The sequence below is a fragment of the Capnocytophaga sp. oral taxon 412 str. F0487 genome, assembly GCF_000271925.1.
In the GTDB taxonomy this organism is placed as follows: domain Bacteria; phylum Bacteroidota; class Bacteroidia; order Flavobacteriales; family Flavobacteriaceae; genus Capnocytophaga; species Capnocytophaga ochracea.
The window spans coordinates 1-57,671 of record NZ_AJZR01000053.1; the positions used below are offsets into that span (position 1 = coordinate 1).

General features: G+C 41.6%; 40 protein-coding genes. 30 read left to right on the top strand and 10 right to left on the bottom strand.

The genetic code is table 11. From position 1 onward, the window contains the following. Positions 1 to 265: 265 nt before the first annotated feature. From HMPREF1321_RS08640 to HMPREF1321_RS08650, 3 genes are read right to left on the bottom strand one after another with little or no spacing between them, the layout of a single operon-like run. Complete coding sequence (locus tag HMPREF1321_RS08640) at positions 266 to 814, bottom strand: AAA family ATPase (protein WP_009419091.1); 549 nt, start codon at positions 812 to 814, stop codon at positions 266 to 268. Further along, complete coding sequence (gene pnuC, locus HMPREF1321_RS08645; protein ID WP_009422273.1) at positions 778 to 1,449, bottom strand: nicotinamide riboside transporter PnuC; 672 nt, start codon at positions 1,447 to 1,449, stop codon at positions 778 to 780. The genes HMPREF1321_RS08640 and pnuC overlap by 37 nt, the downstream gene beginning before the upstream one ends. A gap of 36 nt (positions 1,450 to 1,485) precedes the next feature. Beyond that, a complete protein-coding gene (locus HMPREF1321_RS08650) occupies positions 1,486 to 1,746 on the bottom strand; it encodes a thiamine-binding protein (RefSeq protein ID WP_002674885.1) in 261 nt (86 codons plus the stop codon). A gap of 253 nt (positions 1,747 to 1,999) precedes the next feature. Between HMPREF1321_RS08650 and polA the strand changes: the two genes are divergently transcribed. Together polA and HMPREF1321_RS08660 are read left to right on the top strand one after the other, a co-directional pair. After that, the gene (gene polA, locus HMPREF1321_RS08655; protein WP_009422253.1) at positions 2,000 to 4,798 is read left to right on the top strand and encodes a DNA polymerase I; all 2,799 of its coding nucleotides are present in this window, start codon (positions 2,000 to 2,002) and stop codon (positions 4,796 to 4,798) included. A gap of 149 nt (positions 4,799 to 4,947) precedes the next feature. Further along, positions 4,948 to 5,466: a class I SAM-dependent methyltransferase gene (locus HMPREF1321_RS08660; protein WP_009422277.1), complete on the top strand. Its 519-nt coding sequence runs from the start codon at positions 4,948 to 4,950 to the stop codon at positions 5,464 to 5,466. 287 nt (positions 5,467 to 5,753) lie between these two features. Here the strand turns inward: HMPREF1321_RS08660 and HMPREF1321_RS08665 are convergent, their stop codons facing one another. Next, positions 5,754 to 7,154, bottom strand: a complete 1,401-nt coding sequence (locus HMPREF1321_RS08665) for an alginate export family protein (protein WP_009422245.1) — start codon at positions 7,152 to 7,154, stop codon at positions 5,754 to 5,756. Positions 7,155 to 7,341: 187 nt separating this feature from the next. Here HMPREF1321_RS08665 and nrfH point away from each other — a divergent pair, with 187 nt between their 5' ends. From nrfH to HMPREF1321_RS08730, 13 genes are all read left to right on the top strand, one after another. After that, positions 7,342 to 7,959, top strand: coding sequence for a cytochrome c nitrite reductase small subunit (gene nrfH, locus HMPREF1321_RS08670; protein ID WP_034575961.1), 618 nt, complete (start codon positions 7,342 to 7,344; stop codon positions 7,957 to 7,959). A gap of 28 nt (positions 7,960 to 7,987) precedes the next feature. Next, positions 7,988 to 9,454, top strand: a complete 1,467-nt coding sequence (gene nrfA / locus HMPREF1321_RS08675; protein WP_009422258.1) for an ammonia-forming cytochrome c nitrite reductase — start codon at positions 7,988 to 7,990, stop codon at positions 9,452 to 9,454. Between the two features lie 83 nt (positions 9,455 to 9,537). Further along, positions 9,538 to 10,752 (top strand): cytochrome c biogenesis protein ResB, encoded by a 1,215-nt coding sequence (locus HMPREF1321_RS08680; RefSeq protein ID WP_009422252.1) that lies wholly within the window; start codon positions 9,538 to 9,540, stop codon positions 10,750 to 10,752. Positions 10,753 to 10,798: 46 nt separating this feature from the next. Next, a complete protein-coding gene (gene ccsA, locus HMPREF1321_RS08685; RefSeq protein ID WP_009422278.1) occupies positions 10,799 to 11,593 on the top strand; it encodes a cytochrome c biogenesis protein CcsA in 795 nt (264 codons plus the stop codon). A 529-nt stretch (positions 11,594 to 12,122) separates the two neighbouring features. After that, the gene (locus HMPREF1321_RS08690) at positions 12,123 to 12,977 is read left to right on the top strand and encodes a glycosyltransferase (protein WP_009422255.1); all 855 of its coding nucleotides are present in this window, start codon (positions 12,123 to 12,125) and stop codon (positions 12,975 to 12,977) included. Next, a complete protein-coding gene (locus tag HMPREF1321_RS08695) occupies positions 12,958 to 13,677 on the top strand; it encodes a hypothetical protein (protein ID WP_009419267.1) in 720 nt (239 codons plus the stop codon). Before HMPREF1321_RS08690 ends, HMPREF1321_RS08695 begins: the two co-directional genes overlap by 20 nt. Then, positions 13,668 to 14,690 (top strand): hypothetical protein, encoded by a 1,023-nt coding sequence (locus HMPREF1321_RS08700; RefSeq protein WP_009422262.1) that lies wholly within the window; start codon positions 13,668 to 13,670, stop codon positions 14,688 to 14,690. The genes HMPREF1321_RS08695 and HMPREF1321_RS08700 overlap by 10 nt, the downstream gene beginning before the upstream one ends. Beyond that, the gene (locus HMPREF1321_RS08705) at positions 14,687 to 15,592 is read left to right on the top strand and encodes a glycosyltransferase (RefSeq protein WP_009422247.1); all 906 of its coding nucleotides are present in this window, start codon (positions 14,687 to 14,689) and stop codon (positions 15,590 to 15,592) included. Before HMPREF1321_RS08700 ends, HMPREF1321_RS08705 begins: the two co-directional genes overlap by 4 nt. Positions 15,593 to 15,648: 56 nt before the next feature. Then, positions 15,649 to 17,889, top strand: a complete 2,241-nt coding sequence (locus tag HMPREF1321_RS08710) for a GH92 family glycosyl hydrolase (RefSeq protein WP_009422246.1) — start codon at positions 15,649 to 15,651, stop codon at positions 17,887 to 17,889. 91 nt (positions 17,890 to 17,980) lie between these two features. Then, positions 17,981 to 20,137, top strand: coding sequence for a PepSY domain-containing protein (locus HMPREF1321_RS08715; RefSeq protein WP_009422259.1), 2,157 nt, complete (start codon positions 17,981 to 17,983; stop codon positions 20,135 to 20,137). 19 nt (positions 20,138 to 20,156) lie between these two features. Beyond that, the gene (locus HMPREF1321_RS08720) at positions 20,157 to 20,804 is read left to right on the top strand and encodes a CBS domain-containing protein (RefSeq protein ID WP_009422271.1); all 648 of its coding nucleotides are present in this window, start codon (positions 20,157 to 20,159) and stop codon (positions 20,802 to 20,804) included. Positions 20,805 to 20,835: 31 nt separating this feature from the next. Continuing rightward, the gene (locus HMPREF1321_RS08725) at positions 20,836 to 21,624 is read left to right on the top strand and encodes a porin family protein (RefSeq protein ID WP_009422256.1); all 789 of its coding nucleotides are present in this window, start codon (positions 20,836 to 20,838) and stop codon (positions 21,622 to 21,624) included. 18 nt (positions 21,625 to 21,642) lie between these two features. Next, entirely contained in the window at positions 21,643 to 22,407 is a 765-nt protein-coding gene (locus HMPREF1321_RS08730; protein WP_009422274.1) for a porin family protein, read from the top strand. 80 nt (positions 22,408 to 22,487) lie between these two features. Here HMPREF1321_RS08730 and HMPREF1321_RS08735 read toward each other — a convergent pair whose 3' ends face one another. Both HMPREF1321_RS08735 and HMPREF1321_RS08740 read right to left on the bottom strand, forming a co-directional pair. After that, positions 22,488 to 23,534: an endonuclease/exonuclease/phosphatase family protein gene (locus HMPREF1321_RS08735; protein WP_009422254.1), complete on the bottom strand. Its 1,047-nt coding sequence runs from the start codon at positions 23,532 to 23,534 to the stop codon at positions 22,488 to 22,490. Between the two features lie 131 nt (positions 23,535 to 23,665). Next, on the bottom strand, positions 23,666 to 26,389 hold the full coding sequence (locus HMPREF1321_RS08740; RefSeq protein ID WP_009422249.1) for a penicillin-binding protein 1A: 2,724 nt from the start codon (positions 26,387 to 26,389) through the stop codon (positions 23,666 to 23,668). A gap of 1,192 nt (positions 26,390 to 27,581) precedes the next feature. Between HMPREF1321_RS08740 and HMPREF1321_RS08750 the strand changes: the two genes are divergently transcribed. The 12 genes from HMPREF1321_RS08750 (at position 27,582) to HMPREF1321_RS08800 (ending at position 49,983) form a co-directional block, all read left to right on the top strand. Then, the gene (locus HMPREF1321_RS08750; RefSeq protein ID WP_009422269.1) at positions 27,582 to 30,593 is read left to right on the top strand and encodes a SusC/RagA family TonB-linked outer membrane protein; all 3,012 of its coding nucleotides are present in this window, start codon (positions 27,582 to 27,584) and stop codon (positions 30,591 to 30,593) included. A gap of 9 nt (positions 30,594 to 30,602) precedes the next feature. Beyond that, positions 30,603 to 32,138 (top strand): RagB/SusD family nutrient uptake outer membrane protein, encoded by a 1,536-nt coding sequence (locus HMPREF1321_RS08755; RefSeq protein WP_009422272.1) that lies wholly within the window; start codon positions 30,603 to 30,605, stop codon positions 32,136 to 32,138. A 71-nt stretch (positions 32,139 to 32,209) separates the two neighbouring features. After that, positions 32,210 to 33,046 (top strand): LamG domain-containing protein, encoded by an 837-nt coding sequence (locus HMPREF1321_RS08760; protein WP_009422266.1) that lies wholly within the window; start codon positions 32,210 to 32,212, stop codon positions 33,044 to 33,046. Beyond that, a complete protein-coding gene (locus HMPREF1321_RS08765) occupies positions 33,036 to 33,809 on the top strand; it encodes a prolyl oligopeptidase family serine peptidase (RefSeq protein ID WP_009422251.1) in 774 nt (257 codons plus the stop codon). The genes HMPREF1321_RS08760 and HMPREF1321_RS08765 overlap by 11 nt, the downstream gene beginning before the upstream one ends. A 407-nt stretch (positions 33,810 to 34,216) precedes the next feature. Beyond that, positions 34,217 to 34,351 (top strand): phosphinothricin acetyltransferase, encoded by a 135-nt coding sequence (locus HMPREF1321_RS12255; protein WP_232205444.1) that lies wholly within the window; start codon positions 34,217 to 34,219, stop codon positions 34,349 to 34,351. Positions 34,352 to 34,501: 150 nt separating this feature from the next. Then, the gene (locus tag HMPREF1321_RS08770) at positions 34,502 to 35,884 is read left to right on the top strand and encodes a glucoamylase family protein (protein ID WP_009422263.1); all 1,383 of its coding nucleotides are present in this window, start codon (positions 34,502 to 34,504) and stop codon (positions 35,882 to 35,884) included. A 310-nt stretch (positions 35,885 to 36,194) separates the two neighbouring features. Then, the gene (locus HMPREF1321_RS08775; RefSeq protein ID WP_009422261.1) at positions 36,195 to 38,999 is read left to right on the top strand and encodes a triple tyrosine motif-containing protein; all 2,805 of its coding nucleotides are present in this window, start codon (positions 36,195 to 36,197) and stop codon (positions 38,997 to 38,999) included. An 808-nt stretch (positions 39,000 to 39,807) separates the two neighbouring features. Further along, a complete protein-coding gene (locus tag HMPREF1321_RS08780) occupies positions 39,808 to 42,822 on the top strand; it encodes a SusC/RagA family TonB-linked outer membrane protein (RefSeq protein WP_009422279.1) in 3,015 nt (1,004 codons plus the stop codon). A 15-nt stretch (positions 42,823 to 42,837) separates the two neighbouring features. After that, complete coding sequence (locus HMPREF1321_RS08785) at positions 42,838 to 44,319, top strand: RagB/SusD family nutrient uptake outer membrane protein (RefSeq protein ID WP_009422275.1); 1,482 nt, start codon at positions 42,838 to 42,840, stop codon at positions 44,317 to 44,319. 32 nt (positions 44,320 to 44,351) lie between these two features. Beyond that, on the top strand, positions 44,352 to 45,896 hold the full coding sequence (locus HMPREF1321_RS08790) for a PKD domain-containing protein (protein ID WP_009422276.1): 1,545 nt from the start codon (positions 44,352 to 44,354) through the stop codon (positions 45,894 to 45,896). 147 nt (positions 45,897 to 46,043) lie between these two features. Further along, on the top strand, positions 46,044 to 47,687 hold the full coding sequence (locus HMPREF1321_RS08795; RefSeq protein ID WP_009422267.1) for a family 16 glycosylhydrolase: 1,644 nt from the start codon (positions 46,044 to 46,046) through the stop codon (positions 47,685 to 47,687). A gap of 10 nt (positions 47,688 to 47,697) precedes the next feature. Further along, positions 47,698 to 49,983: a glycoside hydrolase family 3 N-terminal domain-containing protein gene (locus HMPREF1321_RS08800; protein ID WP_009422257.1), complete on the top strand. Its 2,286-nt coding sequence runs from the start codon at positions 47,698 to 47,700 to the stop codon at positions 49,981 to 49,983. Positions 49,984 to 50,058: 75 nt separating this feature from the next. Here the strand turns inward: HMPREF1321_RS08800 and HMPREF1321_RS08805 are convergent, their stop codons facing one another. From HMPREF1321_RS08805 to HMPREF1321_RS08820, 4 genes are all read right to left on the bottom strand, one after another. Next, positions 50,059 to 51,744, bottom strand: a complete 1,686-nt coding sequence (locus HMPREF1321_RS08805) for a glutamine--tRNA ligase/YqeY domain fusion protein (RefSeq protein ID WP_009422250.1) — start codon at positions 51,742 to 51,744, stop codon at positions 50,059 to 50,061. Between the two features lie 85 nt (positions 51,745 to 51,829). Further along, positions 51,830 to 52,054: a response regulator transcription factor gene (locus tag HMPREF1321_RS11255; RefSeq protein WP_157461816.1), complete on the bottom strand. Its 225-nt coding sequence runs from the start codon at positions 52,052 to 52,054 to the stop codon at positions 51,830 to 51,832. 378 nt (positions 52,055 to 52,432) lie between these two features. Next, positions 52,433 to 53,503: a hypothetical protein gene (locus tag HMPREF1321_RS08815; protein ID WP_009422268.1), complete on the bottom strand. Its 1,071-nt coding sequence runs from the start codon at positions 53,501 to 53,503 to the stop codon at positions 52,433 to 52,435. Positions 53,504 to 53,700: 197 nt separating this feature from the next. Next, complete coding sequence (locus HMPREF1321_RS08820) at positions 53,701 to 54,342, bottom strand: LuxR C-terminal-related transcriptional regulator (RefSeq protein ID WP_009422260.1); 642 nt, start codon at positions 54,340 to 54,342, stop codon at positions 53,701 to 53,703. 127 nt (positions 54,343 to 54,469) lie between these two features. Between HMPREF1321_RS08820 and HMPREF1321_RS08825 the strand changes: the two genes are divergently transcribed. The 3 genes from HMPREF1321_RS08825 to HMPREF1321_RS08835 all read left to right on the top strand — a co-directional run bounded on the left by HMPREF1321_RS08825 (position 54,470) and on the right by HMPREF1321_RS08835 (position 57,133). Then, positions 54,470 to 55,138 carry an outer membrane beta-barrel protein gene (locus tag HMPREF1321_RS08825; RefSeq protein WP_002675241.1) on the top strand — a complete coding sequence of 223 codons (669 nt, stop codon included), beginning with the start codon at positions 54,470 to 54,472 and terminating at the stop codon, positions 55,136 to 55,138. A 14-nt stretch (positions 55,139 to 55,152) separates the two neighbouring features. Then, positions 55,153 to 56,004, top strand: a complete 852-nt coding sequence (locus HMPREF1321_RS08830; RefSeq protein WP_009422264.1) for a CPBP family intramembrane glutamic endopeptidase — start codon at positions 55,153 to 55,155, stop codon at positions 56,002 to 56,004. Between the two features lie 472 nt (positions 56,005 to 56,476). Then, positions 56,477 to 57,133, top strand: a complete 657-nt coding sequence (locus tag HMPREF1321_RS08835) for a carbonic anhydrase (protein WP_009417398.1) — start codon at positions 56,477 to 56,479, stop codon at positions 57,131 to 57,133. Positions 57,134 to 57,671 lie beyond the last annotated feature (538 nt).

Sequence of the window (57,671 nt, forward strand, 5' to 3'; positions counted from 1 at the left end):
GCAAATTTGGAAATTAGCAAATGGAAAAGAGGTTAAGAAATTCGGAGAGGCTCAAAAGGGGAGAACCAAAGACAAAGAGAGCTATATTAACTTTGCCAAAATTTCAAACTTTGGCAAAGTATAGTGATAACAAACATCTCTATAACTCGCTTTAAATGGGGAATGTAATGATGGGGAAAAAGGGGAATGTAGGGACGAAAATACTTGTTGGGTGGGGAGGACTCGTAGGACGGGGGGTCGGATAGAGGGAGTTTGTGAGAAGATGTTATGCGGTTAGCATTTTGGTGCATTGGGCGATGCGTTCCTCTAAGGAGCCTTTTAGAATATGGTATTGTATGCCGTGAGCGTTCAGATGTTGCTCAAAAAAAGCAAATACGCTCTCGCGCTCGTGAGGTTTATCGCGGAGGTCGTCGGGTTGCCAAGGAACATCAACATAAGTGAGAAAAAGGGTGTGGTAATGATGTGTGAGGGCTGCGCGCTCTATTTGTGGGTTGCATTTGCCATAGTAGAGGTAAGAATAGACCATTAGTTCGAGCAGACAGGTGTCGCAGAACAAATATTCATTGGCTTGCTGGATACGTTTGTTTTCGAGCAAAACTTGTCCGTGAGCAATGGGAAGGAGGTCGTCCCACGTGCAGGTGAGATGCTGAGTATCCCACTTGTGTTGTAGGTAAGTGCGCATATACTCCTCAGCCCATACGGTTTGGAACTGCTGGGCAAGAGTACGACTAAGAGTGGTTTTGCCGGTGCACTCAGGACCTACAAAGGCGATACGCTTTATCGGGCTGTCTCGTTGCGCAAGTGTTGTTTCCATTCTCTATAGCCCATAATGGCAATAATGGTGAATAAAAAGTACTGAAAGGAGGTGAAGAGCATTCCTTTTTTGAGGTAGAGGGGCACTGAAATGAGGTCGCCGAGAATCCAAAAGAGCCAGTTTTCTACTTTGCGTTTTGCCATTAGCCACATTCCTATCAAGAAAATGGAGGTGGTAAAGACATCGACATATTCGGTAGGGAGGAAGTTGTGGAATCCTAAGGAGATTCCCTGCATAGAAAAGTTGTTTTTGATGTAAGGTTTCAGGTAGTATACCGCAGTGACAAAAACCAAGCTAAAAACACCTAAAAGAGTGCAGATTTGCCAATCGCGACGGGTGGTAGCGGAGATAGTAATCACATTGTCTTGGGCGTTCTTTGCCCATAGTATCCACCCGTAGATACTCATCGCTGTATAATAGGCATTGATAAGCATATCGCCCCACAGCACGTAGTGCCATAGCAGGTATACAAATAACACCGTGCTGATGATACCCGTAGGGTATACCCATATATTTCCTTTTTTAGCCAGCCAAACACTGAGGAACCCAAAGAACACACCTATGATTTCTAAAACCACTAAATGGGTAGGGACTCCTTGATACTGACTAAAAAACCAATTGAAAAACGCTTCCATATCAGATATTCAGTTACGCTTGCTCGCTGGCTTTACTTAGAAGAAAGGTTTATACTCGTGGCGGTCGGACTTTACGATTTTCACGTACATCAGTCCGCGTTCTACTAAGTCGAGGGCTTCTTCTATCTCGGTGGTGAGAACATTCATCACTTGGGTATATTCGCCATAGACTTGGGTACTGAGAGGGTTTTCTTGTACGATGAGCCCAGAGGCGCGCAGTTTCTTGATAAAGTGAATGATAGGACGCTCGTAATCGTCTTGCAACGGGCTAAAAGTAAGTTCAACAGATACTTTCATAATGGTGAATGATTAATTATTAAAGGTTAATTTATATTCGGGACAAAAGTACAAATAAAATGGGAAATTACAATTATTTTACTACCTTTGCGCAAAAATATGTATCTCTTTCAGCCAAAAGAGTAACCCCCTTTTTACCTATATTGAGTGAAGATAAAATGAACTAAAAACACCCTTCGAAAAGGGAATTAGCGAATTTAAGAGGGAGTATGCTTGATGTTTTTGGCTTAATGGAGGATAAATTATTTAATGAATGAAAAAACGGCTTTTCCTACTCGATGCTTATGCCCTTATTTTTAGGGGTTATTACGCTTTTATCAAGAACCCGCGTATCAACTCCAAAGGGTTGAACACGTCGGCTATTTTGGGCTTTATGAACTCTCTTTTAGAAGTAATTAAAAAAGAAAAGCCCGACCACCTTGCTGTCGCTTTCGACAAGGGAGGAAGTGTGGAGCGCACCGAACTCTTTGCCGACTATAAAGCCAATCGCGAGGAAACGCCCGAAGCCATTCGGTTAGCAATTCCGTATATTCACGAAATCTTGAAAGCCTTGCATATTCCTATCATCGAAAAAGAAGGTTATGAGGCTGACGATATCATCGGGACACTCTCTAAGCAAGCAGAAAAACAGAACTACCAAGTGTATATGGTAACGCCCGATAAGGACTATGCACAACTTGTGAGCGATAATATCTTTATATACCGACCTTCGCGCGGAGGTAACGATGTGGAGATTTGGGGCGTAAAAGAAGTACAAGAGAAATTTGAGGTACAAAATCCTTTGCAGGTAATAGACTTCCTCGGAATGATGGGAGATGCGGTAGACAATATACCTGGACTCCCGGGAGTAGGCGAGAAGACCGCTAAAAAGCTACTTGCCGACTTTGGCTCTATGGAAAACCTTCTCGCCCATACTGACCAGCTGAAAGGCAAACTGCGCGAGAATATAGAGAGCAACAAGGAAAAAGGAATCCTCTCTAAACAGTTGGCTACCATTATGCTGGACGTGCCTGTAACGTTTGATGAAGAAGACTTTGCGATGTCCGAACCCGATTTTGAAGCGGTAGGGAGGATATTTGAAGAGTTAGAATTTCGTCAGTTATTACAGAACTTTCTCAGAACGTATCAGCCCCAGATGACAACAACACCCCTGCCACTTACAGGGAATAAGCCCACAGAGGGACAGTTAAGTCTCTTTACACAAGGCGACCTATTTGCCCAACCGCAGGTAATGAGCGAGAAGAAGAACAGTACTAATACACCTCACTTCTACCAATTAGCCGATACCCCAATGGCGCAACAACTGCTCTTGCAGAATTTATTGCAACAAACCGAAGTGTGTTTTGATACCGAAACGACCAGTGTGAACGCCCTGGAAGCCGAATTGGTAGGGATTTCCTTCTGCTGGTCGGCTCACAAAGGTTATTACGTACCTTTCCCTACTGATAAAGCAGAAGCAACAAAACTGCTTGAAACTTTCCGTCCGTTCTTTGAAAATGAGCGTATTGGTAAGGTAGGTCAGAATTTGAAATACGACCTTAAAGTATTGCAAAACTACAACATTGAGGTGCGAGGTGCACTCTTCGATACGATGATAGCCCACTATCTGCTGAATCCAGATATGCGCCACAATATGGATATCCTCAGTGAAACCTATTTGAACTATACCCCTATTGCTATTGAGAGTTTGATAGGTAAAGGTAAGGCGCAACGCTCTATGCGTACCGTTCCACTCGACCAAGTGAAGGAATACGCCGTGGAAGATGCTGATGTTACGTGGCAACTCAAAAACGTATTTAAGGAGGAAATGCCCAAAGTGAACGCCGAGAAAATCTATACTGATTTGGAAGCGCCTTTGATAAAAGTGTTAGCCGCTATGGAACGCGAAGGAGTGAACCTCGATGTACCTTTCTTAAAAGAATACGCTAAGACCTTAGATGCCGATATTGCACAACTCGAAGCCACTATATCCGAGCAGGCAGGGGAGAGCTTCAATTTGGCTTCGCCGAAACAGCTGGGTGATATTCTTTTTGAAAAACTGAAAATTGACAGCAAACCTAAGAAGACGAAAACAGGTCAGTATGCCACTTCCGAAGAAGTATTAGCCCCCTTTGCTTCTAAGCATAAGATAGTAGCCGATATACTTGAATGGCGACAAGTGCAGAAGCTGAAATCTACTTATGTAGATGCCTTGCCTTTGGAGGTGAACAAACTTACCGGTCGTGTACACACTACCTATATGCAAACGGTAGCTGCGACGGGTAGATTGAGCAGTAATAATCCTAACTTGCAGAATATTCCTATCCGCACTCCTCGCGGTCAGCAGGTGCGCAAGGCGTTCATCGCACGCAATCCTGATTATGTGCTTCTCTCTGCCGACTATTCGCAAATAGAGCTTCGCATCATCGCTGCCCTGAGCGAAGAACACAATATGATTGAATCATTCCTCCGCAATGAGGATATTCACCGTTCCACAGCTGCCAAAGTGTTCCACGTGCCTTTGGAAGAGGTAACTCGCGAACAGCGCAGTCACGCCAAGACAGTGAACTTTGGGATTATCTATGGTGTATCGGCATTTGGGCTCTCGGCTCAAACCAATTTGAGTCGTTCAGAGAGCAAGGAATTGATAGACACTTATTACGCTACGTATCCCAACCTGCGAAACTATATCAGTAAGCAAATACAATTTGCTCAAGAACACGGTTATGTAGAGACCGTATTGGGAAGGCGTCGCTATCTACCCGATATTCACTCTCGTAACCAAGTAGTGCGCGGAGCAGCTGAACGCAACGCCGTGAATGCCCCGATACAGGGCTCGGCTGCGGATATCATCAAAATTGCGATGATACGCATACAGCACGAGTTGATTCGCCAACAACTTCAAACCCGTATGCTCTTGCAGGTGCACGATGAGTTAGTGTTCGATGTACCTAAAACAGAGCTCAATATCGTTAAGCCTCTCATTAAAGAAGCGATGGAGAGCGCTTTTAACCTTGCAGTTCCCCTTGTAGCAGACTTAGGGGTAGGGGATAACTGGCTCGATGCACACTAGAATCAGGTAAGAGGTAAGAGGTAAAAGGTAAAGCCAGCGAGGGCTCACAGCTGGGTATGTGAATAAAAGGTAAAAGGTGAGGTGACGCAAACTTTGGTAAAGGTTGTGGCTCAAAAGAGTCATCTCCTTGTTAATTGTCAATGTAAATTATGTACAAGATATTTCCTAAAAAACGCTATCAAAAAACTTTGAGTATTCTCAAACAATATACCCCTCAGGGTAGCACTATCCTCGATGTGGGGGTGGAGAATCCTTTTTCGGCAGTAATGCAACAAGAAGGCTATACTGTGCTTAACACTACGGGGCAGGATTTGGATTTTGAATCACACACCTTACAAGCCTTTAAGGCTGATTTTACAGTGGCTTTGGAAATTTTAGAGCACTTGGTAAATCCTTTGGCAGTTTTGCAGAATCTCCCTACTAAAAGAGTACTCATTACTGTGCCCTTGCGCCTTTGGTTTGCCAAAGCCTACCGCAATACGTCTGACCCTCGCGACTGTCATTATCACGAGTTTGAAGATTGGCAATTGGATATGCTGGTAGAGAAAGCGGGCTTTCGTATTATTTATAGAGAGAAATGGACACACCCTGTGAAGAAGTTAGGTTTACGTCCGCTATTGCGATATTTTACGAATAGATACTATGCCGTGGTTGCAGAGAGAAAATAATAGTTTAATCTGCCTTCGGGAGAGAAATTTAACAAATTGCAACAAATCAAACAAGTTATAGCACGACAGATAGGAGCGAGCTAGATGGTTAGGTGATGAAAAGACGAACAAAAGACGAAGGAAAGACGAACGATGAACGAAGGAAAGCTGAATGTGAAGCGGAGATAAGATGGGAGTGTAGTGCTACAAAAGAGTTTTTAGAGATTGTTTTATAGGGTAATTTACCAAAAAAAAGAGGTAAGAATGCTATGGCAATTCTTACCTCTTTTTATTATAGTTCAATACAATTAAAATATCGCAGAGAACAATTTAGGATTGATGTTTAGGCTACACCAGAACCAGTCTTGGTAACCGCGTTGGTTAGCAGTACCTTTGAGGGCTTTAGTGCCATCGTTAGCAAAATAAGTAGAGTAACCTACTTGCAACCCTATAAAAGGTTGTACCTTTAAGTTGTACACCAAGTCGATTTCACTGCCATAGCTACTGTGTTTTTTGCCACCAACCTCAAATTTAGCAGCAGGTGCAAAATAGTGGAAAGTAGCGCTGAGGTTGCTCTTTTCGCCAGTGCGTACATTGGCAGTGAGATAAGGATTGAGCAAACCTACAGAAGGAGTGAAACCTACATAGTAATAATCCATAAAGCCGTAGAACTTGTGGTTGGTACCGCTGAATGGATTGAATTTCTTATCTTTACCCGAAGTGTCATCAGAGGCGTTGCCACTGAGGTAATCTACTCCAGCGGTTAAGCCAAAGATAGGAGAGAACTTGTAGCCTGCGTTCACTGCAAACATATAAGCGCTTTTATCGGCTCCTGCAGCGTTTTTACCAGTTTGCATATAAGCAGAAGCGCCATAGCTCAACTGGTTACTTTTGCCAGTGTAGTGCGCACCGAAAGTTTGCATATTTTGGTCAGCACTATCATCAGTACGGTAACCTAAGTTAGCAAACAAGAGCGACAATTGGTGCGCTTCACTGATGCTATAGTGTGCGTGAAGCGCTTGCAAGTGTTGATAATCCTGACCCAATCCTGGAGTAAAATTCTGTCCGCTGGGAGTATTTACATTTAGAGTAGGGGTCGTGGTACTTCCCGATTGGTTGTAGGCAAAGAAACCGCGAAGTGTCCACTTTTCAGAAGGTGTCCAATTGAGGTTCACTGCATCGTGGCTACGTCCAGCAGGGTGCCAATCGAGAGAGCCGAAAATACGGTCGTCGTCCAGTGCAATCACTTGTCTACCTACTTTTGCGCTAAGGGTATTCACAAGAGGGAATTCGGCGTAAGCCTCGAAAACCGACATACCGCCTGTTCTATCGACGGCTTGTACTTGTTGCGCTTGCCCCCAAACGTTCACGTTTTGGAGAGAAACGTACAAATGTAGGCGGTCGCTATGCTTATAGTCGAAGTTTAAGCGTACGCGGTTGTTGGTGAGGATAGCAGGCGATTCACCTTCTACTAAAGGGCGATATGCCCCATTGCGGTACTCGAAACGCGGACGAATTTGTGCTGATAGCGTGAACTCGTTATCGGCAGGTGGCGGAGGAGGAGGTGTCATCATCTCCTCCATAGGAGGTTGAGGAGGAGGAACACCTTCATTAGGGGCAGGAGGATTTTCTACCTGCGCAGTTGCTAAAGAGGGGTACAAAACGAAAGCGGTACCCAAAGCAAAAAATGATAATAAATGTTTTTTCATTGGTATAGTGTTTTTAAAATGTTTTACGTTTAAAATAGGTTAAAATACTGAAAATAAGACATAAGACCAAAGCTTCTTATTTAGAATTACAAAAAAAATAAGAATATATCTTTATTTTCTTTTGCAAATGTAAGGAAACTATTTTACATTTGCAACGAAAAGCAACGAAAAAAAATTTTTTTATATAATGGCGACAACAGATAACAACACCCCATCTACTAAAAAAGGACGATGGTTTCGTTTCTTAATTCCCTCGTTAGTAGGGATACTGATAGGGCTTTGTGGATACAAATTTTATATATCCAAAGCATACACCTATCTGTCCGACGACCCCAAGGCGTGTGTGAACTGCCATATTATGGAGCCTGAGTATGCTACGTGGATGCACTCTTCGCACGGTCGCAATACTGTGTGTAACGATTGCCACGTGCCTCACGACAACGTTTTTCGCAAATATTATTTTAAAGCGAACGACGGACTTCGCCACGCTACAATGTTCACCTTCCGTATGGAACCACAAGTGATTAAGATGCACACTCCAGGGCAAACAGTGGTACAAGAAAATTGTATTCGTTGCCATAGTACTTTGGTAAGTGAAGTGCAAGCGGGCAAGGTGACTGCTAAAATGGCACACGCTGATAACGGTAAATTGTGCTGGGACTGCCACCGCGAAGTACCTCACAGCCGTGTGAGAGGGCTTAATGCTGCTCCTCATTCACCTGTGCCTATTGTAGACAATATGCCGAGCAATACTCCCGATTGGCTTGACAAAATGGTGAAAAACAGAGAAAAATCAAATAATTAAAAAAAAACGAAATATAATTTATACAGCGATGAAAAAGAAACATTGGTTAATTGCAGGTTTATTAGCAGTGGTTACCTTTTTATTAGGTCTATTGGCTAATTCGATAATGAACAGATCTACAGAAGCTCAATTGATAGCTAGAGGTGGTAATAACCTTAAAGAAGGTGAATGCCGCAATGAGCTTTATGAACCGTTCTATCCTCGTGAATATGCTTCGTGGGCAGCTACTGCCGACACTACTTTCCGCTCTAAGTATATGAGTAGTAACGATGATGATCTGCTTGAGCTACGTCCAGAAATGGTAATCCTTTGGGCTGGTTATTCTTTCTCTAAGGGATACAACGCTCCACGCGGACATATGCACGCTATTGAAGACGTTACTAAAATTCTTCGTACAGGCGCTCCTACCGATTCTACTCACTCTCCTCAACCAGGTACTTGCTGGACTTGTAAAAGCCCAGATGTGCCTCGCTTAATCAAAGAAGTAGGTGCCGAAACTTATTATAGCGCTCCTTGGGATCAATGGGGTAGCCAAATCGTAAATCCTATCGGTTGTGCTACTTGCCACGATACTAAAACTATGAAATTGCAAGTAAGTCAATTGGCTTTACAAGAAGCCTTCAAACGTCAAGGGCGCGATATCAATAAAGCTACTCATCAAGAGATGCGTTCTCTCGTCTGTGCGCAATGCCACGTAGAGTACTACTTCAAAGGTGATAAAAAATATCTTACTTTTCCTTGGGATAAAGGTATGACTATTGAAAAGATGGAAGAGTACTACGATGCAGAAGGTTGGACTGACTATGTACACCCACTTAGCCGTACTCCTATCCTCAAAGCACAACACCCCGACTATGAACTTTCTCAACTCGGTATTCACGGACAACGCGGCGTTTCTTGTGCCGATTGCCATATGCCTTACAAAACTGATGGTGCTGTGAAATTTACTGATCACCAAATCAGTAGCCCTTTGCGTAACGTATCAGCAAGTTGCCAAACTTGTCACCGCCAAAGTGAAGAAGAATTGGTGAAAAACGTATACGATCGCCAAGATGCTGTATATGGTATGCGTATGAAACTCGAAAAACAATTAGCAAAAGTACACTTTAAAGCTAAATTCTTGTGGGATAACGGTGCTACTGAAGAACAAATGAAACCTACTTTGGCACTTATCCGCAAATCACAATGGCGTTGGGATATGGTACACTCTTCACACGGTGCCGCTTTCCACGCTCCTATCGAATCTGAACGCCTCCTTAGCGATGGTCTTATCTATGCTTATCAAGCTGAAAATAATTTAGATGTGCTTAAAGAAAAACTAAACATCAAAACCGCTTTCGTGATGCCTGATATCAGCACTAAAGCTAAAGCCCAAAAAGAAATTGGTTTGGATATCCCTAAAGAAGAAGCTGCTAAGAAAAGATTCTTAGAAACTATCGTTCCTAAATGGATTAAAGAAGCTAAAGAAAAAGGACGCTTAGTAACCCAAAAGTAATTTAACGAATTACGAATGACAAATGACGAGTAGGGGCGAATGTAATTCGCCCCTATTTCTTACCTCTTATCTCTTACCTAACTATGAAACAATATCCCTTCGCTATTCTCGTAGCGTGCTTATCCCTTATCATAGGGCTGATACTACAACTTACCTTAGGAAGTATCAGCAAAAGCTGGTTTAGCTTTCCTTACAATGTAATAGGAGGCTTTGCCTTTGTGGTACTCACTACAGCTGTATATTTTATTTTTAGAAAAACGAATTTTATCGTGCGCTTTTCATCAGCGCCTTTTGCAATTATTACAGTTGTAACCCTTGGAGTTCTCACCATTGGTCTGGGCAGCATCAATGTAAATCCTCAAGAAGTAGCAAATAGCTTTCTAGGAAAATTAGGATTAGACGACCTTACCAAAACTTGGTACTTCGGCATCGTTTTCGTGTTAGCACTGATGAACCTCTGGTTTTCTATCCTCAAACGCTCAATGGTCTACCAACGCAAAAATATACCTTTCCTCCTCAATCACTTTGGTTTATGGCTTACAATGTTCGCTGGCGTATTAGGTCAGGGAGATATTATACGTCTGAAAATGAACCTTTATAAGGATAAACTCGAATGGCGTGCTACTACCGAAGATGAACGAATGGTAGAACTCCCCATTGCAATGGAACTCAAAGAGTTCAGTATTGATATTTATCCTAACAAACTATTTGTGATTGATAGTACAGGTTCAGCACTACCTCACGAAAAACCTCAAGGCTTTATGCTGGAGAAAGAAGGTGACTATGCAACCCTGCTGAACTGGAAAATCACCCTTCACCAATATCTTGAAAAAGCTATTCCCGATACCGATAGTACCTACATCAATCACACGATGTGGGGTGCGACCAATGCAGCTAAGGTAACCGTAGAAGACCTCCGTACTCACAAAAAGAAAACCGATTGGATTTCTGCCGGAAACTTCCAATTCTCTCCCCGTGCCATTCATTTAGACAATGAGCATACCTTGGTAATGGCTCCTGCCGAAGCACGTAAATTCCAATCTGAGGTATTAGTATATCAAAAAGGAAAACAAGAAGTTTTAGAAGAAAAAATAGAGGTCAATCACCCTATCAGTGTAGGCGGTTGGCGTATTTACCAATTGAGTTATGACGAGCGTATGGGACGTTGGTCAGAACTTAGTGTGGTAGAACTCATTTCCGACCCTTGGTTACCTGTCGTTTATGTAGGAATTTTCTTACTACTTGCTGGCGGTATTGCTCTACTCTTTGAAGTAAAAACTAAAACAGCTAACAAGTAACAGCTAACACTGTTGTTAATTATTAATTGTCAATTGTTAATTAAAAATGTGGCATTATTTTAATCTTATAACATATATTACAGTAGCTTTGTGGCTACTTTCGGGTACGCTTATCTACAGCAAGAGCAAAGCGCTTAGAGGAGTGAGTATTGCAACTCACTTGGTAGCTACCTTAACCATAGGAGGTTTTATTGTTGCCTTATGGCAAAACTTAGACCGTCCACCATTGCGCACACTTGCCGAAACGCGTATTTGGTATGCATTCTTTATGGGGCTCATAGGCTGTGCTATTTATTGGCTCTATCGTCAAAAGTGGATGCTCAGCTATTCGGCTGTAATGGGTATTGTATTTATAGTCCTTACCTACACTCACCCCGATACAATGAACAAAGCCCTAATGCCTGCCTTGCAGAGCGTGTGGTTCGTGCCTCACGTAATCGTGTATATCTTTGCGTATGCGATGTTGGGTATGGCTTCACTCACCGCTTTCTATGGCATTTATCGCTATAAAAAAGGACAAGAAGTACAATCAATCTTTACCGTTATCGATCAACTTGTAAAAATAGGTTATGTATTTCTTACCTTTGGATTGCTTTTTGGAGCCCTTTGGGCAAAAGAAGCGTGGGGACACTATTGGACGTGGGACCCTAAAGAAACTTGGGCGTTTATCACTTGGCTCGGCTATTTGGTATATCTCCACCACAAGTACAATCACAAAGAAAAGAAACCCTTTCAGAGTTTTATCATTGTAGGGCTCGCATTCATACTGTTGCTCATCTGTTGGTTTGGCGTTAACTACTTGCCAACGGCACAAATGAGTGTACATACCTATTCAGGATAAATAATAAAAAAAGCTGTTAAGCCCCCGCTTAACAGCTTTTTTACTTGTTGTGCTACGATTTTTACCGAAAGTTATAACTGCCCGTGTAGCTTACACCTCCCCATTTACTAATTTTCTAATTTGCTAATTCCCTAATTATCCCTTCTCTTTTTCGTCACCACATTCCCCCTCTCCTTGGAAGAGGGACGGGGTGAGGATTCTCTTTCTTTCGCCTCGAACCCCCGTTTTTAACATTTTTAGTGCTGTTGTATCACAGTATTAATCAACAACTTATATACCCTTCCTATACCAATCGTCCAAGATTCGTATAAGCTTCCTATAAGCTCTCTATAAGCTAACCCCACCCAATTTACAGCTCATCTTTTACCTTTTACCTAAATTCCTTCTTCTGAATTTCTCCGTTTCCTTCCGATATACTCAGAGTCTCTTTGAGAAGTTATTTATCAATACTCAAAAAATAAAAATACGTCCTTTTTGTTGTTTTTTTTCGGCAGAGTTGCTACTTTTGCGGTTCAGTAAAGAAAGAGAAATGAACAAAAATATTGTCTCGGTAATTGTATTGTATGCTCCCGAAAAAGAGGTTCTTTACAATATTGAAACCATTAGCAAACTATCACATAAGGTAATAGTAGTGGTGAATCAGTGTGAAGAGGAGATCCTTTTTCAAATAAAAAAGAGTACACCCAATGCCATTATTATTAAAAATGAATGCAATATAGGTCTTTCCAAAGCCTTGAACATAGGAATTAAATATGTGCTCCGGTACTATTCTAATGAGATAGCATATCTTGCTTTTTTTGATCAAGATTCTCTCCCGATAGATGATAACTTCTTTGATAGAATGCTGAACGTTTTTCAGAAAGAAGAAAAAGTAGGTAGTGTAGGAGCTACGGTAGTCGACAAAAAAGGAGTCTCCGCAAAAAACTCTTCAAATGTTCATCGAGTAGAAACTATCATTACATCAGGGAGTATTATCCCAGTAAAGGTACTTCAAAATGTAGGTCTAATGGATGAGACTCTCTTTATAGATTATATTGACTATGAATGGTGTTTAAGAGCAATTCACAAAGGCTATCAAATCTACTTGTCTGACAGCAAAATGCGACACAATATGGGCGATGTATTTGTGAAATTTTTATGGATGAAGAAACCTTATCATAGGAACAAAATAAGACAATACTACATTGTACGCAACGGACTGATTATGTTAGGCAGGAATTATATAAGTTGGAAGTGGAAGTGTAAACATCTTTTCAAACTGCTATACAGAATTCCTATGTACTTTTTCTTATCAGATGACAAAAAAACAACTGTTAAAAATATTAAAGACGCTTTTAACGACTATTTCACAAACAAGAAGCTTTATGCAAAGTATCAATACTAAAATATTATTTATCATAGCTCCCTTAATGTATGCATTTTCCATTTTTGTAGATGTATTTACATATCATTTAAAATATAACCTACACGATGCTAAGAACTATCGCTATTTGTTTTCTCTTATTAATGTTTTTCAGTATTCAGCTCGAGGCTTCATTCTTGTATTTGTGCCTATAATGGCATATTACACCGAGAGTATTAAGGATGAAACACTCATTTGGGAGATGATAGGTCTCGCTCATTTACTTGTTATTTTATTTATTTTCCCACTCTATCATAGGGAGTATAGTCTTTTTTTGTCAAAGTTTATTATTACGCGCCTCAATCAGCTTTTGGGGAAAAAAGAGTACAAAAAGGATTTTGTAGTGAATTTAAATCCTATCACTACTGTTGAAAAGCAATGGCACAAATCTGATTTTCTGTTTTTTGCTTTCTCTTTATCGGCTTTCTTGGTCTACGGTTTTAGTATGACCTTTTTGTATTACATTGCTTATTATTATCCTCAACGTGCTTTGACTCTTAGCTCTTACAGTCAAATTCTGAATATGTTTGGAGCAATGTGTATTTTGTTGTTTCTTGATCCGAGAATAATGGTTTCTATAGATAATGGAAAAGGTTTAAAGGAATTGAATATTCTTACCACAAGCCGAATTGTGGCACATTTTATTTTAATTGTAATATTAATGGTTATTGTATGGAATTGATTTTTACACTTGTAGTTTTGGTCTATGCAAGCTATTTCATAGGGTGTCTTCTCCCTAAAAACAAGTATAAGTTCCTTTGTGCAGTTTTTTTTGTAGGATTTGGGTTCCTTTTGAGGAATATGATAGCTTTCCATCTAACGAAAGATTATGATGCCTACATTCATTACTTTAGTGATAGTTTTGTATTTGTATCGTGGGTAGATTACATTAGCAAAGAGCCTTATTTGTATATCTTGTATCGGTTTTTTGGACTATTTTTTTCAAGCAATGAAACTATCTTTGCGGCTATCTATTATTTAAACTTTTTTCTGATAACAACTTTCTTTGTGTGGCTAATGTTTGTAGACGATGTTAGAACTTGGAAGAAGAACATATTCTTCACCTTGTTTTACTTTTTGTTTGCACACGTGTTGCTCCGCAATGGAGCACAATATGTTATTTTTGCGTATTTTATCTACCTAATTTATCGCAATCGGAACACTTACCTCATTTTTTTAGCTCCTTTTATTCATCTTACCTCTTCTGCCCCTATCATACTGGTATTTCATAGGTGGAAATATTACAGATGGTTACTTTTAGCTTTTGTATTGTTGCTCATTCCGATGCTTTTCTTAGGAAAGTTTGCTAATATTCCATTACTCCATACTATTACCTACAGAATTGTCACTTACAGTCAAGAATATCATTTTAGCCTCGCCCACTATGTATTTTTTGCTACCATTATTGGTGGTTGCGCAGTAGCTTATTACTTTTTGAGGAAGCGTTTCTGGAACCCAATTATTATCACTACGCTAATCATCTATTTGCTAAGTTTTCTCATTAGCCCCATTGCAGGGTTTCGTTATTCTCCTTATCTTTTAATGTCTCTGCTGTTCATTAAAGTAGAAGAGGGAGAGTATGTAAGGTTAAACACCTTACTAGATTATGGTTCAGTTGTTTTGCTGGGCTACTTTTTCTATTCGCTTATCGATACACATTCCAACGATTTGCTACTACAAAATTTCAGTATATGAACAAAATAAAAGTATTATTAGCAACCTTTAATGGTGAAAAATACATAGAAGAACAAATAAACTCTATAGCTTCTCAAAAAGGAGTAGAGGTAGATATTACAGTGAATGACGACGGTAGTACAGATAATACCATTGAGCTGATAAAAAGCATATTTCCTAATATTAATATTCGTATCAACATTCCCCCCACGGGGTCAGCTGCTAATAACTTCTTGAAAATGCTCTCAGAAATAAACTTTGAAGAAAACTTTCAGTACGTAGCCTTTGCTGACCAAGACGATATTTGGTTATCTGAGAAATTACAAGTAGCGATCACTTGCTTAGGTGAACAAAAATCTGACTTATACTGCTCCAATCTTACTAAATGGGATATGGCAACCCAAAGTTTTAGCCTTTTAAAAAAAGATTATCCCCAAAAGAAGTTTGATTACCTTTTTGAAGGAGGAAGTGCAGGATGTACTTACGTATTGACAAAGAAATTCGCAATACAATTAGAACGTTTTGTAAGAAATGTAAGATCAGAAGGCTGGGAAGACTTTTCGCACGATTGGCTTATTTATTTTTTTGCTCGAAGCCGAAACTTTAGGGTTTATATAGACGCTCATTCATATATACACTATCGTCTTCACGGACACAATATTCACGGACATCTGAACCAACTTTCTTGGGCTACTATTAAGAACAAAGTCTCTAAAGTACTGCAGGGCTATCATAAAAAACACGTAGAAAACTACATTCAGTATCTCGATAAAAATGTAGAGGCATACACTATCTATGAGCGTTTTTTGAGAAACTACTTTCAACGTATGGGGGTACTGATACAATACAATACCCAACTGATGCGTAGCAAAAAGAAATTTTTCCTTTTTTTCTTGCTAAATATGTGTCGATTTAGGAGATGATTTTGTATCTTTGCCCAAGATTCTTTTTCAAGACAAACATAACCCTTAAAAAAATAATGAGACACTTACTTACCTTGCTTACCTTTTGCATTGCAAGCTCACTACACGCTCAACAACAACCTGTGGATTATATCAATCCGCTCATTGGTACTTCTAACTTTGGCGCTACGCACCCTGGGGCTATTGCTCTGCGCGGTATGCTTAGCATTTCGCCTTTCAATGTAGCTTTCGATACTACGGGGGTGAAAGCTCCGCTCGAAAAAGACAGTCGCTGGCTTTCTAATCCTTATGTAAATGAAAATAAATTCTTCACCGGACTTACCCACGTGAACCTCAGCGGTGTGGGTTGTCCTGAACTCGGGGTGATTATCGCAATGCCTACTACTGGTAAATTGGAGGTAAATCACCTAAAATATGGCTCAACCTACCAAAATGAGGTGGCTAAAGCGGGTTATTACAGCAATTTCCTCACTAAATACCATATCAAAATGGAAGCTACTGCCACCACTCGTGCAGGTATCACTCGTTATCACTTCCCTAAAGGAGAAGCTAATTTGCTCATCAATCTCGGACTCGGACTCACCAACGAAAAGGGCGCGATGCTCAAATTCGTATCGCCTACCGAGGTGGAAGGAATGCGTATGGTAGGGACTTTCTGCTATAACAGTCCGGAGCTGGCATATCCGGTGTATTTTGTAGCCAAAGTGAACAAAGTAGCCCCTTCTTATGGCGTTTGGCATCAGCCAGAAAAACACCAAGGGGTGGAAGCCCAATGGATGTGGTACAACGGTGACACCCGCCTCAAAGAACAATTTGCCCGTGAGGTAGTAGGCGATAGTATAGGGGCGTATTTCCGCTATAAATTTGATAAAGAGGAAGTTGTGGAACTCAAAGTGGGTATCTCGTACGTGAGCATTGCCAACGCCCGTGAAAACCTTGAAAAAGAGATAGGCAACCGCACTTTCGACGAGGTGTATGCCGCTACCCGCCAAACGTGGAACGATGCCCTCCGCGCTACCGTAGAAGGCGGTACTGATGACCAAAAAACGATATTCTACACAGCACTTTATCACGTGCTTATTCACCCCAACCTACTAAACGATGTGAATGGCGATTACCCTGAGAGCAAGACTAACAAAATAGGCAAAAATCACCAGCGTTATACGGTGTTCTCATTGTGGGACACCTATCGCAATTACCACCAATTGCTCACCTTGCTCTACCCCGAACAGCAACTGCAAATGGTGCGCACGATGCTCGACATCTACAAAGAAAGCGGTTGGCTACCCAAATGGGAACTCAATTCTACCGAAACCTTTACGATGGTAGGCGACCCTGCCAGCATAGTATTAGCAGATACTTACCTGCGCGGTCTCACCGATTTTGATATACAAACAGCTTACGAGGCGATGCTCAAAGGGGCGAATACCCTTGAAAATAACCCTATACGCCCAGGAGTGAAAGAGTATTGGAAATTGGGTTACCTGAGTGTAGACGGAGGTGTAAAAGGACCTGTATCTACTACCCAAGAGTACAATGCTGCTGACTTTGCCATTGCACAAATTGCTAAAAAAATAGGCAAAAAAGCCGATTACGAGAAGTTTAACAAACAAGCCTATTCGTATAGAAAACTATTCGACAAAGAAACCCATTTATTGCGTCCGCGTCACGCCAATGGCAAGTGGTATGCACCTTTCAACCCCGAAAGTGGGGCTAACTTTGAAGAAAATGTAGGCTATATAGAGGGCAATGCGTGGCAGTACGTATATATGGTAACGCACGATGTAAAAGGAATGATCAAGCTAATGGGCGGTGAAAAACCTTTTGAAAAGCAACTTGATTATATTTTCGACAGTAAGCAGTACGATATGGCAAACGAACCCGATATTGCCTATCCGTATCTCTACAACTTCCTTAAAGGCAAAGAGTGGAAAACCCAACAGAAAGTAGACCAACTCATCAATGAGTATTTCCAAAACAAACCTGCGGGACTCCCTGGTAATGAAGATACAGGGGTAATGTCCGCTTGGCTTATCTACGGAATGACAGGTTTTTACCCTATTACTCCTGCCGAGCCTAACTATACCTTTACCTCGCCTAAGTTTACCAAAATCACTTTGAAACGCGATCCAAAGTACTATCCTGCTGGTGATTTGGTGATAGAAAGTAATGCTTCGCCTGAAAATATTTACATTAAAAATATTTACATCGACGACAAGCCTTACAAATCTTATTTTATCAGTCACGAGGCGCTAAAGAATGCAAAGAAAATACGATTTGAGTTAGGTAAGAGATAAGAGGTAAGAAAAGTGTGATACTGAGGCTGTTCAAAAGTCTTAAATCGCCTTTGCGTAATTCGTCACTCGTAATTCGTAATTCGTAATTATTATGCGTAAACTTCATTTAATTCTTTCCCTGATAGCGGGGGTATTCATACTGCTGGGGGCTCTCACGGGGGGCATCTTAGCAGGTGAATCGGTGTATAACCAAACGTTGCCTTACAAAAGTGCAGCGTTTGAAAGCACTACCCTTGCCCAAACAATTGCCGTTTTGAAGGAAAAGAATATAGATGCGCTTAAACTCTCTATCGACCGCAATCACTTTGTGCAAATAGAGACGGCTGAGGGCGAAAAACTCTTTATCCATCCGCAATCGGGGGAGGTCATCAAAGGGGATTACAAACCCTCGAAGTTTATACAATTCATCAAAACGCTACACCGCTCACTCTATATGGGCAAAACGGGACGGGTGATAATGGGACTTACAGCTTTGTGTTTGTGTGTAGTAGCCTTGTCGGGTATATGGCTCATCGCCCGCAAACAGCAACGCTGGGGCAGGTTTTTCCACAAGCTTCCACAAGAGAAATTCTACAATCATTACCACAGTGCTCTGGGGCGCTGGGCGCTCGTGCCTATCTTTATTATTGCCCTCACAGGGGTGTATATGATGCTCGAAACCGTGAAAGTGTTTCCTAAGTTCAAAGCTGAACACAATTACGATGTTAGCACACTACAAGAAACGCCCGTAAAACCCGCTAAAGACTTCCCCGTTTTCCAAGTACCTCTCGCCGAAGTGCGTCAAGTAGAATTCCCTGCTTTTGAAGATGTAGAAGAGGTCTATAAAGTAGATTTCATCGATAAAAATATAGTAGTCAATCAGTTTACGGGCGAGGTGATTAGCACCTCCACCTCTCCATACAAAGGCTTGGCGTATTTGGTGCGCACCCTGCACATCGGCAAAGGGCATTACTTCTGGGCAACCGTCTTGTTGCTCTCGTGTGTGGCGCTGTTGTTCTTCCTCTACTCTGGTTTTGCGATGACCCTGAGAAAACGAAAGAAAGGCATCAACAATCCGTTTGATAAAAGCGAATGTGAATACATCGTGTTAGTAGGCACCGAAGGAGGCTCCACCCGCAAGTTTGCTATCCTTTTCCATAACGAACTCCTCCGTTTGGGCAAGCGTTCCTACCTGACCGATATGAACGCCTACACTCGTTTTGCTAAAGCAGAGCAACTCATTGTATTTACTTGCACTTATGGCGATGGTGAGGCGCCTATCAATGCGACTCACTTTGCGCACTTATGGGCGAAATATCCCCCCACACAACCTTTGGCGTATAGCGTACTCGGTTTTGGCTCTGACTCTTACCCCGATTTCTGCAAATATGCCAAAGAAGTAGACCAACTACTATCGGCTACTGCACAAGCAGAATGTGCGCTTCCTTTATATACCGTAAACGACCAAGATTTCGGTCAGTTTAAAGCGTGGGCAACGGCTTGGGCTATGGCGCAAAAGCTCTCTTTGGCTTTGCCTGATGATTTCAAAGTACAGCCTCAGCGCAAACCGCTCTCTTTTACGGTAACGGAGAAAACGCCCGTAATGGACGACGATATTTTCCTAATAGCGCTACGCCCGTCCCAAAAAAGTAGTTTTGTATCTGGCGACCTCTTGGGCATTACCCCAGAAGACGGGCGCGAACGGCTCTATTCGGTTGCCAAATACCAAGGAGATGTGTGGTTGAGCGTGAAGCTACACTCACAAGGGGTGGTGTCTAACCTGCTGAACAATTTGCAAATAGGCGATACGTTGCAAGCTGCTTTGGTAGCCAACAAACATTTCCATTTCCCTAAAAAAGCGCCCCAAGTGGTGTGTATTGCCAATGGTTCGGGGATGGCGCCTTTTATGGGAATGATAGCCGAAAATACCCAAAAGAAACCTATCACCCTGATATGGGGTTGTCGCCGTGAAGCCTCTTTGGAAATCTACCGCCCTTATATAGAACAGTTTACTCGCGAAGGAAAGATAGCCAACTATTGGCAAGCTCTCTCGCGTGAAGGGGATAAATTCTATGTGCAAGACATCTTGCAAAGAGAAGCTCCTTTCTTTGCTGAACTCATTAAAAACAAAGGAATTATAATGATATGCGGGTCGGTTGCAATGGAGAAAGCAGTGACCGAAGTCTTAGAGGCGATTTGTAGAGAGTATTTAGAAAAACCGCTGAGCTACTACCAAAACAAAGGACAAATCAAAACGGATTGTTATTGATTAGATAAGAGGAAAGAATATGACAACACATTTTTTATACATAGAACCTAATACTTCAATAGAGGAAGTAAAGTTGCTTTTTGAGGCGCATTTGCTTTCAGCTTTGCCCGTGTGCGAAGGCAATACTTTTATAGGGGTACTCCGCAAAGAAGCAGTAGATGAGGAGGATAAAGAAGCTACAGTAGCCGATTATCAATATGCGTTAGAACGCTTTTTTGTACCGCTAACCGCAACGTGGGATGTTGTGGTAGAGGCTTTTGGACGTTATCACACCGATATGTTGCCCGTTATCAATAAAGAAGAACACTTTATAGGCTACTATCACTTAGATGAGTTTGTGCTACAACTCACCCAAACCCCTTTTATACAAGAAGCAGGACACGTGCTTATCTTACAGAAAGATGCACTGAGCTATTCGTTTGCTGAAATTAGCAGAATTGTAGAGGAAAACGGGGGGACGCTTTTAGGACTTTATCTCTCCAATCGCACGGAAGACAACGTGCATATCAGACTCAAACTCGCAAGCGAACGATTTTCGGATATACTACAGGACTTCCGTCGTTATGGCTATGGTATCCTTACCGAAAAAGACGACGATCACTACCGCCAAGAACTCAAAGACATCGCTGATTATTTTGAAAAATACTTAGACTTAGGTAACAGATAAGAGGTAAGAATAATCTTTAACTAAATATACTATGAAACGTTTTTTTATTACTGCTATGCTTTTAAGTATTTCGGCATTTAGCTATAGCCAAATAGCCGTAGGGGTGAAAGTTGCTAATCCGTTTGTAGCAGTTAATGTAATGAAACATCAAATTGCAAATACACCTAAGGGGATTAGAAACGGAGGAGGTATTTTTGGTGAGTTTTATATAGGGGCTTTTAATATAGGAGCTTTTATGCGAATACCTCTAAAAACACATTGGGCGCTACAAACCGAAGCGTTGTTCAAGCGTGAAGGGGTTTGGTTTTTTCATCAAGAGGAAACAATAGAAGAACTTCTCTCTGATCGCGGAGTATATAAATTTTGGTATGCTGAGGTTCCTATCCTGTTACAATGGGAAGGAAAGCGCACCGTAAGAGGGTTTGCTCAATTAGGAGTGTCTCCTAAATTCTTAACTTCAGCAAAGTACTCTGCTGTTTTAGAAAGAAGCGACCATAATGTTACGAACTCTTTTAATAGGGTTGTTCTCAATTTAAATGTTGGGGGAGGTGTTTTATGGAACAGAAGAGATTGGGTTTTTACTGCTGATGGAAGACTCGCTACCAACCTTACACCACTTACCTCTGAAAAGAACACCCCTGATATTGATTTCAGTAAGGCACAAAGCTATTATTTTGCGTTTTCTTTAGGCGCAGGCTACAAACCTTTTAAAAAGAAAGCATTGCCTTTAGAAAGGGCTATTCCTCAGGAAGAGCTCCCAACAATTACTAATGATAGTATTCCTGCTGAGGTGAATACACCACAAGAACAAGATTTTTAATTTTTAACAACATATATTATGAAACGTTTTTTAATCACCATCGTTTTTTTGAGTGTTACTACACTCAGTTTTTCTCAGACAGCCATAGGAGTAAAACTTAATAATCCTTTGGCAACGGTAAGCGTTATAACTCCTAAAACAGCCAATGAAAGCTATAATATAGAGTACTTTGGGCATTCAGGAGTTTTTAATACAGGCGTATTCTTCCGCCTTCCGCTCAAGACCCATTGGGTATTCTTACCCGAAGTGATGTACAAACGCGAAGCTATTCCTTTTCGTCCCGAAGGTTCTGATTTAAAACTATCCGACCGTCATTTTATTCGTTTTGATTGTTTGGAAGTACCTATTTTACTACAAATAGAAGGTAAAAAGAAATTTAGGGGATTTGGACAAATAGGGGTAGCTCCTAAATTCTTACTTTTAGCCTCTTATTCCGAGAAACAATACAGTGAAAAGTATGATATCACCTCACATTTCAGTAGTATTGTGATGAATTTGCATTTAGGAGGAGGTGTGATGTGGGAATTTCCTAAAATCATCCTTACTGTAGACGGTCGTTTTTCTACCAATCTATCGCCTCTCACCAATCAAGAACCTACTCCTTATCTAAACTTTAAAGACGCTCAAAGTTATTACTTTGCCATTTCGGTAGGTGTAGGTTTTAAACTCTCTAAAAACAGACCTTTACAGGAGCAAGAGCCTCCTGTAATTGCTCCACAGCCTGAGAGTACAGCACCTGTAGAAGCACCTACTCAGGAGACAACAGAGGTGAGAGAAGAATAAAAAAGTTTGAGAGGCTACCCGAAAATATTTTAAACTCTTCGGGTAGCCTCTCAATTGCTAACATAAATATTCTTATTCCCTTATTTCAGTTCTCTGATAAGGTACATATACACCGGGAAGTGGTCAGAATATCCCCAAGTGTAATTACCATTGCTCATACTGCGGAAAGGATATCCCTTATAGCGCCCTTTGGGGTTAGCCAAATACGAGCGATTAAATATCCCCGTTTTCCAGTAGCGGTAACTGCTCTTGTCTTCTTTTAGCAAATCATAAGTAAAGTAAAACTGGTCAAAGAGATTCCATCCGTCCTGATAGGCTAACGTTCCCATTCCTTTTTTCAGCATAGCCTCCATAGGGTTAAATAACTCTCCTTGTTTTACATCTTCTTTTTTGTCTTTGGTCTTTAACACATTCTTAAAGCCTGAGTTAATAGGGTCGTCGTTAAAGTCACCCATTGCTATCACTTTAGCATTAGGGTCTTTGCTGAGGAGTGAATCTATAATTTTCTTGTTCAAAGCCGCCGCTTTTTCACGACTGGGTCTACTTTTAGCTTCTCCTCCAAAACGCGAAGGCCAGTGGTTTACTATAAAATGAATCATTTCACCGTCCAATTCACCACTTACTAACAGTTGGTCGCGAGTGTAAAGAGGCTTTCCGTCATCTTTGGTGAGGTATAGAGGGTGTGGAAATGAAGCAGTAGGTTTAAACACGCTTTTCTTGTAGATGAGGGCTACATCCACCCCACGAGCGTCGGGTGATTCGTAATGTACAATCCCATAATTATATTTCCTCAAATATTCGGTATTGATAAGGTCTCTCACTACCGCTTCGTTTTCTATTTCGGCAAGACCTACTATATCGGGGGCGTGTTTGGTAACATCACTTCCTATCTCCGAAATTACTTTGGCTATCTTGTGTACGTGGTCGTTATACACCTTACTTGTCCAACGGTCAGCTCCCTCAGGAGTGCGGTCATCATCAAACTTATGAGGGTCATTAATCGTGTCGAAAAGGTTCTCAACGTTGTAAAAAGCAACGGTTCTCACAGCAAACTTCTTTTTTTCTTGTGCGTTTATGTAAGGTGTCATCAAGATGAACGACACCATTAAAAATACTATTCTTTTCATCTATATTAGTTTTAATTTGTTAGTCTTTAGTTATCTCAATGTTTTATTGCCTCTCTTAAAATCTTATCCTTCCTCATTTGCTAATTTTCTCATTCCCTAATTTCCTCATTCAATCGTCTGTCGTGCTACGGCTAATCGCCTGTCGTGCTACGACTAAAAATCCTATCCAAAAGCCCTTTTTTCTTTTCTTTCCCTTCCTGTGTAGCTGTTTGAGTGCTTGGTGCTGTCGCAGGTGTATTGGCAGGATTTACCACATCGTCTACCGATATATCTTCCTCATCTTCCACATTGTGTAGCTTACCTTTGCGCTCATAAATCCGATAATGCACATCTCCTGCTCTTATGGTATCTTTGGCAGTACTGCTCAAAAGGCGGTCAAAGAAACCTTCGCGTACAGTAGGCTCACATTCAGTTACCTCCGTACGTATCTCTTCGCTTACCTTAAAAGTAGCTCGCGTTAGGTCTTTATACTTGCTGTTGCGGTTCAGTTGCGATACAAACAAGGCAGCAATAGGCAATGCCGAGTTAGCTCCTTGTCCCAAACGCGTACTTTTAAACCCTATCTGCTGGTCGTTACCCACCCACGTAATCATCACAAGGTTGGGAAGCATTCCCGCAAACCAACCGTCTTTATTGTCTTGGGTCGTACCAGTTTTACCCGCAAGGTCATTGGTAAGTCCGTATTGCCCACGCATACGTGATGCGGTACCTTCGTTCACGGTCGAGCGCATCATCTGTATCATTATTTGCGCAGTGCGTTCACTCAGTGCAGGAGCTAAAACCTTAGGTTTGCGTTCCCATATTACTTCCCCTTTTTTGTTCTCTATTCGGGTGATAAAATAAGGCTCTACAGGCACCCCTTTGTTCGCAAAAGCCGTATAAGCCTTAGCTACTTCTATCACCGATAGTTCAGCCGAACCCAATGCTATCGAAGGCACATTCGGTAGGGGAGAGGTGATACCTAATTGTCGTGTTTTCTTTATCACGTTCTTTAACCCCGCATAAAAGAGCGTTTGTACTGCTATGGTGTTCAACGATTCTCGTAATCCCTTGCATACTGAGTAATATATGTTAGGATCTTCGTCAGTCTTAGAAGCGTTGCGTGGCGACCAATATTCGTAATCAGCATAGGTCAAAGGCAGGGGCGAAAAGTGCGTGCACACAGGCATTCCCATCTCTAAGGCAGTAGCGTATACTATCGGTTTAAAAACTGAGCCCACTTGGCGACGGCTTTGTAGGATATGGTCGTACTTAAAGTAGCGGAAGTCTGCTCCACCCACATAAGTTTTAATTGCCCCCGTTTGAGGCTCTACACTCACAAATCCCGTGTTTAATATGCGTATAAAACGCGACAAACTGTCCAATGTACTATGCCTTTTAATACTGTCTTCGGTATAGAAAGATAAATCCATCGGCTTCTTCTCACTCAGCTTCGCCCATATCTGCGATTCCGAGAGTTTCTGCTCTTCAAGTTCTTTATAAGCAGGCAACTTCTTCACTTCTTCCTTAAACCAGTCACTGTCCAAGTTCCAAGGAGCACGTTTGCCATAGGTCTGTTCAAAATCTTGTTGTAACGATGTCAAATGCTTTTCCACTGCTTTCTCAGCATATTCCTGCATTGTCTTGTCAATAGTCGTATAGATGCGCAATCCATCTTTGTAGATATTATAAGGCGAACCGTCTGGCTTCTTCACGTCTTTCAGCAGTTCAGGTAATAGTAAGCGTATTTGCTCTACAAGATAAGGTGCTACACCATCTTTTTCAGCCGTAGTTGCCGTAGTTTTAAGAGTGTCTCTTGTATGAACTTTAAAGTCGTCTTCGGTCAGCAAGTTGTTTTTCTTCATCTGTGCCAATACCACATTCCGACGCTCTTCACTGCGCTTGGGCGAGGTACGCGGATTATAGCTATTCGTCGCTTTAAGCGTACCGATAAGCGTAGCCGCTTCATTAAGCGTAAGGTCTCTCGCCGATTTGTCAAAGAATCGTTGCGCCGCACTTTCTATCCCGTAAGTATTATCGCTGAAAGGCACAGTATTGAGGTAAAGCGTCAAGATTTCCTCCTTGCTGTATACCTTTTCTATGCGTCTGGCTATAATCATCTCTTTGATTTTGTGTATAGGCATCGAAAGTTTCCCGTAGCGCTGTCCACGCCCATAAATATTTTTAGCCAACTGCATTGTAACAGTACTTCCCCCTCCTGATGAGTCGTCTTGCAAAAGCAGTGATTTAAAGAACACCCTAAACAAACTCTTCGTGTCTACCCCTTTGTGCAAGTAAAAACGCTCGTCTTCGGTAGCGATAAGTGCGTTGATAAGATAAGGCGGGAAGTCCTTGTATTCTATTTTAGTACGGTCGAAGATATAAAATTTCCCTATCAATTGGTTCTCGTAATCGTAAACAAGACTCGCTTCCGATTGGCGCAACTCTTTCAAATCCTCCTCTGAAGGTAACCTGCCAAAAGCCCCAAAGTAAATTAACAAGATGAGCAACAGTATACCTGCTACGCCTATCCCAATCGGTATACCTATGCATTTGAGGTAAAACTGATAAGGTTTAGCCCGCAACCATTGCCAACTGCGGTGGAATATGTTGCCCGTATATACTATCTGTTCCTGTTCCTTTTTCGGAGCGTTTTTTCTATTCTTATATCCTTGGTAAAGTCTAAAGATACCATAAGGAATTATAAGCAAAGCGAAGATAAATACCGCCCAGAGCACTTTTAAGGCATAACGTAGTAATTTATATACCATCGAAGCCAAAGCGATACAGCCTTCTAACAACCGTGATAGCAGGGTAGCAAGCGCAAGACCGCCTTGTGTAAGTAGCTTCTTAAACGATATATTTTTCAGATTCATACTTAGTTTTAATGATGTTTAAAGTACAAAAGTACGATATAATTTTCAATTAACAAAGAATCCCACCGTTTTTCTTATTCCACTTTATAGCAATTTAGGGTCTAGTTCCTTAATAAGTTTCTCTCACCGCTTACACCTTTCCTAAACCTCTCCGAATTTCTTAACCTCTTTTCCATTTGCTAATTTCCAAATTTGCCAATTTGCTAATTCTCTAACCCGCCTATCCTCTTTCCGCCACCTCCCTATTGTCTATGGACTAATACCTCACACTTCCCCATTTACTAATTTTCTAATTTGCTAATTCCCTAATTATCCCTTCTCCTTTCCATCCCTACATTCCCCCTCATTGAGGTAGCCAGCGACAGCTGGGTATGTGCATCGCGAGAGCGGAGTATGTAAATAGGAAGATGTTTTCCCCTCATTACCTTCAACTTTCCGTCACCACATTCCCCCTCTCCTTGGGAGAGGGACGGGGTGAGGATTCTCTTTCTTTCGCCTCGAAACCCCGTTTTTGCCATTTTTTGCGTTGTTGTATTACACTATTAATCAATTATTTATACACCCTTTCTATACCAATCGTCCAAGATTCGTATAAGCTTCCTATAAGCTCTCTATAAGCTACCCCCACCCTCCTTACAGCCTTTTTTCATCAAAAGACCTCTTAGTCTTCTTCTGAAAATCTTCGTTTCCTTCCGAATTCTCCTATGCGTCACTTTTAGGGGTACACACTTTGCCAAAGTTTTTGCCCGTGTGGCTCACACTGCCTGTGCGGCTCGCACCTTTGGCAAAGTTGAATAAACTGACAATATTTACTCATTTCCTAATTCTATAATCGTGCTACAACCTCCCTCCACATTCTCTCATTTTCCCATTCTCTCATTTTCTAATTTTCTCATTTCCCTCGCCTGTGTAACTTACACCGCCTGTCGTGCTACGACCTCACACCTCCGATTTTCTCCGTCTTCGTTTACTATCTGTTAATTTCCTAATTTTCTCATTTTCTAATTTGCTAATTTCCCCGCTTTTTTTATTCTCAGAAACATCTAACAATCAAAATATTGCATTTCTTTGTAGTACTTTTGACGTAGTACGTCATATCGTTAATTTTTCATTGTAGTAGTTTTGACGTAGCTCTTTTTTTGGAGACAAAAGAAACTTTTAGCAATTTTGCGGTGAAAAAAATCAACAACATATGGAAATAAAGAAAATATTGTTTTTCTTCCTGATGTTTTCTCTAACCGTTACCCTGCACGCTCAGCAAATTACCGTACAAGGTACCGTTTATGAAGAAGGGACTAAAAACCCCATTCCAGGAGCAAACGTAATTGTAAAGGGTACTACCCAGGGTACTTCTACCGACTTCGAAGGGCACTATACACTTCCCAATGTGCCCTCCAATGCCGTCTTAGAAGTCAGCTTCGTAGGTATGCAGACCCAAAATGTAAAAGTAGCAGGACGCTCCCGCATTAATGTTACTTTAAGAGAAAATACTCAAGAGCTCAAAGAAGTAGTAGTGATTGGGTATGGAGCCGCTCAAAAACGAGACCTTACAGGCTCTATCGTCAGTCTTAAAACCGATGAATTTGCTGACCGTCCGTCTACCAACCCCTTAGCCTCTATCCAAGGAAAGGTAGCTGGCGTGCAAATCGTCAATACAGGCCGGGCAGGGCAAGACCCCGAAATACGTATCCGCGGTACAAACTCTATCAACGGCTATACACCTCTGTACGTAGTCGATGGGCTCTTTACCGATAATATCAACTATCTGAACCCGCAGGATATCGAGTCTATGGAAATCCTTAAAGACCCCTCGTCTCTCGCAATCTTCGGGGTTCGTGGTGCCAATGGGGTGATTATCATCACAACCAAGAAAGCCAAAAAAGGACAAACCATCGTAAACATCAATTCTTCCGTAGGCTTAAAAGTCATCAACGACCGTGTTGCAATGACTGATGCCGAAGGCTTTAAAACTCTTTATGATGAAGAGTTAGCCAATAAAGGCGCCAATCCGTTTGATTATACCCATTGGCAAGCTAATACCGATTGGCAAGATGAAATCTTCCGCCGTGCGTGGGTGTCCAATCATAACGTGAGCGTAGCTAGCTCAGGCGAGAAAGGGCGCTTTTATATGGGGGCAGGCTATACCGATGAAGAAGGCTCTATCAAGCACGAAAAGCTCTCCAAACTCACCCTCAACCTCAGCAGCGATTACAACGTAACCGACTTTTTGCGTTTTGGTTTCCAAGCCAACGGCTCACGTATCCTACCTGCCGACGGACGCGGTGTAGAAGCAGCGCTCAAAGCGGTTCCTATTGCCCCTGTGAAAGATGAAAATACAGGTTTGTTTTACGATATGCCTAACTTCCAAAATGCACAGGTATACAATCCTATGATACGTGTAGAAGAACAAGCTAATAATGCCAAAGCTTCTATTCACCGTTTAACAGGGAACATCTATGGAGAATTGAAGTTCTTGAAAGACTTTACTTTCAAAGCCACTTTCTCCGCTGATTATAACGTGCACGAAGAACGCAAATTCGACCCTCTTACCTATGTGTATAGTCCTTTAACTCGCGATAAAAAACACATAGGAGGGCAGTATGAAACCCTTTCACAATCTAAGGCAACCACTTTGCGCACTCAGCAAGATTACATACTTTCGTTTAAAAAGCAATGGGGGAAACACAATCTCAATGCAATGACAGGGCTCACTACTGATTATAAAGAATATTCTAAGTTAAATGGAGCGCGTAGTCAGCATATGGACGATATTATCTTTTCTCCTAACGGCAATACCGATAAATGGTGGCTTTCTTCTTTTGGAGCTAAGAATTCTTCCAATGGTTCTTCACAAAACAGACGTTTTACTATGTCTTACCTTCTTAGAGCTCTTTATAATTACGACAATCGTTATTTGCTCAACGCTTCTTATCGCCGTGATGGAGCTTCAGTATTTCATCGCTTGGGCAATACGTGGGACAACTTCTACTCCTTTGGCGCAGGTTGGGTACTCAGTGAAGAAGCCTTTATGAAAAACCAAAAAGTAGTAGATTACCTCAAACTAAAAGGTTCTTGGGGTGTGCTGGGTAACCAAAACACAGGTAATGACTACCCTCTTTACCCTAGATTAGTAAGTTCAAGTAGTGCTGTTTTTGGCGACCGCATTATTACAGGCTATGTACCTGCCTATTTAGTACAAAACTTAGGTTGGGAAAAAACTTATGCGTGGGAAGCCGGTGCTGAGTTTCGCTTCTTGGGCAATCGCCTCAGTGTAGAGCCTGTCTACTATCATAAGAAAACCAAAGACCTTATTGTAAATCTGCCTAGCCTTGCAGGTACACAAAACTCTTTGGAGAACCTCGGAGAGATAGAGAATAAAGGGTGGGAGATTTCAGCCTCTTGGCAAGACCAACTCAAAGAAAGTGGATTTAGTTATGGTGTAAGTGCCAATATTACCACTATTGATAACAAAGTGCTTTCATTAGGTCGTAATGCTGAGTATGCCGTTTATAGTGGTCCAAACGACGTAGCGCGTAGCTTGGAAGGCTATCCTATTGGTCATTTTTACGGCTACAGAGTGATTGGTGTATATCAAAATTATCAGGACATTGCCAATTCTCCAGTAAATTCTTTTGGAGCTAAACCTGGTGACCTTAAATTTGCCGACCTCAACGGTGATGGTGTGATAGACACTAAAGACCGTGAGATGATAGGTAATCCTACCCCAGACCTTACCTATGGTTTTAGTCTCAATGTCGGCTACAAAGGCTTTGACCTTTCAGCAGAGTTTATGGGAGCTTATGGCAACGAAATCTATCGCGGTTGGGGCGAAAGTGGTTATGCGACCCTTAACTACCAAGCACACCGCTTGAACCGTTGGCACGGCGAAGGCACTTCCAATTGGGAACCTATTGTAGATAACAGTCGCCCCATCAATCGTATGAACTCTTCATACTATATAGAAGATGGTAGCTTTTTCCGCTTGCGCAACGTGCAGTTAGGCTATAGCTTGCCACAAGACGTATTACAACGTCTAAGAGTACAGAAATTGCGCTTCTATGCCAATATGCAAAACCTAAAAACTTGGCATAAAAACACAGGCTATGTCCCCGAAATAGGAGGTAGTGCCTTATCTTTCGGTATCGATACGGGTACTTACCCTATGCCAATGATTATTACTTACGGTGTAAATATTACTTTTTAATTAACAATTATGAAAAAGAATGTAAACCATATTATAGCAATAGGATTAATGGTAACAAGTGTTGCCCTCTTCACCCATTGCAACAAGTTCGACCAAGAGCCTCAAGGCGAATGGTATGAAGGAGAACAAAAAGGAGCCGCTGGTACTTATGAAGCCGAAGTTTTTGGGATGTATGGTAAAATGCGAGCTTCTTCTATCACGTCAGGATTGCCAGCTTTGGCGGTGCACAGCTTCCGTAGTGAAGATGCTGAAAAAGGCTCTAACGAAGGAGACTCAGCTGATTCTAAGAATGTAGACGAATTCAATTACGTAGCTACCAATGGTCTTGTATCACAGTATTACGACGGAAACTATGAATTGATTTTCGCAGCAAATACTGTAATTGACAAGATTAATAATGCCGATCAAGCCTCTTTGGCAGAAACAGATAAAGTCAACAGAGGAGAAGCTCATTTCTTCCGTGCTTATGCTTTTTTCAATTTGGTGCGCGCTTTTGGTGAAGTACCTCTTATTAACTTCTCGGTGAAAAGTAGAGATGAAGCCAATAAACCAAAAGCATCAGTAGAAAACATTTACGCACAAATTGATGCTGACCTCGCTATTGCCGAGCGCGATTTACCGCGTATGTGGCCTACGATGTTTGTAGGACGCCTTACTTGGGGGGCTGCTCGCGCCCTGCACGCTCGCACCTATATGATGCGTAGTAATTGGCAAGAAATGCATACCGCTTCTCTGGATGTAATTAACTCAGGATTGTATAATCTAAGTGCCGATTACAATAAGATTTTCCGTGAGACAGGCGAGAATGGACCCGGTTCTATTTTTGAATTACAATGCACTTTTGATAAGGCATACGGAGCAGAACAAGTAGGAAGTACTTTTGCCCAAGTACAAGGAGTACGCGGTTCAGGGCAATGGGATTTCGGTTGGGGTTTCAACTGTCCTACTCAATACTTAGCTGATGCTTTTGAAGCAGGTGACCCTCGCAAAGATGAAACCTTGCTTTATTTTGCTAAAAATATAGCAGAAGCCAACGCTATGCAGCCTAATACACCCTATGGCGAAAAACCAATCGCTAATAATGATGTAGTGAATAAGTATTACAACAAGAAAGTATATACTGATCCTGCTTTGCGTCGCACCAATAGCAAGTTTGGTTATTGGTTCAATATTCGACTTATTCGTTATTCAGATGTACTCTTAATGGCTGCCGAAGCAGCTAATGAGCTTGGTAACAGTGCCGAAGCCCTTACCTACTTGGAACAAGTACGCGCCCGTGCGAGACGAACTAGTAGTACCCCTGTACTTCCTGCCGTTACTACCACTAATCAAAGTGATTTGCGTACGGCTATTCGTCACGAGCGCCGTGTAGAACTGGGTATGGAGTTTGACCGCTTTTATGACTTAGTACGTTGGAATATAGATGTAGAAACTCTTCATAATGCAGGTAAAGCCTCTTATCAAGTAAAACATCGTTTGTTCCCTTTACCACAAACACAGATAGACCGTTCTAATGGAGTACTCGTTCAAAACCCTAATTATTAATTGAGATAACAGGTCTAAACTTAGCCAAAGTTTCAAACTTCGGCTAAGTTAAAAATCTAAAATTTACTACAATGAAAAAATATGTATTATATATCAGTTTTATGGTGAGTCTGACAGCCTTTACCAGCTGTTTCCAAGACTTAGACCAAGACCCTGCGTTTGATTATCCCAAGCAACCTCCTATCTTAGACTATGTAAAGCCTAAATTGGCTTTTACTTTTGAGGATAATAGTGAGGATATGAGTGTGTATAAAGCAACTACTCAGGTAGTAGGAAATGCTTCTTATACACAAGGAAAAGTAAAGAAAGCTTATCAAGGAGCTGATAATAGCTATATACTTATCACACCTCCTACTACTCCCCATAATGGTGATAAATCGTTGCACGATGTATTGAGTAACTTAGGTAGTTTTTCTATCGCTTTTTGGATAAATGCCGAAAAACCTACTAAGGCAACAGGATTATTTTCTTTAACCAATAACAAAGGCTTTTGGAGTTATATAGACCTATTTATGGAGCCAGGTAATTCAACACAAACCAATGGACGTTTTAAACTGCATTTGAGCAACGGTACCGAAAATGGTTGGGTAGATAAGGTAATCCCAGAAACATTAGGCAAATGGGTACATTTGGTCTTTCGTTATGATGCTACCACAGGTAAGGTTACTATTTTTCGGAATGGAGCAGAGGTACATTCGCAAGAGTTTAAGACTTTGGGAGGCATAGCGTGCCCCAACTTAGGTACTCTTGTAATAGGAACGCTTCCTTTTCAAACTACTCCTCCGCTCACTACTGGGGCAGGAGCACAAGGATGGGCAGGATTCTACAAAGGTCAGTTAGACCAGTTTTATTTCTTTAATGAACCTATTAATGATGTTCAAATAAAAACATTAGCGAGTGAAAAATAGATATTTAATAATTTTTATCATCTTTCTTTACAGCATTAGTATCAGTGCTCAGAATGAGGCGTATACCAAAGGCGTATATGTGGATAAGCAAAAGAACAGTATGCCTTATCGCTTTCTTCAACCTAAAAAAATGGAGAAAGGCAAGAAATACCCTTTGGTGCTCTTCTTGCACGGAGCTGGCGAAAGAGGGAACGATAATGAGAGTCAGTTGCGCAATGGGGGCACGGTGTTTAGCAATCCTGCGAACCGAGATAAGTATCCTTGCTTTGTGCTCTTCCCTCAGTGTCCTGAGGGGGCATATTGGTCGCTTGAAAAGCGTCCTGAAAAAGGTTACAAAAGCGGTAATCCTTTACCAAAGGACGCTCCTATTACCAGTCATTTACGGTTGGTGAAGGAACTTTTAGACGAGACTTTGGCTACATATCCTATCGACCCTAAACGAGTGTACATTATGGGCATTTCGATGGGTGCGATTGCTACTTTGGATATGGTGTATCGCTTCCCCGATACCTTTGCCAAAGCTGTCTCGATATGTGGAGCGACTAATATAGAGCGTATGCGTGAGTTCAAAGGGAAAACAAAATTCCGCTTTTATCACGGTGATATTGACGATGTGATACCGGTCATTTACTCGCGCGAAGCCTATGAGGCGTTGAAAAGTACTGGCAAGAAAGTAGAATACATAGAGTTCTACGGAGCCAATCACAACGCTTGGCACCCTGCTTTTAACACCAAAGACTTTTTAGAATGGAGTTTTAGGTAAGGTAAAAGGTGCGAGCCGCACAGGCAGTGTGAGCCACACGGGCAAAAACTTTGGCAAAGTGTGTACCGCAAAAAGTGACACACTGGAGTTTTCGGAAGGAAACGGAGCAATTCGGAAGAAGGGAGGGAGAAATTTTGGCGAAAAAAAGCTGTAAGGAGGGTGGGGTTAGCTTATAGAGAGCTTATAGGAAGCTTATACGAATCTTGGACGATTGGTATAGAAAGAGTGTATAAATAATTGACTCATAATATAATACAACAATACAAAAAACGGTAAAAACGAGGTTTCGAGGCGAAAGAAAGAGAATCCTCACCCCGTCCCTCTCCCAAGGAGAGGGGGAATGTACGGACGGAAAATCAAAAGAAACCTCCTCTTAGCCCCTTCAATGAGGGGGAATGTGACGAGTCATTTATTCGGTAAGCCCCCGAACCTCCGAAGGGGGACAAGCTGTAAAAGGAGACAAACCTCCGCCCTTACACATACTTTGCTTTCGTGGGGCACATACCCAGCTATTGCTGGCTACTTTCAAAGGGAGAAATTAGTGAAGGATAGGAACACGAGCTATAAGCTCGCACTAGCGGGGAGATAAGTAGCTGATGTTGCTAGATTGCACAGATTGCAATATAAATATAACTGTAAATCAGTATTAATATTATATTGAATTGATGTTAAAATAGAAAAATATACAAAATATGAAGCATTTCAAACAGATAAACAGAACATTTTTTGTGCTTCTTATTGCATTCTGCGCGTCGTGCAGTTGCAGTAAGGACAGTAAGAAAGGGGGTAATACGCCTACTCCTAAACCACCTGTTGAAAAGAATCGTCCGATGGAATTTGCTTCCGACGATGCTTTCTTGGATTATATTCAGCGTTCGCACCTCAACTATATGTGGGACGGTGCCGAACCTAACTCGGGGTTAGCCCCTGAGCGCAATCATATGGACGTGCCTTCCGATGATGCTCATATCATCACTACGGGAGGTTCGGGCTTTGGGATTGCAGGGCTATTGGTGGGTGTAGAGCGCGGTTTTATCCCTCGTGCACAAGCGGTAGAAAGATTTACTAAAATCGTAACGTTCTTGGAGAAAGCCGACCGTTATCACGGTGTATGGTCGCACTGGATAGACGGGCGTACGGGTAAGACCAAACCTTTTGGACAAAAAGACAACGGGGGAGACCTTGTGGAAAGCGCTTTCTTGATGCAAGGATTGCTTTGTGTACGTCAGTATTTCAAAGACGGGAACGATACCGAAAAAGCCTTAGCTTCTCGCATTGATAAATTATGGCGTGAAATGGAATGGGATTGGTACCTAAACGGACAAGATGTGCTCTATTGGCATTGGAGTCCTGATTACGATTGGCAGATGAATTTTCCTCTGAAAGGTTATAACGAGTGCCTAATTACCTATATTTTGGCAGCTTCTTCGCCAACCCACACCATTCCTGCTTCGGCTTATCACAACGGTTGGGCACGTGGAGGAGCTATTAAAAGCTCTCAGGTAACGTACAATCTACCATTGATTCTCAAACACAACTTCGCAGAACAATACGGAGGTCCCCTATTTTGGGCGCACTATTCGTACATAGGGTTGAACCCCAAAGGACTCAGTGATGATTATGCCAATTACTGGGATTTGAATCGCAATCACACCCTTATCAACTACAAATATTGCCTAGAAAACCCGAAAGGTTATAAAGGTTATGGGGCGAACTGCTGGGGACTTACCGCCAGTTATTCAGTAAAAGGGTACTCAGCCCACAGCCCTAGTAACGATTTAGGGGTAATCGTGCCTACTGCTGCACTTTCCAGTTTTCCTTATACCCCTCAAGAATCAATGGCTGCGCTCAAGCATTTCTATTACGATTTAGGAGATGTGATATGGGGTAAATACGGCTTCTACGACGCTTTCAGCGAGCAAGCGGTATGGTATCCTAAGCGTTATTTAGCAATCGACCAGCTCACTATTGCCCCGATGATAGAAAACCACCGTACGGGTCTCATTTGGAAACTGTTTATGAGTTGCCCCGAAGTGCAGGAGGGATTAAAGAAACTCAATTTTAAGGTGCAGTAAAAAAGATAAAAGATAAAGCCTAACATTATCTTATATCTAACCTAAACAGAAGTTTATTACTAACAGTGTTTTGAAAATTAGGTTTTAACAAAGGGCGATGTGTGAACATCGCCCTTTGTTTGATTAAAGACTAAAAATAAAGAACACCAATTTTAATACAATAATACCAAAAATGCCAATAATACCAAATCAGAGACGAATGATGAGGGAGAAATATGTGAAAAGAGACTTTCATTGAAAAAGGAGGATGTTTTTTGGAAAATTCAAAATAAAATAGTTATCTTTGCCAGCAACTAAACTTTAATACCTTATGCGTATGCGTGTTTTTCTGTGTGTTTTGATGGGGTGGTTTGTAGGGACGATACACGCTCAGTTATTGCCACCTATCTATAACTACGCTCCTTCGGTATACTCGGGTGAGAGTCAGAATTGGAAAATATGTCAAGCGATAAATCAAAAGATATATTTTGCTAACAATATAGGTCTATTGGAGTTCAATGGGGTGGTATGGCAACATTACCCCTTGCCCAATGGGGCGATAGTGCGCGCCGTAAACGCCAAAGGTAACACTATCTATACGGGAGGTTTTGCTGAATTTGGTTATTGGCAAGCAGATGCTTTCAACCGTTTGCAATACACTTCACTAAGTAAACGCTTGCCGCCTAAGGATATAGAAGATGAAGAGGTATGGAAAATTGTTTTTTTTGACCATTGGGTGCTCTTCCAGTCGTTGCACAAACTTTATATTTACGACTCTCAGCACGACCGCTTTCACATTGTGCATTCGCAAAACAACCTACCTAAAATCTTCAAAGTGGGCGAGCATATCTTTTTTCAAAAGATGAATGAGGGGCTTTTTGCTCTTGTGAATGGTAAAGAAGAGTTGCGTTCGGAAGCGTCTCTTTTCCGCGAGCATATTGTTATTAATATCTTCCCATATAAAGGTAAGTTTCTATTTGTTACCCAAGACAAAGGCATTTACGAAGGAACACCTGCTGAGGTGAGACCTTGGCAAGTGAGTACTGGGGCGCTTACTTCTTCTTTAAATATCTACAGTTGCGAACAACTCTCTGACGGTTCTATCTTGCTGGGGACGATTGCCAATGGTGTATACCGATTGTCGCCAGAAGGACAACTGTGGGAGCACCTTCATCAGAAGCAAGGCTTGCAAAACAACACGGTGCTTTCTATCTTCGAGGACAAGGAACACAATGTGTGGTTAGGCTTAGACAACGGTATTAGTATGGTGAATTTCTTTTCGCCTTTCCGTCAGTATAAAGATAACGAAGGAGTGTTAGGAGCCGTTTATACGTCTATTGTTTACCAAGGTGATTTGTATTTGGGTACTAATCAGGGGCTTTTTTATGCGTCTTTTCCTTTGAAAGCGGGTCAGCCATTTCAGTTGGTTGAAGGTACAAAAGGGCAAGTGTGGCAACTGAAAGAACTACAAGGCACTTTGTTTTGTGGGCACAATTCAGGTACGTTTGTGATAAACAACCATCGTGCACAGTTGGTGTGTAATCTTTTGGGTACTTGGGATATTAAACCTGTGGAAGGACACCCTAATTGGCTCTTGCAAGGCAATTATGAAGGTTTATACCTTTTGGAACTGAAAGAAGGGCGTTGGCAATACCGCAATAAGATAACAGGATTCAACGTATCGAGTAGGTTTTTTGAGTTTATTTCGCCTACTGAACTATTGGTAAGCCACGAGTACAAAGGCGTGTTCCGGTTGCAACTCTCCCCTGATTTTACCAGAGTACTCCAAGTGCACAAAGAGGCTTCTGCTCCAATGGGGCGCAAGTCGGCAATTGCTAAATACCGCAATGAGATTTGGTATTTCACCGAAAAAGGCTTGTTTAAATATGATATTACCGCACGTAAGTTTGTGCAAGATGAAAGCCTTACCCATCGGCTATTCGACCAAGATGCCTACTTATCGGGCACTATGTTACGGGGTAAAGAGGACGGATTGTGGTTTTTTACCCAATACAATATAGTGAAGGTGAGTCAGGGTAAGTTAGACAAGGCACTTCAGCTGAAAAAGATGCCTCTCTCGGCTGCTTTTCGCAAGGATTTGGTAGGTTTTGAGAACCTCAATGAGTACCGAGAAGGTGATTGCCTTTTAGGTACGAGCACCGGCTTTATGGATTTTGTGTTTAATCCGTCGCACCATACCGCTTATGAGGTGCATATAGACCATATAGACAAAAGCAAAGTAGAAGGCGTATGGCAACCTATTGCTCTTAATAGTACTGATAACCGCTGGGCACATAACCAAAACAATCTGCGTTTTAGCTATAGTGTGCCCGCCTATAATGCGATGTTTCAAACTGTATATCAATATAAATTAGAGGGACTCTACGAGCACTGGAGCGACTGGAGTAAGGAGGCAAGTGTGCAGTTTGATAATCTGCCAGCAGGTGATTATACTTTTTTAGTAAGAGCCAAAGTTGGGAATGCTGTTTCGACCAATACGGCTACTTTTCACTTTGTAATAGAAAAACCTTGGTACGCCACTAATGTGATGATAGCTACCTATATAGGACTCTTACTGCTTTTGCTTTTTATAATTCACCGAGTGTATAGAGTTCATTACAAGCGTCATAAGAAGAAGGTAGAACAAGAAAAAGAGAAAGAACTCGCCCTATTGCAATTGGAAAATGACCGCACGGTAATGAAACTCCAAAACGATAAGCTCCATAGTGAAGTGGATAGCAAGAACCGCGAGCTGGCGGTGACTACGATGAATATCGTGCGCAAGAATGAACTGCTAATGAGTATCAAAGAGGCACTTTTGAGCAGTGGTAATAGCAAAGAAGTGTTACACATTGTGGAAGATAACATCAACAGCGAAGGTGACTGGGAGCATTTTCAAGAAATCTTTAATCAAACTGACCGCGACTTCCTTAATCGGCTTAAATCACTTCACCCTGACCTTACTCCTAATGACATTAAACTGTGCATTTACCTGCGTTTGAACCTTTCGAGTAAAGAAATAGCTCCACTACTGAACATCTCTACCCAAAGTATAGAGATAAAGCGCTACCGCTTACGCAAAAAGATGCGTTTAGCGCGCAATCAGAACCTTACTGACTATATTCTAAAGCTCTAAATTAATGATTAATGGTTAATGATTAATAGTGCGAGCCGCACAGGCAGATGTGAGTTGTACGAGCGAGTAGAAAACATAAATTGATTTTCTTAAAAAAATATATACATTACCTATACAACACCTCTTTTTAAGAGGTGTTTTTTATTTGTTGTTACCTTTACATAGATTTTTTGTATATAAGTTTAAATGTAAGATTTACAATGGTTTGTTTTGTAATTCTCGTTAATAGTAACTATACATTTACATTAAAAATACTCCTTGTATATTTTTTGTATAGGTAAAATATTTTGTGTGTTGAATAATTGCGTTTATCTTTGTTGCGTGATTGAAAGAGAAATAAAAGAAAGAGAAGGTAATACCGAGTTAATGCCAAAAATGCCAATAATACTGATTGAAAAGTATAAATTTAGAGAGAGTAGGAAAAAGCAACTGAAAAAGGTGATTTGTTGTTTTGAAATTAAGGCTGTAATTTATCCTTTTTGAGATAAAACTTATCAAAAGTTACCACGGGGAATGGAAGAACGAAAGCGTACGAAAATTATTCTTAACTTTATCCCAAAAAAGAGAGGGATTTTTACTAGATGAATGATGGACTTAGCTTATAGAGAGCTTATAGGAAGCTTATACGAATCTTGGACGATTGGTATAGAAAGGGTGTATAAATAGTTGATTAATAATACAATACAACAATACCAGTAATATCAGTAATAGGTTGTGAAGCGAAAGTAAAGGAAAAGAAAAGAGCAAATTACAAACAAGTTAAACCTAATATAATACATTAACATACCATTTAAAAAGAGCAATTCAGATGAAAGTATTTATTTTACCAATGTTGCTATTTTTATGTACGAGTTTGGCAGTGGCACAAACTTATAACATAAAAGGAAATGTGAAAGAAGCTCCTAACAGTCCGATGATGGGGGTTTCGGTGGTTGTAAAAGGCACTACCCACGGCGTCTCTACCGATTTCGAGGGGAATTTTGCCTTAGACAATGTGAAGAGAGGTCAGGTTCTGGTGTTTTCGTATGTGGGTTACATCACTCAAGAAATCACTGTGAACAATGGCAATACGCTGAACGTTACCTTGAAAGAAGATACCCAAACCCTCGGTGAAGTGGTAGTTATCGGGTATGGAACTCAAAAGGTAAAGGACGTAACAGGTTCGGTATCAGTAGTAGATGCTAAAACCATTACCGAACTAAAGCCTGTGGATGCGGCTACTGCCCTACAAGGTACTACCTCAGGGGTGAGCGTAAACAAGGCTTCGGGCTCACCTGGAGGGAAGATAAACATTCTCATTCGCGGAGTGAGTTCTAACGGTAGCAACGAGCCTTTGGTAATTATCGACGGTTACGAAGGGGCACTGAATAGTATCAATCCCGAGGATATTGAGAGTCTTACTGTATTGAAAGACGCTCAAGCGGCTATCTACGGTATTAAAGGGGCGAATGGGGTAGTACTCGTAACTACTAAGGGTGGACGCAAAAACACACCTTTAGAAGTGAAAATTAGCTCTTATACCGGTATTCAGCAAACTACCAAAAAGTTGGATTATATGAACGCTACCGAGTATGCTGCCTTACTCAACGAGAGTTATGCTGCGAATGGACAGGCGTTGCCTTTTGGCAATTTGGCTTCTTTAGGCAAAGGCATTGATTGGCAAGACGAGGTGTTTAAGAATTCTGTTATTTCAGATATGACAGCTAGTATCTCGGGTGGAGGTGAGAAATTTAGTTATTACTTAGGGGCATCACATCTTACCCAAGACGGTATTGTAGCCCCTGAAAAGTCCAACTTCAAACGTAATAACGTGAAAGTGAGTTTGGGTGCTGATATTACCTCTAAACTCAAAATGAATTTCACAGCTAACTATTATAACAACAAGCGCAAAACCATTGAGGAAAACGGCTTGGGAGCAGTGCTTTTCAACGCTTTGAACTTCTCGCCTACCTACGGTTTGCACGATGAAGATTTAACGGGCTTTTTGGGTAATGAGGTAATTAACCCTTTGGCACAAATAGACAATACCTATAATCAGTACGATGGTAATGGATTAGAGGGAAATTTCCAGTTGAGCTATAATCTCATAGAAGGCTTAGACCTTACTTCACGTATTGGGTTTAAAACGTATAGTGATGAGAAAAAAGATTTCCAACCTCTTAGCTTCTTTGGTACGGGTAAGATTTTCAACCGCAGTCGCAGTACCGTAACGCAAGATAAGAATGAAACGCACGCTTATACGTGGGAGACTTTTGCTACTTATAGTAAAACCTTCTGGAAAAATCATAACACCTCGCTCACTGTGGGTACCAGTGCCCAACGCAACTGGGGCAGTGGACTCAGTGCTACAGGTTATGACGTACCTAATAACTCTTGGGACTTTGCCGATATAGGTCTTACTACAGGTACGAACAATAGCAAAACTGATAACTCGTATATGAACGATTCGCGTCTTACCTCTTTTTTTGGTAGATTGCAATACGATTTTAAGAGCAAATACTTGCTATCGGCGATGCTTAGGCGTGATGCTTCTTCAGACTTCCCGAAAGACAACCGCGCCGACTTGTTTTCATCAGTAACAGCAGGTTGGAAAGTATCCGATGAAGGCTTCTTGAAAGACAGCAAATGGATAGACTTCCTCAAATTGCGCGGTAGTTACGGTACGCTAGGTAACAATGCCGGTAAAAACCTTTATAAGGCTATCTTAAACGGGGAAGCTGTCTATGTATTCAACGGACAAATAGTACGCGGTACAGCGGTGGGCAAATTACCTAACCCAAGTGCCAAATGGGAAGTAGCCGAAAAGTTAGACGTTGGTTTTGATTTCAATACCTTGAAGAACCGTTTGTCGTTAGTATTTGATTACTTTATAGAAAACCGTAATGATTTACTCATTTCTAATTTTCCTGTTTCAGGTATTATAGGAACGGCTGCACCAGGAGCATCAAACCCCACCGTGAACGCTGGTAATACTCAAAATAAGGGCTTTGAGGTAGCCTTAGGTTATAGAAGTGATGTAACCAAACCTTTCTCTTGGGGCTTTAACTACAATATTACTCGTTTAGACGGCAAAGTGGTATCAATCAATGGTGATGTGATTCCTGAGGGAGGGGCTTTCAGCGTAGGTCAGTTAGCGCCTGCACGTATGGAAGTGGGTCAACCTATTGGTTACTTCTACGGTTTGCAAGCCGATGGAATCTTTCAAAACCAAGCTGAGGTAGATGCACACCCTTCACAACTCGCCTTAGGGGCTCCTGCCAAACCTGGCGACATCAGGTATAAAGATGTGAATGGCGACGGAGTAATTGATTTTAAAGACCGTACTTATTTGGGTAAGCCTACCGCCACTTACTATATGGGCTTGAACCTCAATGCGAAGTATAAAAACTTTGATTTCTCGACCTATATGTATGCCGAGCTCGATAAAGAGATGGTGCGCAACTACGAGCGTTCACAACCTAACGTAAACCGTCAACGTTTATATCTTGACCGTTGGCGTGGTGAGGGCACCAGCAATAGCGTGCCTCGTGTGACCACAGGGGCGACTACCAATAATTTATTCTCAAGTTTCTTTGTAGAAGACGCCTCATTCTTGCGCATTCAGAACATACAGTTAGGCTATTCGATTCCTGCATCGGTATTGGAGAGTGTGAAGATGAAGAGCTTCCGCGTGTACTTTTCAGTAAACAACGCCTTTACGTTTACTAAGTACAAAGGTTATGATCCTTCAGCTACCTCTGGCGATGCCATTGGTGGAGGTATTGATTACGGCTTTTATCCACAAGCCCGTCAGTTTATCTTAGGATTTAATACATCATTCTAAAACCCATACAAACAAATGAAAACGATACATAACATACAGAAATGGACAATAGGGCTTATGCTCCTCGCCTTTGCCTTTGCTTGTTCCGACGATTTTCTCGACAAGACTAAACAGTACGAAATCAATTCGGAGACCTATTTCAATTCAAAGGAAGACTACCAAAATGCGCTGATTGCAGCTTACAATTTGTTACATTCTACGTATATAAATGTATTGATGGGCGAAATTGCCTCCGATAATACCCTTTGCGGAGGTGAAAGTGCTTCCGATGTGCCTGGTTTTCAACAAATAGACCAGATGATTCACACGCCTATCAACAGCCAACTCAAAAACTTGTGGGACTGGATGTTTGCCGGTGTAAACCGCTCGGTTTATATCTTGGAATTCCAAGACAAAACAGCCTTTGAGGGCAAAGAGATGATCATTGCCGAAACACATTTCCTTCACGCTTATTACAATTTTGAACTCGTGAAATGGTTCGGAGCAATTCCACTCAAAGAAAACAAACGCTTTGAACGTGGCGACGAACAAAAAATACCTCGTTCCCCTGTGAGTGAGGTCTATGCTTCTATTGAGAAAGACCTTTTGGCTGCCATTCCTCACTTGCCTACAACACCCCCCGACGGACAAGTAGGGCGTGCTACCAAAGGCGCCGCTCAAGCGCTACTCGGCAAGGTGTATTTATACCAAAACAAGTTTGCCGAAGCTGCTCAAGTATTAGAAACCGTGATACACAGCAATACCTATTCTCTTGTAACCGATTATGCGTCTATCTTTGAAAAAGAAGGCGAAAATGGTGCTGAATCAGTATTCGAGATACAATACACCGATGCTGAAGGTGCGAGCTTCGACTGTTTGCAATGTAGCAAAGGGAATGTAGCGGTAGGGTTTAACAGTATCCGCAACTACAACGGTCCTGTGTTCGATTCTGGCTATAGTTTTAACGTACCTGTACAAGAGGCAGTCGATGCTTTTGAAGCAGGCGACCTCCGCAAAGATGTTGCTATCTTGGATATCGTCGCGTGGGCAGCAGCGAACAACGCTACTTATGCCGAAGGTTACAAACATACAGGCTATTTCAATAGAAAATACATCGCTCGCAAAGGTGACCTCAATAGCCCTGACCCAAACCTTACCAACCCTAATAACTATCGTGCTATTCGCTATGCCGATGTGCTCTTAATGGCTGCCGAAGCGCTCAACCGTGGTAATATCAGCGATGAACGTGCTCGCGATTACCTCAACCAAGTGCGCAAACGTGCCTTTGGCGATGAAAATCATAACATTACGGTGTCAGGCTCTGCTCTTACCGAAGCAATATGGAAAGAACGCCGTGTAGAGTTCTTAGGCGAAGGCTTGCGCTTTTTCGACTTAGTCCGCACGGGTAAAGGTACCGAAATACAAGGCTTTACTGCTAACAAAAACGAAGTGTTTCCCGTACCCTACGAAGAAATACGCTTTGCTAACGGCAATTGGCAACAAAACCAAGGATATTAATGACGAACCTCTTACCTCTTATCTAAATTAAAATGAAAACACTCAAAAACCTCATAGCACTACTGCTCCTCATTGGAATGGTAGCTTGCGAAAAAGATAAGGACGATCTCAGTTTCGTCCAAAATGCCACGGCTCCTACCGATGTCTCAGCGAAATTTCAGGTGAGCACCGATAACTCAGGAGCTGTAACCATCACGCCAGTAGCTACGGGAGTAACCTCCTATAAGGTCTACTTTGGCGATAGCACTGCAACTCCCACTACAGTGAAAGCAGGTGGTTCGGTAACACACACTTATGCTGAAGGTAGTTACCAAGTGAAAATAGTAGCCGTGAACATCACAGGCAAGGAGGCCGAAGCAACTTTGCCTTTAGAGGTGTCGTTCCGCGCTCCTGAGAATGTAGAAGTAACTGTGGCTAACGACCAAGCGGTTTCTAAGAAAGTGAATGTAACAGCTAAAGCTAACTTTGCGATTACTTACGATGTGTATTTCGGTGAAAGCGCTGATGAAAAGCCGGTATCTGGTAATATAGATGAAGTTGTTTCACACATTTATAAGCAAATAGGTACTTACACCCTTACGATAGAGGTGAAAGGTGCTGGTAAACAAACTACCAAAGTACAAAAAACGGTACGAGTAATTGCTTTGCAACAGCCTACTACTGCGGCTCCTCAACCTCCAATTCGCAAAGCACAAGAGGTTGTTTCGCTTTTCAGCGGACGATATACCAATGTGGCAGGTACCGATTTCAATCCTAATTGGGGGCAAGCCACTGCCTACAACCTCTTTAAGTTGGGCACTGATGAAATCTTGCAATACGCTCACCTCAATTATCAAGGTATCCAATTTGCCCGAGAAATCGACCTATCGGCGATGGAGTTCTTGCATTTAGACGTTTGGACTGCCGATGCTACAGCTTTAGATATCTATTTGATTAGCAAAAGCACAGGCGCTGACGGTGAGAAGTTTGTCAAAAAGACCCTCACTGCCGATAAGTGGACAAGCATCGATATTCCGCTAAGCGACTACACCAAACAAGGATTTGTAATCACCGATGTACACCAAATCAAATTAGTAGGACAAGGTACAGTATTTATTGATAACTTATATTTCTACAAAAAATCGAATACTGTGATAATCGAAAACTTTGAAGGTACAGCTCCCGAATTTACTACCTTTGGCAATATGGCAAATGTAGAAGTAGTAGCCAACCCTAAAAAAGTGGGTAATACTACAGCCAAAGTAGTAAAAATGGTGCGCACCAAAGGTTGTGAAACGTGGGCAGGTGCGTTCTTTACTTCCGAAAGTTTGGATATGAAAAGTCACAAGGTATTGAAGCTAAAAGCCTTGTCACCTAAAACAGGTATTGTTGTAAAAGTGAAATTAGAGGGAGCTACTAGCGATGACGCAAAAGAAGTAGATGCTCGCATCACCAAAAAGAACACTTGGGAAGAACTTTCTTTTGACTTTACAGGCATTGATACCAGCGCAAAATATACTAAAGTAGTTGTTTTCTTCGACTTTGGTGAAAAAGGCGATGATACCACTTATTACTATGATGAAATAACACTTAACTAACGTCAGTTCGATATAACAGAATATTGATTTACAGATTTGTAACATATATTCACAAAATAATTCACCGTCAGGTGAAAATTCGTGAGATAATAAAAAATTGTTAAATAATTACTTACGCCGAACTCTCGTTAACTAAATTGAATAGAAATGAAAACCTTAAATCTTTTAACCCTATTAGTTGCTTTTGTCTTTATAAGTTGTAAAGATAAGCACGAGTTTGGAGACCTTACACCTCCTTCTAATGTAAATGCCTCGTTCAGTATTGTGGGGGCTGATAACACTCATCCTCACGGCGACGGCACGGGTTTGGTGAACTTTGTAGTAACCGCCCAAAACGCCATTTCTTACCGTGTCGATTTCGGCGATGGCAAGACCGAAATGGCTCCCTCTGGTAAAATCCAACACCGCTATACCAAAGTAGGTACCAACAAATTCACAGCGGTAGTAAGTGCTGTAGGTGCAGGAGGCTCTATGAGTTCTGTGTCTTTAGAATTGGAAGTATATAGTTCCTTCTCCGATGCTGAAGCTGAAAATATGCTTGCTGGTAAGAATGTAGGCGATACTAAAACTTGGTATTGGGCTGCAAATGTAGCGGGATATGCAGGCTTAGGCCCTCAAGAAAGTGGCGATAATGGCGAATATGGCTACCCCGCTTGGTGGCAAGCAACACCATTTGACCCTACTCGTACTTGTATGTTCGAAAATTCCTTTATCTTCACCCGTACAGCTAATGGTATTACCTATAAACAAACTGCCAACCACGTGTTCATACCAGGAGCTTATGCTGAGGTGTTAGGTGTAGCTAAAGACCAATGTCACGGCACCGATGTAGTACCTACGATTACAGGTGAGAAACAAGTGTCCTTCGTGCCTTCTACTTCCAAAGCCGCTACCCAAGGTAAGTACGACAACAAAGCCTATCGCGGTACAGCTATCGAGCTCTCCAATGGTGGTATGCTCGGCTGGTGGGTAGGAGCAAGCACTTATGATATCATCAGCCTTACCGATACACAACTTGTCGTACGTGTAATGCAACCTAATAGTCAGTTTGCTTGGTATCACATTTTTACCACTATCAAACCTTCCGAAAATAGCTTTACGAACCTTGTGTGGTACGACGAGTTTAACAAAGCGGGCACCCCCGATTCGACCAAATGGACGTATGATTTGGGCAAAGGTAGCAATGGTTGGGGTAATAACGAGTTGCAAACATACACCAAAGACCCCGAAAATGTGAAAGTTGAAAACGGTGTGCTCAAAATTACTGCCAAAGCCGATGGCAGTGGAGGGTATACTTCTGCACGACTCAAAACTGAAGGTTTGTACGGCTTCAAATACGGCAAAGTGGAAATCAAAGCCAAATTACCTGCTGCCAAAGGTACCTGGCCTGCAATGTGGTTCTTGGGCAATAACTTCGCTACCGACGGCTGGCCTAAATGTGGCGAAATAGATATGCTCGAACAAAAAGGTAATAAAAAGACCCATATTCTCGGCGCTTGCCATTGGTACGACACCGATAACAACCGTCAGGGTGATTACGACAAAGAAACTGAATTTGCAAACACTTCTGCAGATTTTCATATCTATACGATGACGTGGACAGAAAAAAAGATTATCTTTGCAGTCGATAACAAGAACTATTTCGAAATGGACAACAACGCTAAATTGCCATTCAACCAAAAATTCTTCCTTATTCTAAACGTCGCGATGGGAGGAACATTGGGAGGTCAGGTAGCTAATAATTTTACCGAAGATAGCCTTGAAATCGATTATGTGAGAATTTATCAGTAAATTAATTATTATGAAGAAAATAACGTATTGTATCGCTATGGCATTAGCTGTAGCAGCTTGTAACAATTCGTCAAAAACCGACGATAAAACCCCTGTAAAATGGGAGTCCTTCAGTGGCGATAAAAACATCGAACGTAAAGTAGATTCTTTGCTATCGCTGATGACCTTAGAAGAAAAAATAGGACAACTTACTCAGTTTGCTGCCAATTGGGATGTTACAGGCCCCGTAATGTCCGATGACTTTCAGCCTTATCTCGAAAAAGGTCTCGTAGGCAGTGTGTTCAATGCTGTTACCGTGCCTGGGGTGCGCAAATTGCAGGATATAGCTGTCAAGAAAACTCGCTTGGGTATCCCTATCCTCTTTGGATACGACGTGATTCACGGCTATAAAACGATCTTCCCAATGTCCCTCGCCGAAGCTTGTTCTTGGGATTTAGACCTAATGCGCCAAACTGCTGCTATTGCTGCCGAAGAAGCTGCTGCCGATGGCATCAAATGGACGTTCGCCCCTATGGTCGACCTCGCTCGCGACCCACGCTGGGGGCGTGTGATGGAAGGCGCTGGTGAAGACCCCTTCTTGGGAAGTGAAATCGCCAAAGCTCGCGTACAAGGTTTTCAAGGAGGTTCCGACTGGCATTCGCTTAGCAAAACCAATACTGTCTTAGCGTGTGTAAAACACTTTGCTGCCTATGGTGCTGCCGAAGCAGGGCGCGACTACAATACCGCCGAGCTCTCTCAGCACACTCTTTGGAATGCCTATCTACCACCTTATAAAGCAGCAATTGATGCAGGAGTGGGTACCGTAATGGCTTCCTTCAACGAGGTAAACGGTATCCCTGCAACTGCCAATCACTACCTAATGACGGATATCCTTCGCAAGCAATGGGGCTTTAAAGGCTTTGTAGTAACCGATTATACTGGTATTAACGAACTGGTTCCTCACGGTGTTGCGGTTGATAATAAGCACGCTGCCGAGTTAGCAATCAATGCTGGCATTGATATGGATATGACAGGCGCTAACTTTATCAAGCACCTCAAAAAATCAGTTGAAGAGGGTAAGGTAAAAGAAGAGGCTATCAACACCGCTGTACGCCGTATCTTGGAAATGAAATTCGTATTAGGCTTGTTTGACGACCCTTACAAGTTCCTCGATGAGAATCGCGCCAAAACAACCCTTATGAAACCGGAGTTCTTGCAAGTAGCCCGCACTGCCGTTGCTAAATCGGTAGTATTGCTCAAAAACAACGCCGAGGTATTACCTATCACTCCCGATATGCCGAAAAAGGTAGCTCTCATAGGCCCTATGGTAAAAGATTCTATCAACCAAAATGGCGAATGGCAAGGTCGCGGCGACCGTGAACTCAGCGCTTCTCTTTTCAAAGGATTACAAGAAGTGTATAAAGATAGTAAGGTGCAGTTTAGCTATGCCAAAGGTTGTACACTTACTGCCACTACTTCTGCCGATATTGCCAAAGCAGTAGCCACAGCACGCTCTGCCGATGTAGCAGTGGTAGCCTTAGGTGAAGACTATAACTGGTCTGGTGAATCTGCTTGCCTTACCGATATACGTTTGCGCGCTCCTCAACGTGAATTGCTCCGCGCCCTCAAACAAACAGGCAAACCTATAGTGTTATTAGTGTATAGCGGTCGTCCGCTCGACCTCAGTGAAGAAAGTGAATTAGCCGATGCTATTTTGCAAGTGTGGTTCCCTGGTACCCAGTCAGGTTATGGCATCGCCGATGTATTATCAGGTAAGTACAACCCTTCAGGGCGTTTGGTGATGAGTTTCCCTCGTAATGTTGGGCAAGTGCCTATCTATTACAATCACAAGAATACTGGTCGCCCCGTTGATCCTAATAACCCAACAGTTGATTACCGTTCTAAATATGAGGATGCGCCTGTCACACCGCTCTATCCTTTTGGTTACGGATTGAGTTACACCACCTTTAATATTAGTAATGTACAGCTCAGCAGTGCCGCCCTCAGCAAAGGAGGTAAGATCACCGTTACAGCCCAAGTAGCCAATACCGGCAAGCGCGATGGTGAAATAGTAGTACAGTTATATATTCGCGATTTGGTGGGTAGTGTAACCCGTCCGGTGAAAGAGCTCAAAGGCTTCCAAAAAGTGGCTCTCAAGGCAGGCGAAAGCAAGCAAGTACAGTTTGAAATTACTGAAGACCTCTTAGCCTTCTACAACGCCGATTTGAAAAAAGTAACCGAACCTGGCGCTTTCAAACTCTGGGTAGCCCAACACTCCGCCGATAACAGCAACGAAAAAGATTTTGAACTAAAGTAGATTTTTTTCTTTCATTACACGCAAAAAGGATTGCTCTTCTAGGGCAATCCTTTTTTTGTTTTAGTGTATGATGTCTTATTCGCTAATCTTAGCCCACGTATCTTTTAAGCCTACGGTTTTGTTGAACACCAATTTTTCAGGGGTAGTATCAGGGTCTACGCTGAAATACCCCAAACGTTGGAACTGTACCGTGTCGCCTGCTTGAGCGGTCTTGAGGCTTGGCTCTACATAAGCAGTTACTACTTTTAGAGAATCGGGGTTGATGTAGTTTAAGAAGCTATCTTCTTGGCGGTCGGGTTCAGCAACGGTAAAGAGGCGGTCGTAGAGGCGTGCTTCGGCTTCTATTGCGTGGGTTACTGATACCCAGTGAAGTGTACCTTTCACCTTGCGCATACTGGCTTCAGTACCACTACCACTACGGCTTTCGGGGTCGTAAGTACAATGGATTTCAGTAATATTCCCTTGAGCATCTTTTACGACGCTTTCAGCTTTGATGATATAAGCATTTTTAAGGCGTACTTCACCTCCTAATTTCAATCGGAAATATTTTTTGTCAGCTTCTTCGCGGAAGTCGTCACGCTCGATATACAATTCACGACTGAAAGGTACTTTGCGAAAAGTCATAGGGGTTACCTCGGGATTATTTTCGGCGTCAAGCCATTCTTCTTGTCCCTCGGGATAGTTAGTAATCACCACCTTCACAGGGTCGAGCACTGCCATTACGCGGTTAGCTTTTTTATTGAGGTCTTCGCGCACACAGAACTCTAAAAGAGATACATCGATAAGGTTTTCGCGTTTGGCAATACCAATGGTATCAGCAAATTTACGAATGGCTTCGGGGGTATACCCACGGCGACGTAAGCCTGAGATAGTAGGCATACGGGGGTCGTCCCAGCCTGCAACGTAGTTTTCGGTTACCAACTGCAAGAGTTTTCGCTTACTTACAATGGTGTGACTGAGATTGCGACGTGCAAACTCACGTTGTTTAGGTCGGGTACGTGTGTTGTCGTATACCTGGTCTAAAAACCAATCGTACAACTCTCTGTGTGGTAAAAATTCCAGTGTACAAAGAGAGTGTGATATTTGTTCGAGGTAGTCGCTCTCGCCGTGAGCCCAGTCGTACATAGGGTAGATATGCCACTTGTCACCTGTGCGGTGGTGTGAAGCGTTCATAATGCGATAGATGATAGGGTCGCGCATTAGCATATTAGGCGATGCCATATCTATCTTGGCGCGGAGTACATAAGTGCCATTTTCAAACTCACCTTTTTTCATACGCTCAAAAAGAGCGAGGTTTTCCTCAGGAGAGGTATTGCGATAGGGGCTCTCGGTTCCTGCTACCGTTGGCGTGCCTTTTTGAGCGGCAATCTCTTCCGATGTTTGTTTATCTACATAGGCTTTCCCTTGTTTGATGAGCATTACCGCCCAGTCGTAAAGCTCTTGAAAATAGTCGGAAGCGTAGCATTCTTTATCCCATTTGAACCCGAGCCACTCTACATCGCGGCGAATCGCATCTACATATTCTTGTTCTTCCTTAGAAGGGTTGGTATCGTCGAAACGCAAGTTTACAGGGGCGTTGTAGCGCAAGCCCAATCCGAAGTTGAGGCAAATAGAGCTAGCATGACCGAGATGCAAATAGCCATTCGGTTCTGGAGGGAAGCGAAAGCGTAAGGCGCTGGCGGGAAAGCCTTTCGCAAGGTCTTCCTCAATGATATTTTCTATAAAGTTATTAGAGCGTTGTTCTTTTAATTCTTCTGACATCTTTTTTAATGATTAATGATGAATGGTAGATAGTTAATTCTTGTTTTCAAGGTGCAAAGATACAAATAATTTCTTAATTTACTAATTAACCAATTGCTCTCATTCTTTTGGCAAAAGCAATAGCTTTCACTATATTATCAGCGTTTGTTTTCTCTGGGATATTTTGCCTATGGCGGTTTATTGTATGTACACTGATATTCAGCTTTTCGGAGATTTTTTTGCTGAACATTCCTTCATTTGCTAGTAGCAACATCTCTTTTTCGAGAGGCGTAAGTTGTATATCAGTACCAAAGGTCAACTCGAAAAGCACTATATCGTCAGTAAGAAGTTGATTATCTGGAAACGTATCGGCTAGTTAGTCCACTGCTATGGAGAAGTGTCCATAAAGCCCATAGCCAACCAATTGTTACTTTGCACTGCCAAGAGTTGCATTTAGTAAATCACACGCGTGTACTTTTCCCTATTTAAAACTCTAAACTCGTATACATACTTGTATTGCAGTTGCTGTTTAGCGGGCAAGTCTTCTAAAAATCTTCATATCTGAACGTGTATTTACTCAACTGCTCACTTCCCTTGCTTTGTACAGCAACATTTAGAGGTAAGTCCGAGTGAATTTTATCAGTAATAATAAACTCCCCGTGTGGTATGTATCACGCAGGGAGTTTATTTTTGTAGCTACGGAAGCTTACTATGGTAATTCTGGACCTTTCCAGCCTCTGGTTACTAAAACATATTGAAAATAATCGGTAGTATATTTACCCTCCTCAGGTGTTATCTTTCCCATAAGGAAACTAATAGGTGATTTAAAACCAACAACATCTTGACAGTGTGCATAAGGAGAATCTTTACTGTTGAGCTTGTAAAGCACTATTGAAGGATTTTCAGAGGCTTCTTTAAAATTTTCTGCATTTGTGAAATAGAAGATAGGCCCATCGCAGTTTGCCGAAGAAATCATCTCGTTAGGGCTCGTTGGCATACCCAAACCTTTTGGAAGATACATTTCTGAATCGAAAGGACGATGCATCACAGAAATCACCGTATAATCTTTCTGTTTTAGAAGAGTAGCAAAACATTTTCTCCCGTTGTATTTTTCCTGATAGATATGTCCGCTACCCAAAGAGCAATAATAGTTTCTTTTTGTATCACTCACACGATCTAACTGTTTGATAGTTAAATCAAAATTACTCATCATAACACTATCGCGATTGTGCTTAAAGGCTTCTTGTTTACCTAAAAGTCCATAAACTCGTATCTTTTGATCCTTTGGTAGTGTTTGATTATAGTTGTAAAGTATCTTCCATTTTTCAAGATACTCCTGTGTTTGGCGCTGTGGGATATTCTCTTTAAGATTGTTGAAGTGTTGTTTCAACAACGTTTCATCAGGAGTGTCAGTATTTAGGTATTGATTCAGAAGTTCAGCATCTTCGGTAAAAAATTCATTAAAATAATCAGTAACTCCAAACTTTTTGTTCAGGTATATCAATAGGTGAGCGTCAAAAAGTTGTGTCTTGGTAAATCCGTGAATCTCACCAAACATAAACACAGTAGGTGTATTAACCTCTGCAAATAATGTTGTATCGGAGATTGTGCATTCTGGCGGTAATATTATACTATTAGCTTTAAGGTAATTTACTTTTTCTTCACTAATATTACCACGTAGGAAGAACCCATAAATAAAGAAATACGCAATGGGCAATACGGTTAAGAGTAAGAAAATAACAAGGATAGTAAGTAGTATTTTTTTTATTACTTTTTTCATAACATAACTATTTAGTTAATAAATATAAACACACAAGAATCTAAGTAAAAAGAATCTCATTTCCTTAAATTCATAACAAAAGTACAAAATTAATTTTAATGAATAGATAATTAATGAGTATTTTTTTTGTACAGCAAAATTTAGAGGTAAGTCCGAGTGAATTTTATTTATAGCGTGTCGTGCTACGACTCGTGCTACTACCTTATAGCTTCAATAATATTATCTACTTGTAGTTTTTCGAGGATATTTTGTCGGTGGCGGTTTACGGTATGTACGCTGATGTTCAGTTTTTCGGAGATTTCTTTGCTGAACATTCCTTCTTTGGCAAGGGCGAGTATCTCTCTCTCACGCGGTGTGAGCAGGACATCGGTAGCGGTTTCGATAGTAAAAGGTACGATTTCATCGGTAAGGCAGTTTTTTATCTGAAAACGAACAGAAGTGTTTGCCGATTGCTCGGGAGCAAGATCTATGATACCCATTCCAAGAAAATTATCGTCTTTAAAGGCTAATATGCGCGTTTGGTAAATCATTCGTATATACTTCCCTTTTTCTAATACTCTCAACTCATAGATGTATTTGTAAGCCAACTTTTCTTCCTCGGGGAGTGTGTCTAAAAACTCCCATACTTTTTTGTCAATTTGTCTTACCACCTCTAAATCATCGGGATGTACCAATTTTTCAATATCGAGCTCTTGAGATGCTTCAATATATTCGGTTACATAATAGTAATGCCCAAATCTATCTAACAGAAAAACAGCAAAACTACCTGCTTCTTCTAAGATTTTTAAGTGTGGAATGTATTCCTGTGCTATTTCCTCTATGCTTTTATCGGTTGTCATCTTCAAAATGGTTATTTTTCAGTATTGTGCAGTTATGCGCACCAGCGTAATTTTGCGCCAAAGATATGAATATTTATTGAAAGTACATTTATAACATTGAAATCTTAACAATTTAATATATAAAACAATGAAAAAAGCAGGATTAACACTGATGATAGCACTATTTTTAGCAGCTATCTTTCCGCTTCAAGCCCAAGTAAAGTTGGAATTGGAAGCAACTGTAGGGCAAAATGATGCCGTACCTTTCTACGATACCGATAAGGTACAGAACATTATTGTAGGGGTTCGTACGGGACTTTTGCTGAATGTCAAATTTCAAAGCGGATTTGGCTTAGAATCTGGGCTGTTGCTCTCTACCAAAGGTTATTTTTATGGTTATGACCACAGTAGAGTAGGGGAGCAGCTTACCGGAAAACATTATAGGTATGGTATTTTGGAGTACCCTCTTTGTCTTACCTATAAATATGATTTAGGCAAAGTGAAGTTGGTGTGGAAAGCGGGAGGTTATGCTTCTAACTCTTTATGGGGCAGGAGTAGAGAGCTTTGGACGCTTTACGAAAACAATAGTGAAGTAGATTATTCTTTTAGAAATTATCATTCACTTGCTATTGGCAATACTTCATCTGATGATTTGCGTTCGTTTGATGTAGGGTTACATTTCGCTACGGGGGTAGAAATAGGACGTTTTACGGCAGGTATTGGCTATAGTATAGGCTTAGTAGATGCACTTCCTAACCTCCCGGGGAAAAACACTAACCGAATACTTAATATTTCAGTAGGATATAAGTTGTTTTAAAAATAAGATAAGTTATGAAGAATCAAGCACGAACCATTAGAAATTTATGTATTTTTATTTTCGTAGCCCTCAGTTGTGGCTGGATAGGCGTATGGGTCGATTCGCTTACGGGTGAAACGACAGGTGATTTTAGCGATACTAGCAATGGTACTAGCGGAATGGGTATTTTTATCGTTGCTCCTGTGCTTACTTGGCTTCTGTTGCGCACCTTTATGGGCGATGGTTGGAGCGATGCAGGGTTGCGTCCGCTTATCAAGAAAAACTTGCGTTGGTATGGAGTGGCAACCCTTATTTACCCTGTGGTGATTGTCGTTACCCTGCTTATAGGGGAGCTGTTAGGCTGGCTGGATGTACAAATCCGGTGGACGGACTATCTTGCGGGCTTTGGTATTTTTGTAGTAGCCGAATTTGTAAAGAATTTCTTTGAAGAATCGTCGTGGCGGGGCTATCTTACCGCCCGTTTGCTCAGTTTGAATATTAAAGATGTGTGGCTTTACCTCATTGTGGGGGTAGTGTGGTGCTCGTGGCATTGGCCTTACTTTTTCTACTTCATAGAACCTGAACAGATATTTGCCATATTCCCTTACGATAAGGTTACTTTTTGCGTAATGGCATTGGTGTGCTGCACCTCGTGGACGGTCATGTATACCGAACTTTTCCGCCTTACCAAGTCGATATGGCCTGGGGTGTGGATGCACGCTATTGAAGATACCGTTATTAACAGTTTGATATACGATAAGCATATTTTTATAGAAACTGGTAAACATATACTCATTTCCCCTGTTTCGGGCATAATCCCTTGTCTGCTGTTCCTTGCCGTAGGTTTATGGCTACGAAGAATTAGACTTATACAAGAACAACTCTGACATTACAAGATATTAACATTTGGTAAAATAAGATTATTCGTGTAAGATAACCGTCTCCTAAATCTCTTTCTGAGGGAATAGGAGATGGTTTTCTTTACCTTAGCGTTTTTTATTAGAGAGATATCTAAATCGCTTTGCCTCTGCCTTTCAGTCCCCACATTTTCTTCTTCCAAGATAACTAGCGAATGTTTATAGCTGGGTATGTGCACTGTGATAGCAGAGTATGCGATAGCGGAGATGTTTACTCCCTTTATTACCGTCAAAACCAGTGTTTACCACTCTTTTTTAACTTTTTACCCTCAATTACTTACATACTCTATTTCCAATTCTTCAAAAACCCTTTACTCATCTTTCTCACCTCACTTCTCCCATAACAACCTGTGTAATTCACATACTTTTCTTTGCGAATATTTGTCATTTCCCTAAAAACACCTACCTTTGCCACCTCAGTAGCCACTAATCATTATAACTTATGCCTACTTACAACAAAATATTTGAAAACAATCGTCAATGGGTAAAACACCGCAAAGAGGGCGACCCTCATTTCTTCGAGAAACTCGCCGAAGACCAGAACCCCGACTATCTTTATATAGGTTGCTCCGATAGTCGTGTAGCTGCCGAAGAGTTAATGGGTGTAGGTCCTGGTAAAGTGTTTGTACACCGCAATATTGCCAATGTAGTAAATACCCTCGATATGAGCTCTACCGCTGTGATACAATACGCCGTGGAACACCTGCAAGTAAAGCATATTGTCGTATGTGGTCATTACGATTGCGGAGGTGTAAAGGCTGCTATGCAAGCCAAAGACTTTGGTTTGTTAAACCCTTGGTTGCGTACCATTCGCGATGTATACCGCTTGCATCAAGCAGAACTCGATGCCATTACTGATGCCGACCAGCGTTACCGCCGTTTGGTAGAACTGAACGTAGAAGAACAGTGCTTCAATGTTACCAAAATGGCAGTTGTGCAAGAAAGTTATCTCAAACACCAATACCCTGCTGTTCACGGTTGGGTATTCGATATTCACACCGGCGAACTCATAGACCTTAATCTCGACTTCGAAGCCTTCCTTCATAAAATCCAAAAGATATACGACCTCACCGGACAAGAATGGTATAAACCCTACTAATTTCACTCAATAGTTAAAAGTCAAAAGACGTCATATATTAGCTCCAACTATTCTATGGCTACTTTACAACGAACTTATATTAAATACAATTTCTCTCAAAAACTTCTTTATAAACACCTATTCTACCACGTCTATCTTTTCGCTCCCCTAAGTCTCTCCGATAGCACCCACTTTTTTAACCTATCTCATAAAACTTTTTCACCGCCTCACCCTCGTTATTCGTCCCCCGTCATTACTTCTCTTTTCCGTCCCTACATTCCCCCTCATTGAGGGGGCTAGGGGGAGGTTATCCCCTATTGCTTATGCCCTAAGACCCCACACCACCCCATTTTCTCATTTCCAAATTTGCTAATTCCCTAATTATTCCTTCTCTTTTCCGTCACTACATTCCCCCTCTCCTTGGGAGAGGGCAGGGGTGAGGATTCTCTTTCTTTCGCCTCGAACCCCCGTTTTTCCCATTTTTATACTCGTTGTATCATATTATGAATCAACTATTTATACACCCTTTCTATACCAATCGTCCAAGATTCGTATAAGC

What these genes read in the sequence shown, in the direction of transcription:
- HMPREF1321_RS08640 (WP_009419091.1), bottom strand. Translation starts at nt 814, where the DNA reads ATGGAAACAACACTTGCGCAACGAGACAGCCCGATAAAGCGTATCGCC.
- pnuC (WP_009422273.1), bottom strand. Translation starts at nt 1,449, where the DNA reads ATGGAAGCGTTTTTCAATTGGTTTTTTAGTCAGTATCAAGGAGTCCCT.
- HMPREF1321_RS08650 (WP_002674885.1), bottom strand. Translation starts at nt 1,746, where the DNA reads ATGAAAGTATCTGTTGAACTTACTTTTAGCCCGTTGCAAGACGATTAC.
- polA (WP_009422253.1), top strand. Translation starts at nt 2,000, where the DNA reads ATGAAAAAACGGCTTTTCCTACTCGATGCTTATGCCCTTATTTTTAGG.
- HMPREF1321_RS08660 (WP_009422277.1), top strand. Translation starts at nt 4,948, where the DNA reads ATGTACAAGATATTTCCTAAAAAACGCTATCAAAAAACTTTGAGTATT.
- HMPREF1321_RS08665 (WP_009422245.1), bottom strand. Translation starts at nt 7,154, where the DNA reads ATGAAAAAACATTTATTATCATTTTTTGCTTTGGGTACCGCTTTCGTT.
- nrfH (WP_034575961.1), top strand. Translation starts at nt 7,342, where the DNA reads ATGGCGACAACAGATAACAACACCCCATCTACTAAAAAAGGACGATGG.
- nrfA (WP_009422258.1), top strand. Translation starts at nt 7,988, where the DNA reads ATGAAAAAGAAACATTGGTTAATTGCAGGTTTATTAGCAGTGGTTACC.
- HMPREF1321_RS08680 (WP_009422252.1), top strand. Translation starts at nt 9,538, where the DNA reads ATGAAACAATATCCCTTCGCTATTCTCGTAGCGTGCTTATCCCTTATC.
- ccsA (WP_009422278.1), top strand. Translation starts at nt 10,799, where the DNA reads ATGTGGCATTATTTTAATCTTATAACATATATTACAGTAGCTTTGTGG.
- HMPREF1321_RS08690 (WP_009422255.1), top strand. Translation starts at nt 12,123, where the DNA reads ATGAACAAAAATATTGTCTCGGTAATTGTATTGTATGCTCCCGAAAAA.
- HMPREF1321_RS08695 (WP_009419267.1), top strand. Translation starts at nt 12,958, where the DNA reads ATGCAAAGTATCAATACTAAAATATTATTTATCATAGCTCCCTTAATG.
- HMPREF1321_RS08700 (WP_009422262.1), top strand. Translation starts at nt 13,668, where the DNA reads ATGGAATTGATTTTTACACTTGTAGTTTTGGTCTATGCAAGCTATTTC.
- HMPREF1321_RS08705 (WP_009422247.1), top strand. Translation starts at nt 14,687, where the DNA reads ATGAACAAAATAAAAGTATTATTAGCAACCTTTAATGGTGAAAAATAC.
- HMPREF1321_RS08710 (WP_009422246.1), top strand. Translation starts at nt 15,649, where the DNA reads ATGAGACACTTACTTACCTTGCTTACCTTTTGCATTGCAAGCTCACTA.
- HMPREF1321_RS08715 (WP_009422259.1), top strand. Translation starts at nt 17,981, where the DNA reads ATGCGTAAACTTCATTTAATTCTTTCCCTGATAGCGGGGGTATTCATA.
- HMPREF1321_RS08720 (WP_009422271.1), top strand. Translation starts at nt 20,157, where the DNA reads ATGACAACACATTTTTTATACATAGAACCTAATACTTCAATAGAGGAA.
- HMPREF1321_RS08725 (WP_009422256.1), top strand. Translation starts at nt 20,836, where the DNA reads ATGAAACGTTTTTTTATTACTGCTATGCTTTTAAGTATTTCGGCATTT.
- HMPREF1321_RS08730 (WP_009422274.1), top strand. Translation starts at nt 21,643, where the DNA reads ATGAAACGTTTTTTAATCACCATCGTTTTTTTGAGTGTTACTACACTC.
- HMPREF1321_RS08735 (WP_009422254.1), bottom strand. Translation starts at nt 23,534, where the DNA reads ATGAAAAGAATAGTATTTTTAATGGTGTCGTTCATCTTGATGACACCT.
- HMPREF1321_RS08740 (WP_009422249.1), bottom strand. Translation starts at nt 26,389, where the DNA reads ATGAATCTGAAAAATATATCGTTTAAGAAGCTACTTACACAAGGCGGT.
- HMPREF1321_RS08750 (WP_009422269.1), top strand. Translation starts at nt 27,582, where the DNA reads ATGGAAATAAAGAAAATATTGTTTTTCTTCCTGATGTTTTCTCTAACC.
- HMPREF1321_RS08755 (WP_009422272.1), top strand. Translation starts at nt 30,603, where the DNA reads ATGAAAAAGAATGTAAACCATATTATAGCAATAGGATTAATGGTAACA.
- HMPREF1321_RS08760 (WP_009422266.1), top strand. Translation starts at nt 32,210, where the DNA reads ATGAAAAAATATGTATTATATATCAGTTTTATGGTGAGTCTGACAGCC.
- HMPREF1321_RS08770 (WP_009422263.1), top strand. Translation starts at nt 34,502, where the DNA reads ATGAAGCATTTCAAACAGATAAACAGAACATTTTTTGTGCTTCTTATT.
- HMPREF1321_RS08775 (WP_009422261.1), top strand. Translation starts at nt 36,195, where the DNA reads ATGCGTATGCGTGTTTTTCTGTGTGTTTTGATGGGGTGGTTTGTAGGG.
- HMPREF1321_RS08780 (WP_009422279.1), top strand. Translation starts at nt 39,808, where the DNA reads ATGAAAGTATTTATTTTACCAATGTTGCTATTTTTATGTACGAGTTTG.
- HMPREF1321_RS08785 (WP_009422275.1), top strand. Translation starts at nt 42,838, where the DNA reads ATGAAAACGATACATAACATACAGAAATGGACAATAGGGCTTATGCTC.
- HMPREF1321_RS08790 (WP_009422276.1), top strand. Translation starts at nt 44,352, where the DNA reads ATGAAAACACTCAAAAACCTCATAGCACTACTGCTCCTCATTGGAATG.
- HMPREF1321_RS08795 (WP_009422267.1), top strand. Translation starts at nt 46,044, where the DNA reads ATGAAAACCTTAAATCTTTTAACCCTATTAGTTGCTTTTGTCTTTATA.
- HMPREF1321_RS08800 (WP_009422257.1), top strand. Translation starts at nt 47,698, where the DNA reads ATGAAGAAAATAACGTATTGTATCGCTATGGCATTAGCTGTAGCAGCT.
- HMPREF1321_RS08805 (WP_009422250.1), bottom strand. Translation starts at nt 51,744, where the DNA reads ATGTCAGAAGAATTAAAAGAACAACGCTCTAATAACTTTATAGAAAAT.
- HMPREF1321_RS08815 (WP_009422268.1), bottom strand. Translation starts at nt 53,503, where the DNA reads ATGAAAAAAGTAATAAAAAAAATACTACTTACTATCCTTGTTATTTTC.
- HMPREF1321_RS08820 (WP_009422260.1), bottom strand. Translation starts at nt 54,342, where the DNA reads ATGACAACCGATAAAAGCATAGAGGAAATAGCACAGGAATACATTCCA.
- HMPREF1321_RS08825 (WP_002675241.1), top strand. Translation starts at nt 54,470, where the DNA reads ATGAAAAAAGCAGGATTAACACTGATGATAGCACTATTTTTAGCAGCT.
- HMPREF1321_RS08830 (WP_009422264.1), top strand. Translation starts at nt 55,153, where the DNA reads ATGAAGAATCAAGCACGAACCATTAGAAATTTATGTATTTTTATTTTC.
- HMPREF1321_RS08835 (WP_009417398.1), top strand. Translation starts at nt 56,477, where the DNA reads ATGCCTACTTACAACAAAATATTTGAAAACAATCGTCAATGGGTAAAA.